64 protein-coding genes are annotated in these 53,490 nt (G+C 63.2%); 31 read left to right on the top strand and 33 right to left on the bottom strand.

All coding sequences use genetic code 11. From position 1 onward, the window contains the following. Positions 1–30: 30 nt before the first annotated feature. The 6 genes from AC58D2_RS08990 to AC58D2_RS08965 form a co-directional block, all read right to left on the bottom strand. Positions 31–552 carry an Hsp20/alpha crystallin family protein gene (locus AC58D2_RS08990; RefSeq protein WP_497389455.1) on the bottom strand — a complete coding sequence of 174 codons (522 nt, stop codon included), beginning with the start codon at positions 550–552 and terminating at the stop codon, positions 31–33. Between the two features lie 88 nt (positions 553–640). Further along, on the bottom strand, positions 641–1,120 hold the full coding sequence (locus AC58D2_RS08985) for an Hsp20 family protein (RefSeq protein WP_497389453.1): 480 nt from the start codon (positions 1,118–1,120) through the stop codon (positions 641–643). Positions 1,121–1,328: 208 nt separating this feature from the next. Then, entirely contained in the window at positions 1,329–3,314 is a 1,986-nt protein-coding gene (gene rlxS / locus AC58D2_RS08980; protein ID WP_497389451.1) for a relaxase/mobilization nuclease RlxS, read from the bottom strand. A 327-nt stretch (positions 3,315–3,641) separates the two neighbouring features. Next, positions 3,642–3,803 carry a hypothetical protein gene (locus AC58D2_RS08975; RefSeq protein ID WP_497389449.1) on the bottom strand — a complete coding sequence of 54 codons (162 nt, stop codon included), beginning with the start codon at positions 3,801–3,803 and terminating at the stop codon, positions 3,642–3,644. 356 nt (positions 3,804–4,159) lie between these two features. Then, a complete protein-coding gene (locus tag AC58D2_RS08970) occupies positions 4,160–5,974 on the bottom strand; it encodes a ParB/RepB/Spo0J family partition protein (protein WP_497389447.1) in 1,815 nt (604 codons plus the stop codon). Between the two features lie 84 nt (positions 5,975–6,058). Further along, positions 6,059–6,481, bottom strand: coding sequence for a DUF2958 domain-containing protein (locus tag AC58D2_RS08965; protein ID WP_497389445.1), 423 nt, complete (start codon positions 6,479–6,481; stop codon positions 6,059–6,061). Positions 6,482–7,565: 1,084 nt separating this feature from the next. On the opposite strand from AC58D2_RS08965, the gene AC58D2_RS08960 reads away from it, so the two are divergent. Then, positions 7,566–10,538, top strand: a complete 2,973-nt coding sequence (locus AC58D2_RS08960) for a DEAD/DEAH box helicase (protein WP_497389443.1) — start codon at positions 7,566–7,568, stop codon at positions 10,536–10,538. Between the two features lie 83 nt (positions 10,539–10,621). Here AC58D2_RS08960 and AC58D2_RS08955 read toward each other — a convergent pair whose 3' ends face one another. From AC58D2_RS08955 to AC58D2_RS08930, 6 genes are all read right to left on the bottom strand, one after another. After that, positions 10,622–11,203, bottom strand: coding sequence for a lytic transglycosylase domain-containing protein (locus AC58D2_RS08955; RefSeq protein WP_497389441.1), 582 nt, complete (start codon positions 11,201–11,203; stop codon positions 10,622–10,624). Continuing rightward, positions 11,191–11,751, bottom strand: coding sequence for a S26 family signal peptidase (locus AC58D2_RS08950; RefSeq protein WP_497389439.1), 561 nt, complete (start codon positions 11,749–11,751; stop codon positions 11,191–11,193). Before AC58D2_RS08950 ends, AC58D2_RS08955 begins: the two co-directional genes overlap by 13 nt. Then, on the bottom strand, positions 11,744–11,983 hold the full coding sequence (locus tag AC58D2_RS08945; protein WP_497389437.1) for a helix-turn-helix domain-containing protein: 240 nt from the start codon (positions 11,981–11,983) through the stop codon (positions 11,744–11,746). Before AC58D2_RS08945 ends, AC58D2_RS08950 begins: the two co-directional genes overlap by 8 nt. Before the next feature lie 141 nt (positions 11,984–12,124). Next, complete coding sequence (locus tag AC58D2_RS08940; RefSeq protein ID WP_497389435.1) at positions 12,125–12,949, bottom strand: NYN domain-containing protein; 825 nt, start codon at positions 12,947–12,949, stop codon at positions 12,125–12,127. Beyond that, complete coding sequence (locus tag AC58D2_RS08935) at positions 12,946–13,854, bottom strand: HEPN domain-containing protein (RefSeq protein ID WP_497389433.1); 909 nt, start codon at positions 13,852–13,854, stop codon at positions 12,946–12,948. The genes AC58D2_RS08940 and AC58D2_RS08935 overlap by 4 nt, the downstream gene beginning before the upstream one ends. Before the next feature lie 84 nt (positions 13,855–13,938). Continuing rightward, positions 13,939–14,262 (bottom strand): DUF736 domain-containing protein, encoded by a 324-nt coding sequence (locus AC58D2_RS08930; protein WP_497389431.1) that lies wholly within the window; start codon positions 14,260–14,262, stop codon positions 13,939–13,941. Positions 14,263–14,716: 454 nt separating this feature from the next. Here AC58D2_RS08930 and AC58D2_RS08925 point away from each other — a divergent pair, with 454 nt between their 5' ends. Then, positions 14,717–14,989: a hypothetical protein gene (locus AC58D2_RS08925; RefSeq protein ID WP_497389429.1), complete on the top strand. Its 273-nt coding sequence runs from the start codon at positions 14,717–14,719 to the stop codon at positions 14,987–14,989. A gap of 203 nt (positions 14,990–15,192) precedes the next feature. Here the strand turns inward: AC58D2_RS08925 and AC58D2_RS08920 are convergent, their stop codons facing one another. Then, positions 15,193–15,843 (bottom strand): SOS response-associated peptidase, encoded by a 651-nt coding sequence (locus AC58D2_RS08920; RefSeq protein ID WP_497389427.1) that lies wholly within the window; start codon positions 15,841–15,843, stop codon positions 15,193–15,195. Between the two features lie 84 nt (positions 15,844–15,927). On the opposite strand from AC58D2_RS08920, the gene AC58D2_RS08915 reads away from it, so the two are divergent. Then, positions 15,928–16,197, top strand: coding sequence for a hypothetical protein (locus AC58D2_RS08915; protein WP_497389425.1), 270 nt, complete (start codon positions 15,928–15,930; stop codon positions 16,195–16,197). Between the two features lie 5 nt (positions 16,198–16,202). Here the strand turns inward: AC58D2_RS08915 and AC58D2_RS08910 are convergent, their stop codons facing one another. Continuing rightward, positions 16,203–16,514, bottom strand: coding sequence for a hypothetical protein (locus AC58D2_RS08910; protein ID WP_497389423.1), 312 nt, complete (start codon positions 16,512–16,514; stop codon positions 16,203–16,205). A 63-nt stretch (positions 16,515–16,577) separates the two neighbouring features. Here AC58D2_RS08910 and AC58D2_RS08905 point away from each other — a divergent pair, with 63 nt between their 5' ends. The 6 genes from AC58D2_RS08905 to AC58D2_RS08880 are packed head-to-tail and all read left to right on the top strand — an operon-like array spanning position 16,578 to position 18,222. After that, the gene (locus AC58D2_RS08905) at positions 16,578–16,916 is read left to right on the top strand and encodes a hypothetical protein (protein ID WP_497389421.1); all 339 of its coding nucleotides are present in this window, start codon (positions 16,578–16,580) and stop codon (positions 16,914–16,916) included. Continuing rightward, positions 16,913–17,095, top strand: a complete 183-nt coding sequence (locus AC58D2_RS08900; RefSeq protein WP_497389419.1) for a hypothetical protein — start codon at positions 16,913–16,915, stop codon at positions 17,093–17,095. Before AC58D2_RS08905 ends, AC58D2_RS08900 begins: the two co-directional genes overlap by 4 nt. Positions 17,096–17,098: 3 nt before the next feature. Next, positions 17,099–17,407, top strand: a complete 309-nt coding sequence (locus AC58D2_RS08895; RefSeq protein ID WP_497389417.1) for a hypothetical protein — start codon at positions 17,099–17,101, stop codon at positions 17,405–17,407. A gap of 1 nt (position 17,408) precedes the next feature. Next, on the top strand, positions 17,409–17,675 hold the full coding sequence (locus AC58D2_RS08890; RefSeq protein ID WP_497389415.1) for a hypothetical protein: 267 nt from the start codon (positions 17,409–17,411) through the stop codon (positions 17,673–17,675). Next, complete coding sequence (locus tag AC58D2_RS08885) at positions 17,672–18,103, top strand: thermonuclease family protein (RefSeq protein WP_497389413.1); 432 nt, start codon at positions 17,672–17,674, stop codon at positions 18,101–18,103. The genes AC58D2_RS08890 and AC58D2_RS08885 overlap by 4 nt, the downstream gene beginning before the upstream one ends. Beyond that, positions 18,100–18,222 (top strand): hypothetical protein, encoded by a 123-nt coding sequence (locus tag AC58D2_RS08880; protein ID WP_497389411.1) that lies wholly within the window; start codon positions 18,100–18,102, stop codon positions 18,220–18,222. Before AC58D2_RS08885 ends, AC58D2_RS08880 begins: the two co-directional genes overlap by 4 nt. A gap of 65 nt (positions 18,223–18,287) precedes the next feature. Here AC58D2_RS08880 and AC58D2_RS08875 read toward each other — a convergent pair whose 3' ends face one another. Continuing rightward, a complete protein-coding gene (locus AC58D2_RS08875) occupies positions 18,288–18,860 on the bottom strand; it encodes a thermonuclease family protein (protein ID WP_497389409.1) in 573 nt (190 codons plus the stop codon). A 140-nt stretch (positions 18,861–19,000) separates the two neighbouring features. On the opposite strand from AC58D2_RS08875, the gene AC58D2_RS08870 reads away from it, so the two are divergent. Both AC58D2_RS08870 and AC58D2_RS08865 read left to right on the top strand, forming a co-directional pair. After that, positions 19,001–19,306 (top strand): excalibur calcium-binding domain-containing protein, encoded by a 306-nt coding sequence (locus AC58D2_RS08870; RefSeq protein WP_497389407.1) that lies wholly within the window; start codon positions 19,001–19,003, stop codon positions 19,304–19,306. Between the two features lie 12 nt (positions 19,307–19,318). After that, positions 19,319–20,155 carry a hypothetical protein gene (locus AC58D2_RS08865; protein WP_497389405.1) on the top strand — a complete coding sequence of 279 codons (837 nt, stop codon included), beginning with the start codon at positions 19,319–19,321 and terminating at the stop codon, positions 20,153–20,155. 616 nt (positions 20,156–20,771) lie between these two features. On the opposite strand, the gene AC58D2_RS08860 is transcribed toward AC58D2_RS08865, so the two are convergent. Then, positions 20,772–21,077: a hypothetical protein gene (locus AC58D2_RS08860; RefSeq protein WP_497389403.1), complete on the bottom strand. Its 306-nt coding sequence runs from the start codon at positions 21,075–21,077 to the stop codon at positions 20,772–20,774. 530 nt (positions 21,078–21,607) lie between these two features. On the opposite strand from AC58D2_RS08860, the gene AC58D2_RS08855 reads away from it, so the two are divergent. The 3 genes from AC58D2_RS08855 to AC58D2_RS08845 all read left to right on the top strand — a co-directional run bounded on the left by AC58D2_RS08855 (position 21,608) and on the right by AC58D2_RS08845 (position 24,397). Beyond that, positions 21,608–21,877 carry a hypothetical protein gene (locus AC58D2_RS08855; protein ID WP_497389401.1) on the top strand — a complete coding sequence of 90 codons (270 nt, stop codon included), beginning with the start codon at positions 21,608–21,610 and terminating at the stop codon, positions 21,875–21,877. A 574-nt stretch (positions 21,878–22,451) separates the two neighbouring features. Continuing rightward, a complete protein-coding gene (locus AC58D2_RS08850; RefSeq protein ID WP_497389399.1) occupies positions 22,452–23,138 on the top strand; it encodes an MgtC/SapB family protein in 687 nt (228 codons plus the stop codon). After that, positions 23,138–24,397, top strand: a complete 1,260-nt coding sequence (locus AC58D2_RS08845) for a cation:proton antiporter (RefSeq protein ID WP_497389397.1) — start codon at positions 23,138–23,140, stop codon at positions 24,395–24,397. Before AC58D2_RS08850 ends, AC58D2_RS08845 begins: the two co-directional genes overlap by 1 nt. Before the next feature lie 58 nt (positions 24,398–24,455). Here AC58D2_RS08845 and AC58D2_RS08840 read toward each other — a convergent pair whose 3' ends face one another. The 4 genes from AC58D2_RS08840 to AC58D2_RS08825 all read right to left on the bottom strand — a co-directional run bounded on the left by AC58D2_RS08840 (position 24,456) and on the right by AC58D2_RS08825 (position 25,983). Beyond that, entirely contained in the window at positions 24,456–24,764 is a 309-nt protein-coding gene (locus tag AC58D2_RS08840) for an AzlD family protein (protein ID WP_497389395.1), read from the bottom strand. Beyond that, positions 24,761–25,024, bottom strand: coding sequence for an ABC transporter permease family protein (locus tag AC58D2_RS08835; RefSeq protein WP_497389393.1), 264 nt, complete (start codon positions 25,022–25,024; stop codon positions 24,761–24,763). The genes AC58D2_RS08840 and AC58D2_RS08835 overlap by 4 nt, the downstream gene beginning before the upstream one ends. Positions 25,025–25,038: 14 nt before the next feature. Then, positions 25,039–25,467 (bottom strand): AzlC family ABC transporter permease, encoded by a 429-nt coding sequence (locus tag AC58D2_RS08830; protein WP_497389391.1) that lies wholly within the window; start codon positions 25,465–25,467, stop codon positions 25,039–25,041. 237 nt (positions 25,468–25,704) lie between these two features. Next, a complete protein-coding gene (locus AC58D2_RS08825) occupies positions 25,705–25,983 on the bottom strand; it encodes a hypothetical protein (RefSeq protein ID WP_497389389.1) in 279 nt (92 codons plus the stop codon). 287 nt (positions 25,984–26,270) lie between these two features. Between AC58D2_RS08825 and AC58D2_RS08820 the strand changes: the two genes are divergently transcribed. The 6 genes from AC58D2_RS08820 to AC58D2_RS08795 all read left to right on the top strand — a co-directional run bounded on the left by AC58D2_RS08820 (position 26,271) and on the right by AC58D2_RS08795 (position 30,161). Then, the gene (locus AC58D2_RS08820; RefSeq protein WP_497389387.1) at positions 26,271–27,116 is read left to right on the top strand and encodes an ATP-grasp domain-containing protein; all 846 of its coding nucleotides are present in this window, start codon (positions 26,271–26,273) and stop codon (positions 27,114–27,116) included. A 15-nt stretch (positions 27,117–27,131) separates the two neighbouring features. Beyond that, a complete protein-coding gene (locus AC58D2_RS08815; RefSeq protein ID WP_497389385.1) occupies positions 27,132–27,755 on the top strand; it encodes a hypothetical protein in 624 nt (207 codons plus the stop codon). Continuing rightward, on the top strand, positions 27,680–28,573 hold the full coding sequence (locus AC58D2_RS08810; protein WP_497389953.1) for a pyridoxal phosphate-dependent decarboxylase family protein: 894 nt from the start codon (positions 27,680–27,682) through the stop codon (positions 28,571–28,573). The genes AC58D2_RS08815 and AC58D2_RS08810 overlap by 76 nt, the downstream gene beginning before the upstream one ends. Continuing rightward, a complete protein-coding gene (locus tag AC58D2_RS08805; RefSeq protein ID WP_497389383.1) occupies positions 28,566–28,985 on the top strand; it encodes a gamma-glutamylcyclotransferase family protein in 420 nt (139 codons plus the stop codon). Before AC58D2_RS08810 ends, AC58D2_RS08805 begins: the two co-directional genes overlap by 8 nt. 116 nt (positions 28,986–29,101) lie before the next feature. Next, positions 29,102–29,503, top strand: coding sequence for a rhodanese-like domain-containing protein (locus AC58D2_RS08800; RefSeq protein ID WP_497389381.1), 402 nt, complete (start codon positions 29,102–29,104; stop codon positions 29,501–29,503). Further along, a complete protein-coding gene (locus AC58D2_RS08795) occupies positions 29,400–30,161 on the top strand; it encodes a DJ-1/PfpI family protein (RefSeq protein ID WP_497389379.1) in 762 nt (253 codons plus the stop codon). Before AC58D2_RS08800 ends, AC58D2_RS08795 begins: the two co-directional genes overlap by 104 nt. Before the next feature lie 41 nt (positions 30,162–30,202). Here the strand turns inward: AC58D2_RS08795 and AC58D2_RS08790 are convergent, their stop codons facing one another. After that, positions 30,203–30,856: an HD domain-containing protein gene (locus AC58D2_RS08790; protein WP_497389377.1), complete on the bottom strand. Its 654-nt coding sequence runs from the start codon at positions 30,854–30,856 to the stop codon at positions 30,203–30,205. 226 nt (positions 30,857–31,082) lie between these two features. On the opposite strand from AC58D2_RS08790, the gene AC58D2_RS08785 reads away from it, so the two are divergent. Further along, entirely contained in the window at positions 31,083–31,811 is a 729-nt protein-coding gene (locus AC58D2_RS08785; RefSeq protein WP_497389375.1) for a dienelactone hydrolase family protein, read from the top strand. An 18-nt stretch (positions 31,812–31,829) separates the two neighbouring features. Here AC58D2_RS08785 and ftrA read toward each other — a convergent pair whose 3' ends face one another. Then, positions 31,830–32,801: a transcriptional regulator FtrA gene (ftrA, locus tag AC58D2_RS08780; RefSeq protein WP_497389373.1), complete on the bottom strand. Its 972-nt coding sequence runs from the start codon at positions 32,799–32,801 to the stop codon at positions 31,830–31,832. 214 nt (positions 32,802–33,015) lie between these two features. Between ftrA and AC58D2_RS08775 the strand changes: the two genes are divergently transcribed. The 8 genes from AC58D2_RS08775 (at position 33,016) to AC58D2_RS08740 (ending at position 39,313) form a co-directional block, all read left to right on the top strand. Beyond that, the gene (locus AC58D2_RS08775) at positions 33,016–33,600 is read left to right on the top strand and encodes a TetR/AcrR family transcriptional regulator (protein ID WP_497389371.1); all 585 of its coding nucleotides are present in this window, start codon (positions 33,016–33,018) and stop codon (positions 33,598–33,600) included. 3 nt (positions 33,601–33,603) lie between these two features. Further along, positions 33,604–34,341 carry a glutathione S-transferase family protein gene (locus AC58D2_RS08770; protein ID WP_497389369.1) on the top strand — a complete coding sequence of 246 codons (738 nt, stop codon included), beginning with the start codon at positions 33,604–33,606 and terminating at the stop codon, positions 34,339–34,341. Continuing rightward, complete coding sequence (locus AC58D2_RS08765) at positions 34,334–34,819, top strand: nuclear transport factor 2 family protein (RefSeq protein ID WP_497389367.1); 486 nt, start codon at positions 34,334–34,336, stop codon at positions 34,817–34,819. Before AC58D2_RS08770 ends, AC58D2_RS08765 begins: the two co-directional genes overlap by 8 nt. Before the next feature lies 1 nt (position 34,820). Beyond that, positions 34,821–35,552, top strand: coding sequence for an alpha/beta fold hydrolase (locus tag AC58D2_RS08760; protein WP_497389365.1), 732 nt, complete (start codon positions 34,821–34,823; stop codon positions 35,550–35,552). After that, positions 35,552–36,574, top strand: coding sequence for a zinc-dependent alcohol dehydrogenase family protein (locus AC58D2_RS08755; protein WP_497389363.1), 1,023 nt, complete (start codon positions 35,552–35,554; stop codon positions 36,572–36,574). The genes AC58D2_RS08760 and AC58D2_RS08755 overlap by 1 nt, the downstream gene beginning before the upstream one ends. Before the next feature lie 28 nt (positions 36,575–36,602). Further along, positions 36,603–37,220, top strand: coding sequence for a glutathione transferase GstA (gene gstA, locus AC58D2_RS08750; protein WP_497389361.1), 618 nt, complete (start codon positions 36,603–36,605; stop codon positions 37,218–37,220). 369 nt (positions 37,221–37,589) lie between these two features. Next, positions 37,590–38,288, top strand: coding sequence for an NADPH-dependent F420 reductase (locus AC58D2_RS08745; protein ID WP_497389359.1), 699 nt, complete (start codon positions 37,590–37,592; stop codon positions 38,286–38,288). Then, entirely contained in the window at positions 38,285–39,313 is a 1,029-nt protein-coding gene (locus tag AC58D2_RS08740; protein WP_497389357.1) for a formylglycine-generating enzyme family protein, read from the top strand. The genes AC58D2_RS08745 and AC58D2_RS08740 overlap by 4 nt, the downstream gene beginning before the upstream one ends. Here the strand turns inward: AC58D2_RS08740 and AC58D2_RS08735 are convergent. The 9 genes from AC58D2_RS08735 to AC58D2_RS08695 form a co-directional block, all read right to left on the bottom strand. Beyond that, positions 39,205–39,504 carry a DUF736 family protein gene (locus AC58D2_RS08735; RefSeq protein WP_497389355.1) on the bottom strand — a complete coding sequence of 100 codons (300 nt, stop codon included), beginning with the start codon at positions 39,502–39,504 and terminating at the stop codon, positions 39,205–39,207. The two genes, AC58D2_RS08740 and AC58D2_RS08735, sit on opposite strands and share 109 nt — an antisense overlap. Before the next feature lie 222 nt (positions 39,505–39,726). Then, a complete protein-coding gene (locus tag AC58D2_RS08730) occupies positions 39,727–40,356 on the bottom strand; it encodes a tyrosine-type recombinase/integrase (RefSeq protein ID WP_497389353.1) in 630 nt (209 codons plus the stop codon). A gap of 135 nt (positions 40,357–40,491) precedes the next feature. Continuing rightward, positions 40,492–41,490, bottom strand: coding sequence for an ABC transporter ATP-binding protein (locus AC58D2_RS08725; protein ID WP_497389351.1), 999 nt, complete (start codon positions 41,488–41,490; stop codon positions 40,492–40,494). A gap of 46 nt (positions 41,491–41,536) precedes the next feature. Further along, entirely contained in the window at positions 41,537–43,036 is a 1,500-nt protein-coding gene (locus AC58D2_RS08720; RefSeq protein ID WP_497389349.1) for an ABC transporter permease, read from the bottom strand. Between the two features lie 77 nt (positions 43,037–43,113). Then, positions 43,114–44,145: an extracellular solute-binding protein gene (locus AC58D2_RS08715; RefSeq protein ID WP_497389347.1), complete on the bottom strand. Its 1,032-nt coding sequence runs from the start codon at positions 44,143–44,145 to the stop codon at positions 43,114–43,116. A gap of 71 nt (positions 44,146–44,216) precedes the next feature. After that, positions 44,217–44,897: a Fe2+-dependent dioxygenase gene (locus AC58D2_RS08710; RefSeq protein ID WP_497389345.1), complete on the bottom strand. Its 681-nt coding sequence runs from the start codon at positions 44,895–44,897 to the stop codon at positions 44,217–44,219. Positions 44,898–44,917: 20 nt separating this feature from the next. Further along, on the bottom strand, positions 44,918–47,059 hold the full coding sequence (locus tag AC58D2_RS08705; protein ID WP_497389343.1) for a TonB-dependent receptor: 2,142 nt from the start codon (positions 47,057–47,059) through the stop codon (positions 44,918–44,920). A 271-nt stretch (positions 47,060–47,330) separates the two neighbouring features. Next, complete coding sequence (locus AC58D2_RS08700) at positions 47,331–48,095, bottom strand: enoyl-CoA hydratase-related protein (RefSeq protein WP_497389341.1); 765 nt, start codon at positions 48,093–48,095, stop codon at positions 47,331–47,333. 1 nt (position 48,096) lies between these two features. Beyond that, the gene (locus AC58D2_RS08695) at positions 48,097–48,492 is read right to left on the bottom strand and encodes a MarR family winged helix-turn-helix transcriptional regulator (RefSeq protein ID WP_497389339.1); all 396 of its coding nucleotides are present in this window, start codon (positions 48,490–48,492) and stop codon (positions 48,097–48,099) included. A 258-nt stretch (positions 48,493–48,750) separates the two neighbouring features. On the opposite strand from AC58D2_RS08695, the gene AC58D2_RS08690 reads away from it, so the two are divergent. Continuing rightward, positions 48,751–49,287 (top strand): RNA polymerase sigma factor, encoded by a 537-nt coding sequence (locus AC58D2_RS08690; RefSeq protein WP_497389337.1) that lies wholly within the window; start codon positions 48,751–48,753, stop codon positions 49,285–49,287. After that, entirely contained in the window at positions 49,284–50,288 is a 1,005-nt protein-coding gene (locus AC58D2_RS08685; RefSeq protein WP_497389335.1) for a FecR family protein, read from the top strand. The genes AC58D2_RS08690 and AC58D2_RS08685 overlap by 4 nt, the downstream gene beginning before the upstream one ends. Here AC58D2_RS08685 and AC58D2_RS08680 read toward each other — a convergent pair. Together AC58D2_RS08680 and AC58D2_RS08675 are read right to left on the bottom strand one after the other, a co-directional pair. Then, positions 50,275–52,605, bottom strand: coding sequence for a TonB-dependent receptor (locus tag AC58D2_RS08680; RefSeq protein ID WP_497389333.1), 2,331 nt, complete (start codon positions 52,603–52,605; stop codon positions 50,275–50,277). The two genes, AC58D2_RS08685 and AC58D2_RS08680, sit on opposite strands and share 14 nt — an antisense overlap. Positions 52,606–52,754: 149 nt before the next feature. Next, positions 52,755–53,369 carry a prolyl oligopeptidase family serine peptidase gene (locus AC58D2_RS08675; RefSeq protein ID WP_497389331.1) on the bottom strand — a complete coding sequence of 205 codons (615 nt, stop codon included), beginning with the start codon at positions 53,367–53,369 and terminating at the stop codon, positions 52,755–52,757. Positions 53,370–53,490 lie beyond the last annotated feature (121 nt).

Raw genomic sequence — 53,490 nt, 5'->3', positions numbered from 1 at the left:
GGCCCCGGCCGGATAGCCCGGGCCGCGCCGTCAGGCCGACTTGCCATTGATCGGGATGCGGCGCACATTCTGCTTCGCCGCCTCCGTCTTGGGAAGCGTGACGGTGAGCACGCCATTCCTGAACGTGGCGTCCGCGTGGTCGCGATCGACGCCCAGCGGCAGGCCGATGCGGCGTTCGAAGCGGCCGTAGCTGCGCTCCGAATAGCCGCGATCCTTGTCCTCGATTTCGGCGCGCTTCTCGCCGCGCAGGGTCAGCACGCCTTCCTCGACGCTGATCTCGACGTCCTTTTCATCGAGACCGGGCAGTTCGGCGGTGACGCGGATATCCTTGTCGGTCTCGCTGAGCTCGACATGCGGCCAGCCGCCGTCGCGACCGAAGCCGCCGAAGGCTGGAACGCCGAAGCCGCGAAAGACATCATCGAACAGCCGGTTCACCTCACGGTGAAGCGACAGCAGCGGATGCGTGTCATAGCCCCGGTCACGCTCGGGGCTGACCGGATGGGGGAGCCGGTTTTCCTGCCGACTCCAGGGAATGAGATCACGAAGTGCCATGAGTCATCTCCTTTCTGGCTGGAATGAGCGTGGCCGACCGGCCCGCCTCGGGCAGGCGGCGCCGGAGGGCCGTTCCTTTGTTGCGGGATCAGGCGACTTCGGCCGCCTTCTCCTTGCGCGATTCAATCCGTTCGCGCGCGGATCTGCCGCCGCCGATCGCGATCTTGCGCGGTTTCAACGCCTCGGGGACGACGCGCTTCAGCTCGATCGAAAGCAGACCGTTGTCGAAGCCCGCCTCGCCGACTTCGATGAAATCGGCGAGCTGGAAGCGCCGCTCGAAGTCACGCGCGGCAATGCCTCGGTGCAGATACTGGCCCTTGCCATCATCCTCGTTGCGCTTGCCGGTGACGGTGAGCTGGTTCTGCTGCGCGACCACCTCGATCTCGTCGGGGCGGAAACCGGCGACCGCGAGCGTGATCCGGTAGCTGTCCTCGCCGTCCCTCACGATGTCGAAGGGCGGGTAGCCGTCGGTCGCGTCGCCGCGCATGCCGGTCTCGAGCAGATCGAAAAGACGGTCGAAGCCGACCGTGGAGCGCCGATAGGGCGTAAAGTCGAAGTTGCTTCTCATCTCCAAATCCTCCTTCTCGAAGCAATTCGGGCATGAGATGCGCCGGTAGCGAAGAGCCGACGCTCTCCATGTCCAACCGGACCCGAACCTGGCGTCCGGCGATGAAAAGTTAGGAAGGCTATATATGGATTCAAGGGCTCTCTCCGATCGCGACTGCCCTCACCCGGCTCGTCTCCAACGCCGCCGATCTGCTTGCGGCCAAATGAGGTCACGAGATGCTCGGACCGCCCCGCTGGCGCCCGAAAGTCCAGCTAATACCGCCCTCGCGCATGATGCCTGAGACGTTCTTGCCGATATGCCGCTCCATCACCGGGCGCCACGGAACCAGCGTGAAGTCGCGCGATCGCTCGACCAGCGCATGGCGTCCGCTCACCATCTCGACCGTGCGGACCAGGCGTCCCTCGATCGGCTCTCCCGGCTTCGCTTCGACGAAGTGTTTGCCGATTTCACCCGATAGCTGGCGCGCGACCCGAAACAATTCGCGGCGCTGCAAGGCCGCGAGCAGGTCGCGGCGATACACGGTTTGGCCGTCCTTTTCCCCGGCAAGCTGCTCGGCGACCAGCCATTGCCGCCGCATGGCCTGCGCGGCACGGACCTCCAGCCCGAAACCGGCATCGCGCAGCGGTACGGGATTGTCGGCGACCAGTTCGCGGTCGAGCCAGGTCGCGGCCTCCGTTCCCGGCAGCTTGTCGAGCGGCACCGCCGAGAGGATCTCGATGGAGACGGGTTGGTCGCGAAGCTGGCGGGCTTCGAACGCTTCCACCTTGGCGAGGTGGTCGGGGGTAATGATCCAGGTCCCGCCGGGTTCGCGCTCGACGTTGCCCGCGACGCGCCGCATCGCCTCGAGCCTGCGAAAATGGGCTTCGGCAAAGCGTTCGCTGGCTGCCTGGTCATGCTTCAAGTGCGCGTCGATCGAATAGCGCCCGCCGTTGGCGGCAGCGACCTCGGCGATCGCGCGATCGACGGCCCGAACGCCGCTGCCGCGCGGCCTGATCTCGACAATCGCATCGTTGGGGATCGGACCGACCGCCCCGCCCTTCCCGATCTCGGCATAATGGGTACGGCCGTCGATGGCTTCGACGATGACATAATGACGGTCGGCATGTTCGTCGGACAGTCCTCGTTCGACGAGGCGGCCTATGAGCGGGCGGGCATCGGCCGCGGCCGGATCATAAATGGCCTGGTCGACAGGCGCAGGCGCGGTCCCTCGCGCCGCATAGGCGCGCTGCATCGTGCGGACGATGTCGGCGCGCTCGCCCATCCGGCGCAGCGTCTCGGACATCCCGGGGGCCAGCCGCCAATGCGCCGCGCCGTGCCGGCTCGCCAACCCGAGACGCTCGAGCGTCTTGAGGCGGCCCATGCGAATGTCATGGTCGAACGGCCCGCGTGCCTGCGAACTGACCAATATGCCCTTGTCGGCCTCGCGCAGCATCGCGCGGTCGATGCCGGTGAGCCGTTCCTGCTCGACCTCGGCGCGAAGCCGCTGCTCGATCGCCCGGTCGGTGCGCGGACCAAGGTCGAGATCGACCAGCTCGCACGCGCGTTCGCGCAGGCCATGGCTGATATAGTCGCGCGCGATGACCAGGTCCCTGTCGCGCGCGTCCTTGCCGCGGACGATGACATGGGTGTGGGGATGCCCGGTGTTATAGTGATCGACCGCCACCCAATCGAGAGTCGTCCCCAAGTCCTCCTCGACCCTGGCCATGAGCCGCCGCGTCAGCGGCTTGAGGTCGTCATATTCCATGCCGTCCTCGGCGCTGACGATGAAGCGAAATTGGTGGCGGTCGTCCTTCGCCGGTTCCAGCCAGGCGCCCCGGTCCACGGCGTCGCTGTCGGCGCTGTAGAGTTGCCCGCGCCCGCCCTCGCGCGTCGTGCCGTCGCGCTCGACATAGCGAAGATGCGCCTTGGCGCCCTCGAAGCCCTTGCCGCCGAGTTTGACGGTCCGGGTCTTGACGATGACGCGGCGTCGGCGGAAAGCAGCGTAGCGGTCGCGCGCCGACAGGACGCGGCCGACCCCGGCACCGCGCCCGATCCGGCTGCCGGTGAACGCCGGCTGGCGGGCCAGACCAGACGCGCCTCCGCGCGCAAGATTGGCGGCGGCGATCACGCGCGAGAGGAACCTGCGTGAACGCGGCTTGCGGCCCTTGTCGCCGATGCGGCCGAGCCGCGGTTCGAAATCATCTTCGGTGGACATCGTCGATGCAGTTAAAGGGAGAGGGAGCGCAATTATGGGCGCGCACCCAAAAGATGAAAATCGGTGCCGGAAAAATGGGCGGAAAACCGCCGCTTTCTGCCGGGTCGGCACCGTCGCCGGCAGGACGGCACTGTCTCAAACCCACTAAAAAGGACGTGCAGACAATGCGTTACGGTACCCGGGGGTGCCGTAGCTTTCTATCTTGCCTTCCGCCCCTCCCCATTCTCCCTACCGCTCGCGTCATTCCTCGATCCCCTTCCGCGAGCAAAAAAGGAGCAGCGCCTGCTGGCGCCGCTCCGGTTTCGGCCTCGCTCGATGCCCAGCGAGCTATCGCCGATCTGCGATTTCCGGCCGCCGATCTGCCCGGTTGGTGCAGCGCCATTGCCGCTCGGCGGCGCGCAATTCGGCCGCGATCTGGCGCCGTTCGCCCGCGTCGTCGCACCATGAAAGTTCGGCGCGCAGTTCCTCGATTTGCTGTTCGATACGCATATCTGCCTCCTGGCTTTTCGTGAAAGATGGGAGCCTCGCCCGGCGGCGGGCGGGCCGGGTCAAGGACCGCGGAGCGGCCGCGCAGCGGCGATGGGGGTCACGATTTTGCGCAGCAAAATGGTGGGGCCCCGTCGTCCTTGACGCGGCCCGTTCGCTGCCGGATGCTTGGCCGATCCGAGCAGACAGCCTCTTTCCTGAACCTCAATTGCAACCCGCGTCGGCAGATTTTTTGGTCGCGACCGGCTGTTTATCGACAGGACCAAAGACGCAAAAAATGCGCCGCCCGAACCGCGAAAGCGGCGGGCGGCGCGATGCTGAAACAGGCGGGCGGCGGCGCGCCGCCGCCCGCTCGAAGGTCACGCGGCTTGGCGTTCGGCCGGCGGCTCCGCCTCGGCTTTCGCCGGTGCCGGGAGCGCGATCGCCGCACCCGGACCCGCCGGTTCGGGGCCATTGCCGGTGCGCGCCGCCTGCACCCTTGCGTGGGCCGCGACCGTGCCGACCCCACCGCGCGCGGTGTAGGCCGACGGCGGGAAAGCCATCCATTTCGGCACCCAGCCTTCGACCTTCGCGCGCCCGTTCGACCCGTCGAGGTGATCGCGGATAATGCGCTTCAAGGTCGCGCCCTTCTCCTTTGCGTTGGCGGCGGCGACCGCTTCGCCTGCGACCTCGGCGACGATGCGCGTCAGCACCTCCTTGTCGCGCAAGGCTTCGAAAAAGGCCTCGTCGGCCTGCCAGTAGGTCGCCATATCGACCCCGATTTCGGCGCCGACCGCCTCGACCGCGGCGCTTCCAGCGGCGAGCGTTTCGCCGATGACGATCATGATGACGTCCATGACCGCGCGGTCGGGAAGGTCGAGCAGGCGCAGGAAAATCCCGGCAAGCCCAAAGCCGTCGCCATTGCCGCCGGTCACCGTCGGCTCCTCGGGCGAGAAGCCGAGCAGGTCGAGCACGGCGCGGCGTTTCTTGTCGAACTCGGTCTCGCCCTTGCAGGTTTCGACCGACTCGCGCACCGCCTCGTTGCGGCAGGCCTGCGGTTCGGGCTGCACCTTCCACAGGTGCGACCCGGCGATGGCGTGGGCGACCACCAGGCGCAGCGCGACCTTCGGATGGTGGGTGAGCGCGGTGCGCACGGCGGCATGGCGATGGAGGTCGACATAGGTCTGCATCGTGCGCGTGATTTCGGGGCGCGGCGCCGTGGGGCCGGTATCGATTGCCTCGCCGCGTTCGAGCCTTTTGCCTTCCTTGGCGGTCACATAGCCTTCGTAGACGGCGATTTCGCCGTTCTCGCGCACGTCGATATAGACGCGCCCGCCCTTGCGCTTGGGCGCCTTGGCGAAATCGTAGCGGTGGAAATATTCGCCCGGCGGGACGATCACCACGTCGCTCCACCCCTCGTCCAGATAGGCTTCGCGGCGCGCGTCGATGGCGGCATTCTGCGCGGTCCAGAAGGCGTCGGCGTCGGCGAAATAGCGGTCCTCGCCGAACAGGTCGGCGATCACCGCGAGTCCGCTGGCCTCGACGTCGAACAGCGCATGTTCGGTCTTGATCGACGCGCCGCCGAACAGCCATGCCTTGAGCTGATGGCCGGTCGGACAATAGCTTTGCGGGTCGTCGTGGAGCGCGAGCCACGCCTTCTGCTGGCTCCTGCTCGCGAGCGTGAGGTGGCGGACGGTCGCGGCATCGATCTCCTCGCGCCGGTATAGGTCGCGAATGCGTGGCAAGAGATTGCCGAGCGCGAGAATGCGCTTCACCCCCGGTTCGGGAATGCCGAAGGTCGCCGAAATATCGGCAGGGTCACGGCCTTCGCGCACCAGCTTGGTGAAGGTTTCCCAACGCGTCACCTCGTCGGGCGCGAGCCGCGCGACATTCTCGATGAGCGACGCCTCGATGGCGGCGGCATCGTCGCCCTCGTCGAGGATCGCGCACGGCAGCGGGTCGGCGCTGCCATCGCCGCGCTCGTCGGCGACGAGCTTGGCGGCGGTGTAGCGCCGCGCGCCCGCGACGATCTCATAGGCGTCGGGACCGCAGTTGGGGCGCACGATCAGCGGCACGAGGACGCCGCGCGCGCGCACGGTCGGAAGGATATCGGACACGTCGGGCGCCTTTTTCGCGTAGCGCATATTGGCCTTGCTGATCGACAGCTTGCCAAGGTCGATAAAGTCGAGTTTCATAGTCTTGCTCCTTGTGAGCGCCGGTCCCGTCTTGTCTTGAAGCGGGGCGGGACCGGTTCGATTGCGGCGGAAACGCGCCGCGCGTCATCCATCGGTCGATGGAAGTTCGTTGTCGCCGTCATTCCCCCCGGTGCGGCGAAGGTCGCGCTCGGCGCCGATGATCGACCCCGCGCGGCGCGCCGCGTCGGCCCAGGCCGAGAGCGGGTGAGCCGACGTGAAATGCAGGTCGCGCTCGATGGCGAGGCCGAACGGCAAGCGCACGCTCGCAATTTCGGCGAGCGAGAAGCTGCCGAGTTCGGGGCAGCCGAAGCCGAGATCGGCGAGGCCGAAAAGCGTGTCGCCGTCGGCATCGAGCTCGGTCGCGAGCCATGTCGCGGCGCCGACGGGTGAGAAAAACTTGACGACCGGCACCGGGTCGGGTTCGCGCTGCGCGCCCTGCTGCGCGGCACGGCGGGCGATGTCATTGGCGCGCAAGGCCGCGCGCAACTCGGAGGTGAGCAAGATCATGCCGCCCTCCCTTCAAGGCGCCATGCCCCACCCGCGCGCCGCGCGCGACGCTTGCTGATCCTGTCCATTGCTATCCTCCTCGAGCGCCCAAAACCCCATGGGCCTCCCCCGGAGTGGGGGTGGGCGGCGCGTTGCGACCTGCCGGGCGCGGCTATGAGGCGGCCCGCATCCGCAGGACCGGAACGCAGAGGAGGAGCCGGCGCAGCCGGCTTGCGGGGCGCCGGGCCGCGCCCAGGAGGGAGCGCCGGCCACCGCCGCGACGGCGGGAAGGCCCCGAACCGAACGCCGCCGCGCGCCATCGCGCGCGGCGACCACATCGTGCTGCAGGCACCCAACGAGAAACGCGCCCTTGGCGACGCCGCCGGCGCGGCGGCGTACGCGCGGGCGGGACCGGGTCGGCCATGGCCCCGCCATGGCCTGGACAGCGCGGGGCGCTGTTCACCCGGCGCACGGGCGCCGCCGCCGTGCCCCCGGCCAAAGCCAAGAGCGCATGCGCGGGCAAAAACAACGCGCGACCCCTGGCGGCGGCCCCCGCCGCCAGTGTGCGCTCTTCTTTCCCGCGCACCTTCGCGCATCGCGCCGCCGCGATGCTTCCACAGCGTCACGCAATGTCCTATGATCGGACGTGGGCGGGGAGGCCCGCGATGAGCGATGGGAAAGAAACGCAGCCGAACGGCGCGAAAGTTCAAAATTTGATAGCGCTGGAGCGCGACCGATGAGCCGCCGTCGCCAATCGAGTTCCATGGGCCAATTCGGGCTATTTACCGAAGAGGTCGAGCTTCTCTTGCCTCCACTCTATGCCATCCAGGGCAAGATACTGAACAGTCGCGTCCAGCAGATCGCAGTTCCGGCCCGGCGCGAAAAGGTGGTTCTCACCAAGTTCAACATGATGCGGATCGAGGGCTTCGAAACGCGTCTTTCGACAGACGAACATCTCAGAATCATAGCCGCGAAGACCGCGACAAATCTGGACGCCGACCTTATCCTCCTCGTGCCGGGAGCGCATGACGAGGCTACCATTGTCGCCGCACTTCAGCGCGGAGAGGGACGGTGGCTCGGCACGTCGACGATCGATATCGCGACGATGGATGACGACGCGGTCGCTGAGAAAATCGCGGCGATAACGCGCTCCTGGAATGGAACAGTCAGCCTCAGGGAAGCAACGGCTGCATCCGGCACAACCCCGGCTTCTCCGGGCTTTCGCCGTCCGCAAATTGGAGCGCTTCACGCCGCATTGGCACATGCGACACGATCACAGGCGCCGGCAACGATCGTCATGCCGACCGGGACAGGTAAGACCGAGACGATGCTGGCACTCAATGCGCAGCGACAGTTTGATAGGCTGCTCGTCGTCGTGCCAACCGATGCGCTCCGCGACCAGATCGCCGACAAATTCGAGTCGTTCGGCGTCTTGAAGCAGCAGGATTGCCTAAGCGGATCCGCCGAATATCCGCTCGTGATGCGTCTCACCCATATTCCCAGCTCCCCCGAAGACGTAGACCGCCTGTTTGCAAGCGCTAATGTCATTGTCGCGACTATGCATATCGCTGGGCGCGCGGACGCTGATGTCCAAGATCGGATGGCAGCGCTGGCCTCGGCGCTGTTCATCGACGAAGCTCACCATATCGGGGCTCCGACATGGGCGCGGTTTCGCGGCCTTTTCATCGATCGTACGCCGCCGTTGCCGATCGTCCAGTTCACCGCGACGCCGTTCCGCGAAGACGGCCGGCGTGTCGATGGCGAATTTATCTACACCTATCCGCTGGCGAAGGCGCAGGCCGAAAATTATTTCAAGCCGATCCGGTTCGAGGCCGTGAACGGGCTGGACCAGGCCGACGCCGATCTCGCGATTGCCGAGAAGCTCGGCGAAGTGCTCAAGGCCGACCTAGCCTCGGGTCGCAATCACCTGGCGATGGCCCGGTGCACGACGATCGACCGGGCCAAAGCACTGCACCAACTCTACTGGTCGCTCTATCCCGAATATAAGCCGGCGATCGTTCACAGTCGGCAAGCCATGCAGGAGCGACGCAAGAATCTCAGCTCCCTCAGGCGCTTCGAAAGTCGGATTATCGTATGCGTCGACATGCTCGGTGAGGGCTTCGACCTTCCCGAACTCAAGATCGCAGCACTGCACGACCCGCACAAGAGCGTCGCAGTCACCATTCAATTCGTCGGCCGGTTCACACGGCAGGATCCGCGCCTCGGCGATGCAACAGTGATTGCTAACACGGGTCCTGACGATATCGATCGGTCGCTGGCGAAGCTTTATGCCGAAGACGCAGACTGGAACGCCCTAGTCGAATCCCTGAGCACGGCGAAGATCGACCGGCAGATCAGGCGATCCGAGATGTTCAAGGGCTTCACGGGGAATCTCAACGATATTCCACTGCAGACGCTCGACCCCAAGATGAATACGATGGTCTATAAGGTTGATTGCGACCTGTGGGACCCGCTCAAGGCCGAAGATCTTTATGATCCCGGCGTGTACTTGGGTATGAAGGTAAACCGGCACCGCAATGTCGCGATCTTCGTGACGCGGACCGAGGAACAGGCTCGTTGGACCAGCGCCCAGCACGCGATGAACATCTACTGGGACCTGACCATGATGCACTGGGACCCGGTCCGCCGCCTTCTCTACATCAGCAGCTCGGGCAAAGGTCCGTACGACCGTCTCGCGCGCGCTGTCGGAGGCGAAGCTGCCCGGCGCGTCCAGGGCGAAGACGTGTTTCGAAGCCTTGAGGGCTTCAAGCGGCTCATCCTGCGCAATCTCGGCCTCACCCATCACCAGGGGCGGGGAGTCCGCTATTCGATGTACATGGGGGTCGATGTCGCCGAGGGCCTGGCCACCGCCAAGGCGCAGGGCCGGATCAAGAACAATGCGTTTGCAACTGGATTCCTGGACGGCATGCCCACGACACGCGGCTGCTCAACGAAAGGCAAATTCTGGTCCTTTGCGCCGGTGAACGATCTGAGCGACTGGGTCGAATGGTGCGACGCGATCGGCCGGAAGGTCGACGATCCCGGGATCACCACCGACGAGGTGTTCAAGAGTGCGATGCGACCGCGCCAGATTACCGAGCGGCCGAGCGTTCCAGCCGTCGCGATTCACTGGCCCGAATCGCTGCAGATCCAGATCGAGGAGCGGGTCGAGATCAGCATCGGCGAGCATTCGTTTTTGCTGACCGAAAGCGATATCGAGCTGGTCGGGCACGACGTCGATACGCCACTCCGGTTTCGCGTATCGAACGACACGGCTGCAGCCGAGTTCGAGATCGATTTCGCCGATGGCAGCGCAAGTTACCCCCAGAAGAGCGGCGCGCCGGCGACAATCAAGGTGGCGGGCAAAACGAAACCACTCTCGGAAAGCTTTTCGGACGATTCCCCGCAAATCGATTTCGGCGACGGCTCGCTGCTGATTTACAGCCATCTCTATTCGCTGCCCGATGGCGAGAGCTTTACGCCCTATCCGCCCGAAAAGATCGAAGCCTGGGACTGGAGTGAGGCGAATATCCGGGTGGAGTCGCAAGGCCCCGCAAAGCGGGCCGACTCGGTTCAACGCAAGGTGATCGAAAAGCTACTGAAGGAAGAGCCTGGCTATGACATCGTGTTCGACGACGATGGCAAAGGCGAGATCGCCGATGTTGTGACCTTCCGCATCACCGAAGGCCTCATCCAAGTCGTGCTCTACCACTGCAAATATTCGAGCAAGGACGACCCGGGCGCGCGGCTCAGCGACCTCTACGAAGTCTGTGGCCAGGCCCAGAAGTCTGCCCGATGGCGCGATCGGCCTAATCGCATTTTCACGCATATGCTCAAGCGCGAGAAGCTGCGCCTCGATCGAAAGCAGGGATCGCGTTTCGAGGAGGGTAAGGCAGCCGACCTCAAGCGACTCAAAGCGACCTGGCAAGACTATCGGTTCGAGTTCGATGTGCGGATCGTACAGCCTGGCCTGTCGCGCGCCGCCGTCACCGACGAGGGTCTGCATTTGCTCGCTGGCGTCGAAACCTATCTTCTCGAGACGCGAGGAATGCCGCTTCGGATAATCGGCAGCGAATGATCAAGGGCCATCAGCGGCCCGCAAGATTTCTTCGCGCGACCGACCCGCTACGCATGAATGACGTGGCGGCAGGCAAGCGCTACCTACCGCCGGATGAAGAAAATCGACTGCTCCGACGCGCGCGCGTCGCCAATCGGGTTTACGAGCGGGGTGGCACGAACGGGCGCCGTCGGCGCTGAGCGGGACAGACGGCCCGACCCCGCCACTTGCGCAACGTAGGCGCGCGTTTCGGCGGGCAGGCCCTGCCGGCCCGCGAGGTAAGCGGAATAGCGCCCCGGCCCCGCGTTATAGGCCGCGAACAGGCCGGGATAGCCGAAGCGGTCGTACATCAGGCGCAGGTACAGGGTTCCCGCCAATATATTGTCGCGCGGCGCGTGCGGGTCGGGCCCAAGCCCGAGCCGCGCGCGCATCGCCGCCCAGGTGCCGGGCATGAGCTGCATCAACCCCATCGCCCCGGCACGGCTGGTGATCGGGCGCCCGCCCAGCGTCGTGCGGCCGCCGCTCTCGGCGCGCATCACGCGCTCGATCCATTCGGCCGGCACTCCGAAGCGCGTCGAGGCTTCCTCGATGTGGGGCCGCCAGCGATCGACCGAGTGCGCGCGCACCGGCGCGGCGGCGACGAGCAGCAGCGCCGCGAACGCCGCGGCGCGGCCTAGCGAAGCCATAGCGGCACCGCCTTACCGACGACCGCCCGTCGCTCGACCGGCCCGAAATAGCGCCCGTCGAAGCTCGCGGGGTCGTCCATCATCAGCAGCATCGCGCCATCGTCGAGCGTCCGGCAACCGTGCCACCAGGGCAGCGGCCGCCCGCGGCGATCGGCGCCGCGGCGGAGCGCGATCACCCTGCCCTCGACGAAGATCCAGGGACCGAAGGCGCAGACGCGATCGCCGGGCGCGGCGGCGACGCGCTTCAGGAGCGGGACATTGGCAGGGAGATAGTGGCGCCGCGCAGCGAGGTCGCGCCAAGGCTGCCCAAGCCGCGCGACGACCATGTCGCCGCGGCGGACGGGTGCACCGGGAACGACCCGCCACAGGCCGACCGGGGCGCTGGCACTCGCGTTCCAGAGCAAGCGCGGGCGCGGCGGCGCGGCCAATGTCGCTGCCAGCGCGATCGACAGGACGGCACAGAAGCCGATCCAGCACCTCCGCGTACGCGTCCGCCGCCGCGCTACGCGAAGCGCCGCGCCGACGATGCGAACCGGCGCCCTAGGCATCGGTACCGGCCTCGCCGACGCTCCGCGACCAGGCGTCGAGATCGTCGACATGGTAGCGGATATGGCGGCTATGGCGCCGGAAGCGCGGGCCGGTACCGGCCGACCGATATTCTTGCAGTGTGCGCGGCGACACGCCGAGATAGAAGGCCGCCTGGTCGGGGGCGAGGAAGGGCGACCCGCGCCGCGCGAGCGCCGCGCGCGCGTTGGCATCGCTGTCGGTTATGTCGGTCATGGCATGGCACCTCGATGCGCGGCGCCTCAACGCGCCGCCTGGTGCCCTGTTGATGTCGCCGCGGCCGCTTCCCCGGGAGGGTCGAAGACACCAAGCGGTAAAAACGACCCCTTGGCCCCCGGTCGGCGGCGAGGCTAGCCGCTACGCCGTCGGCTTCGGCGTTCGATCCTTGTTGCGCTTGTCCGCGACATAGCTGTGCCCGTCGTCACCCTTCACGATGTCGAACAGGCCGGTCGCGGCGAACAGTGCCGGGAAATTCTTGGCGCCGTAATTGCGCGGCTCGATCGGCGCCTGCCGCTTGGCGGCGCTGCCGGCGGCAGACACCAGCGCCCAGCCGTCATCGCGCGCGGCGGCCTCGACCGCACCGCGAAGGGTCGTGACGAGCTTGGTATCCATCGCCAGCGACTTGCTTGCCGGCTTGGCGGGGGCTTCTTTGGCCTTGGTCGATGCTTTTGCCTTCGAAACGCGCGCAGCCGAGGCATCGGGCGACCCCGATCCCGCCTCCCCCTCGAGGCTATCGAGATAGAGGAAGGCGGTGCAGGCGTTGACGAAGGGGCTCGGCGTCTTGCGCTCGCCGAAGCCATAGACCTCGTGGCCGTTGGCGCGGAGCTGCATCACCAGCGGCGTGAAATCGGCGTCGCTCGACGCGAGGCAGAAGGCGTCGAGTTTCTGCGTGTAGAGCAATTCCATCGCGTCGATGACGAGCGCGATGTCGGTCGCGTTCTTGCCGGACGAATAGTTGAACTGCTGGATCGGGCGGATCGCGAAATCGTGGAGCTTGTCCTTCCAACCCTTGAGGCCATCGCTTGCCCAGTTGCCGTAAGCGCGACGAATGTTCGCGGTGCCATATTTGGAGAGCTCGGCGAGCATCGCGCCGATCTTGTTGTGCGAGACGTTATCGGCGTCGATCAGGAGCGCGATCTTGCGATCGGGCGTCGTACCCAAGGGCTCGGCAACCTCGGTCACGAGCCAACGCCTTCCGCCAGCCGACGCTCGGCAATCGCCTTTACCTCGGCCTGCAAGAGCTCAATGCGCTCGACGAGCCATTCGAGTTCGGGGCCGGTGATCTTGTAGTGCGGCGAGTAGCGCGCGTTGACATAGGCCTGCTGCAAGAGCTCGAAGCAGCGGCGACCGAACTTGCTGTCGCGCGGCCAGACGGGAATGAGGTCGCGCGCGATGTCCTCGGACTTGTCGCGCAGGAAATTGATCTTGTGCGATTTCGGCGAATAGAGCGTCAGGACGTGCAGCACCGTGTGATAAAAATGCTCGGTGGCCTGATGCAGCAGGAAGGCTGCGTGATTATTCAATCCTTTTTCAACCGCTGAAACCGCCAGTTCAAGGAAGCCCGCCGCGCTTTTGAACCACTTGTCGAAATATGCTTGAGCCTCTGCCCTCGCCTCTCCGTGCGACAGCGGTTTGGGAGTGTCGAACGCCTGTGTACCGAGCTCATAGAGCACGATCCCGTCGCGCACGATGTCGATGAAGAAGGGCCGCCCGCGCGATAGCTGCTGGTTCACGTCGGCGAGGCTATGGACGATCAGGCCGACGGGCGCCGACAGCTTTTTCGTCACGCCATAATCGCGCAGGAAGCGGTCCTCGGCCTTGTACCAATAGTCGACGGGATCGGTCAGCCGCTCGTCGTTGACGACGACGAGGATATCATAGTCCGAGTAATAGCCGCCCTTGGGATCGGCAACCCAGTCGCCGCGCGCGTAGCTGCCGTAGAGGATGACCTTGAGGATGCGGCCCTGCTTCTTCCATTTCTGCGTCGCAAGCGCGGTCGCGTCTTCGAACTCGGCGAAGAGGATTTCGACGATGCGCGCGAGGTCTTGCTGCTTGCCGCCGGGAAGATGATCGAGATCGGTTTTCATGTCTCGGGAATCCTAGCCGAATATCACGCCGTGACAACGAAAAGGGTGACCCCGCGCCCGCCGGAGCGGACGCGGGGTCGTCGCTCAGTCGGCCGGGTTCCAGATGACGGCGTAGGTATCGTCGTCGTCCTGGCCCGCGGCGCGGCCGAGGTTGGCGTAGAGCCGGCGCGGTCCGAACTCGGGCGCCGCGAGGCTCAGCGAGACATAGGTCTTGCCCGACACCTCGCCGGTGCGAACCCAGCCGGCCCCGATCTCGACGCCCTCGGAAAAGACCCGGAAATCGGGCTGGACGTCGCTTCCCTTGTTGCGATTGGGACGGATCTCGATGCTCGCGCGGATCGAGAGGGTCTTGAGCTGACCAACGAAGCCTTTTTCGATGGTGCCGTTCACAAAGCCGATAGCTGCCATTGTTCGTCTCCTTCATCGCTGCCGGAGACCGTCCCCGGAGCGTGAGCAGGGACAGGGCGGACGCCATGGAAACGCCGCGCACCCGCAGGGTCGCAGCGAAGCGGAGAAGGGATGGCCGGCGCTTTTTTGGACGCGGAACGCGGGGCGCGAGGAGCCCGCGCAGCGGGCGGGGAAAAAAGAGGCGGCCATTGGTTGCGCGGCGTTTCGCGGACGGCCACACGGCTCACTCGGGCACCGGGGCGGCCTGCGGCAACGGCGAGCGACGAATGGCGGCTAAAGAATTTTTACCGGGCATGTCATCGAATTTGGCATGGCCAGGCGCAGGCAATCGTAGCAAGGCGTGCAGGATCGATCGCCGGATTCGCGGACGGGGCGGTTCGTGCCTCCGGCTTATCAACCGCGGTGAGCGCGCGTGAACCAAGGGGGATTCGCAGTGGACGGCAGGGCTGAACTATTGATCGCGAGCGAGCGCGGGGATCTCGATGACCTCGCGGCGCGCAGCGCCGGGATCTGGATCGGGCTGTCGATCGACGACGCCGCGCATGCCGCGCTCCGCCGCGACGGAATCGACCCCGCCACGCTGCGGCTGACGGGGCTTCATCCGTTCGAATACGCAGCGGCCCCGGACGACGGACTGCTGGTCATTGCGCATGCGAACGACAACGAGACGGCCGAGGCGCTGCTCGACCTCTTCCGCGTCTATTTCCTACGGCGGCTGCTGGCCTGACCTGGGACGCGAGAGGGATCCACCGGAAGCGATTGTCGATGCCCTCAGCTTAAGGGGCGGGAAGCAAGTAAAGTCCCGACCCCATTTGCGATCATTCGTCATCGCTGCTGCCAGCAAGCACGAGGATGACGCACAACAGTATGATCCCGAACGCGGTCAGTCCGACGATGAGCACCCCGTCGCTCACGCAACGCTCCAATCCACTAAAGCAGCGACGGCGTGTCCGATGCGCTGGGTTTCGCCTTGGACCAAGGTTCGGCGGTTCGGTCGACGACCAGCCTGCTAGCGGGATATTGCCGCACCAGCGATATCGCTTCCTCGGGGGGCGCGCGCAGCCATGCCTCGTGCTCGTCGGGGTGCAATATTACCGGCATCCGGTCGTGAATGTCGAAAAGCTCCTCGGTCGCATCGACCATCACGCCGGTATAGGCATTGCCCCATTCGTCGGTCGGGCGCCACAGCCCTGCCCAGGCCGCGGTCGGCTGATCGGCGACGCTGATCCACGTGCGCGTCATCCTGCCCTTCGGCCCCTCGGCCTCGGCAAAGGCGGTGAACGGAATGAGACAGCGATGTGCCGGCGTCGTGAACCAATGCTTCCAGAACGGAGATAGAAGCTTGTCGTCGCGGGCGTTGTTGACGGGCTGCGGCTTGCTCGTCGGCTTCATGCCCTTGAGGCGCACTGGAAAACCCCATGTCATCTGGTCGATCGCGCGGGCGCCGTCATGCTCGCGGACGACCAGGCCGGGATAGCCCGGATAGACGTCGGCAGGCGCGTTGAAACCGTGCGGCGCCGACGCCTTGAACAGGTCGGCCATCTCCTGCACCGCGGTTTTGTTGGTGTAGAGGTTGCACACGCTCCAATCATGCCGCGCCTGACCAGCCTGTCAATCGGCAACCGGCCGGGCGTACGCGCGTTCGCGATGCGAAGGAGACATGACATGACCGCCGAATATGATGCTGCAAAGACTGCGCCCGTCGAGCGGGTTGCCCGCGTGCTGGCCGGTCATGCGCTGAGCCGCAACGCCGAAGGCGACCTGGGATCGGCGGGATCCGCGGTCGACGATCTTTGGCCCGACTATGCCCCGGCGGCGCTCGCGGTTCTGCGCACCCTGCGCGAACCGAGCGGCCGCATGATCGCGGCGGGCGACGCCGACACCTGGGACCGGATGATCACGGCGGCGATCGAGGACGAAACCCTCTCGGACTGAGATGTCTATCGCCGCCGCCTGAGCTGCCGCTTCCATTCGATGATATCCGGCATCGGCAATTGCCGCGTGTGATTTTCATCGCATAATTCGAGCGCCGCGAGCGTCCGCTTTCGTTTCGCCACATAGCATTGCAGGCACCGCATCCGCCTGCGCACCGCGGGCAGTTTGTCGTTCCATCCCTTCCGCTCGAACAAATACCACAGCGCGTGCGGATCGAAGATGCCGACATTGCCGCACCCGCACGACACCTTGATCGTGTGATGCCGGACCGCTGCGTCGAACAGGTCCTGGATCGGGTTGACGAGGTCGCGACTCATGCTGGACAAATGAGAACATTAGTGGAACATTTGCGCAATCGAGAATCGAGTCGGAGATGAAAGATGGACGTGCAGGCGAGGAGCTTTCGCGGCTTCAGTATCGTGGGCCGGGGCGTGCCGCAGGAGACGGTCGATCGTGCCCGCGAAGAGGTTGAGGCCATATTGGAAAAGCATGGCGTTACAGCGGCGGAAATCGACGCCTTCACCCGCAGGTTGCCCGACATTGGGATGGGCGTGGATTTGCAGCGGTTCACCGCAGCGGACTGGCGACGCTTCGGCGTTGATCCCAAGCTTGTTCGTGCGGATAAGCATGTTGGTGCTGCACTGAATGCGGCGCTTAACAGCGCTCCTGCCCATCCGGGTCGGAGCCTTGGATTCAAGGTCGAGACCGCGCACGCATGACACCGCTGATCGGACATAACGGTCCTTCGGACGCCGACCGGATTGCCGACTATATCGAGGATCGCGCGCGCCGATACCGCGACCGCGCGGAGAGGACCGGCAACCCCGACCTGCTGACCCGCGCCACGACGGCCGACGCGATGGCTTCGGACGTCCGCGCCCGGCTTTATGAGGATTGAACGATGGCAAGCGGTCTGACGATCTACGGCCAGGATCAATTGGCACCCGACGTGCGGGAAGCTGCGCTCGCGGCGGCACATGCTGTTCTATCCAGCAAAGGGGTCACGGCAGCCGATGCTGTGGCGGCCTATGGCGTCGATTTGCTGCTCGCGGAAGGCCTGTCCCCGGAAGAGCGAACCGACGCGCACTTTCGCGAGCATGGCGCGAGCCTGCGCGCTGCTGAGGCCTATTGCGCTGCGAAAGAGGCGGCCGAGGCGGAAATCGCCCGGCGTGGCGCTCGCTTCGCCGTCCTGTTCTCCGTGGCCAACTGACATGCGGCGCATCGATCGACAGGATTTGAAGGACAGCTTTTACATCAAGATCATAACCATGCGCCAGGGGCGGCATGGCCGCGGGCGTCACCCGATCCCGGAACTGAAGGGCGACTATGCGGCCGGCCAACTCGCCGCCACGCTCGTTGATATTGTCGATGGCGATAGCCGGATGGTCGTGAGCACCGATGAAAAGCCCAACACATACGGCGTCTGCGGCCGTTGGGGCGTCGATGAGCCTTGGCCAAAAGGGTGCGAGCCGCAATGATCCTGTCGCTCATCCTTGCAGCAACGGTTGTCCCTGCCGGGCAATCGTTCGATTGCACGCCGGTCGCCGTATGGGACGGCGACGGGCCGATCTGGTGCGCCGAGGGGCCGCATATTCGTCTCTCGGGCATCGCGGCGCGCGAAATGGACGGGTCGTGCCGTGCGGGCCACCCCTGCCCCGCCGCCGATCCCATCGATGCGCGCGATCATCTCGTGAGGCTGCTCGGCGAGCGCATCGGCACGCGGCGCACGGGGCATGTAACGGTCGAGGGTCCGACGATGCGCTGCCGGTCAGCTGGCGGCGCCGGGGGCAATCGGACGGCGGCCTTTTGCACCTCGCCCCGGTCGGGCGACCTCAACTGCGCGATGGTCCGCGATGGCTATGCGGCCCAATGGGATCGCTATTGGCAAGGGCATCGGTGCCGGTGATCAAGGATCCCAAATGGCGCGACAAGGCGCTCGCGATCGAATATTGGGCCTTGACCGTGCTGGTCGCCGGATCATTTGTTGCTGGCATCGTCTCTGCCGCGAAAACGCTGTTCGAATGAAGGTTGAGGCCGACAGAAGACGGTCCAGGCGAGGCACGCGCCAAAGCTGACGTTTCAAACCTAGTTCAGCACCAAGGTCTGCGACCGCCCGCATACCAGCGCGCGAGCCCTTCAGCGACGAGGGCCTCCCCGACGCTTTGACCATCGACCATGACGATACGCAGCTTGCGGCCATATTGGTCGGCATCCCGTTCAATGGATCGTAACGCAATATTCCCGCCCTGGAGAATTTCACGCAGGCGCACCGTAGCCCGGTCTCCCAGGTCCTTTTCGGCTTGGCACCGATAGTCATGGGTCTCGGGCGCATCGATGTCGGCAATCCGGATCTTCATTCCCTCGAGCCAGATCGTGTCGCCATCCACGACGCAGTTAAAGCCGCCGCCCGTGTGGCAAAATGAAAAGCTCAGCCGCGTCGAGGGCTCGCTCGGTTCGGAAGTTTCGGCGGTTGCGGCGCTGGCAAAGGATAGCGGTTTTCCAGATACTCCATCGAACCAACCCGACAGATAGCCTTGGGTGACGGCAACGGTTCCGGCGAAGACCAGCAGAAACAGGACAAATAGGGGAGGCTTGCGACGGGGCCTCTGCCGCCGTGAGGGGCGCTTCGATTGGTTTCCCGGCCACCCGCGATACTTGCGCATGATGCCTCCCTAACGGCCGCAGCATAGTTTCAAGATGATCTACTGCCATCCCAAAATCGAACAAAACAATATCGGCGAATGCGAATACAGGATTCGACATCCGTTCCATTACGAGGCATCTTCCCGGCGGGGGCGGGGCTATGCATTATTTCCAGATTGCTGCAGCGTTGGCTGCTTTGACATGGCCTGCCGTCGCGGCTGCCCATGGCGGCGGACTTGCGGCGGACGGCTGTCATAACGATCGCAGGAATGGCGAGCGGCATTGTCACCGCGCGCCGAGCAGCTCGGCGCCGCGCGCCGAACGGCCGCAGCGCCTTACCGGTCCATCGAGAGCATATTCCAACTGTACCGCAGCGCGTGCCGCGGGCGCGGCCCCGGTGCGCCGCGGTGATCCCGGCTATGGCCAGCACCTCGACCGCGACAACGACGGCATTGGTTGTGAATGATTTGGGGGAACCATGACAAGCTACTTTAAGATTGCTGCGGCGATGGCGATTGCCTGCTGCCCGGCGGCCGCTGCTGCCGAGGACTTGACGATCAACGACATCGTTGCGCTGACCGAGATGCAACTCGGCGATGCCGCCATTATCGCGAAGATCGAGGCCGAGGCAGCCAGCTTCGATCTCACCACCGAGCAGATGATCGAACTCAAGAAGAAGGGCGTATCGAGCAATGTTATCGCGGCGATGGTACGCTCGGGCAAAGCCGACCCCGCAGCCGAGCTATCGGTAGACTCGTCCGATCCCAATGTGCCGCACCCGCCGGGCGTCTACCTTCTGCACGGAACCGTCGAGGAAGGGCGGATGGAGCGGATAGAGCCGACCAGTTCCAGCCAGGTCAAGACCGGCGGCATCTGGGGTTATGCGCTCACCGGCGGCATCGCCTCGGCGAGCGTCAAGGTGTCGATCCCGAATGCCGCAGCGCGCGTCGTGTCGACCAGCAAGCCCTTTTTCTATTTCTTCTTCGACGAATCCCAGAAGGGCGCGACTGCCAGTTCCTTCATGGGATCGGCATTTCTCGCGAGCTCGCCCGCCGACTTCAACCTCGTTCGTCTGAACATGAAGAAGGACCGCCGCGAGGCGCGCGTCGGCAGTATGAACATTGGCGGGGCGAAGATGGGCGTGATGGACAAGGATCGCATCGCGATCGAATATGAGCTGGTTCGACCCGGGGTCTACAAGGTCAAGGCCGGCGACCCTTTGGCGCCTGGCGAATATGGCTTCCTTTATTCGCTGCCAGGCGCGGCCGCGGGCGGCGCTGCCAACGCGCGCATTTTCGATTTCTCGGTGAAGTGAATGGGGCACCGGCCCAGCCAGGTATTGAGAAGCGTATCGACCGCCAACTATGCGCTTTGACCCACCGCCTGACATCCTTCCAAGCGCGACGCTTTCATATATATCGCATTACAGGCGCTGACGCGCGCGCAGCGCCGCTGCGGGCCACGAATGGACACGAATCCTGCGACGTCCCCTTGGTCCCTCTGCTCGAGCCGAGCAGATGCTCCCGGGGACGCCGCAAGCCGTGTCCGCAGCATCATCGCTGTTCCTCGAAACGCACCGCTTTCGCGGTGGGAAGCGGTACAGCTCTTCCGCAGACGGCTTTGAAGTAACCTGGCGAGTTCGAGGCCGAAATCGGGTAATCTACTTAAGCATCTGCCCCGATCAAACTTGATCAGGGCCGTGCAAGCATATGGCCGTTATTCAAGACGAACTGCAATCAAATCGAGACATTTATCGATCATTTACCGATGGGCAGTTAGTGGCGGCTCAACCCCGCCGTCTCAGCGATCCAGGACGGCGGGGCCAACGCTTAACAGGTTCCGCCGACAAGTCCGCCTCCGTCGCCGGTGTGGCGATCAATGTTCAACGGCACCCGGCAGATCGCGCCAATGCCGTCCGCGGACGCGATATATCATTTCGCGCCGCGCGGCCCCTCGTCTTCGTCGCCGCCCGCGCCTAGCTGGCCCGGCTCATCGTCATCGCTGCGCTCCCCGCGGTAAGCGTCCATGTCGACTTTGCCCGAACGCTCCATCTGACGCATATGATCAACGACGTCCTGGGCATCGCCGGTTTCATCGCCAGTTTTCGCCTTGGAGCTGTCTGCGAGGGGACGCTCCTTGCGCGCTGCCTCGGCGACAGATTGAGCCTGCGTGTCTTCGTCGTCTTGCTCACGATTTACCGTCTCGGGGGCATCGGTGTTTTTCGGATCGCGGGTCATGAAACTGGCTCCTGTTTTGCGTGACCGAAACGCGGACCAGGTTATCGCGGTTCCTTCGTTCGCGCGGTTGACCGACGGAGGAGACTGAAGAAGGGCATCTCACGGCGGCGGCGATGCATGAACTCCAAAAGTGCTCGCGATCCCCTTTCTAACCCATTCAGGCAGTCGAGGGCTGCAACTCTCCTTAGTCAAGGCAACCGCTGACTCTGGCCGATCGCGGTCAGGCTGCTTTCGAGCGTGGATTCAAGATAGCTGACATTCGTCAGGATCCCGCAGTGCATCCGAAAGCTTCGGCCTTTTGTCTGTCGATCACTTGCACCGGCCGGAACGATATTATCATCCCACGGCGCTTTGTACGCCCTGTAAGGATTTCAAGGTTTTTGCAGGGCGGATCCGTCTTCGCCTTGGCCGGAGTGTAGCGACCAGCGCTGAACAGTTTCTCATCGGCCAACTAGCGAGCGTGCGTTTTCGGTGGTTTGCGATGCTCGCAAATGATTGGTAAGATCTGCAACGAGATGGGAGATTTTTGAATGTACGCTGCAGTAATGCGTCTCTCTTTTGAAGCGGAACTCGCTCCGCGCGCTGCCGCTGCGTTTAGCGACGAACTATTGCCGAGAGTTAAGCAAGCCGATGGCTTCATCGGCGGCTACTGGCTCGACCCATCCGCTGGAGAAGGTTTGGGCCTGATCTTGTTTGAAGAAGAGGAACAAGCCCGACAGGCAAGTTCGCCCGAACTGTGGAAAGCACCGGGAGTCACCGTGCAAAGTGTCAACGTTAGCCGCGTCGCTGCGACTGCATAGCTCCCCGGCGCCCTCCTGCTAAGTGGGCCCGAATATCGGCGTGAATCGTCAGAACCAGTTACAATCTGGTTGGCCTGCGATGGCCGTTTGCAGACTGACCGTTATTGGACATCTTGTCCAGTAAAGCGGCCGTTGGCATCCGCGCGCCTCACTTATGCATTACGCAGGGGGAGCCTTGCTCGCCTGGTAGCCCTGTCGGGATCCAATCCTCACCGATGTAGGCGCCCCAAAGTCGGAGCAGATGCCGCGCGGCGCGAGAAACGTCCTGCAAATTCTTGTCCCGTGGCAATTGATCGTATGAAGCGTCCGCAACGCTTCCGCGGTCGCCCGCCACAGGTCGGCCTTCGCCGCATCGTATCGCAAACGCACCTTCTCCGGCGCGAAATCGTCTTGATCCATGTTAGGCCGCGAAGATTATCGCGCGCCAATGATGCCGGGATGGATTGCCGCCGTGCCGCGCTTTGCAACCGCCGCGGCCAGCGCGCGTTGCAAATTTGTGACAACGCCATCACCGTGCCGCTGCGCCGCATTCTGTATTCGCTGCCTCATCTGCTCCATCACCAGGACCAAATAGTTGGAACTGCTCGACCCTGACCTGTTCTGGCCGATCATCGGCGCAATCATCGCCAGCGCCATTATCGGCGCCGAACGCGAATATCGGGCCAGCCCCGCTGGGCTGCGCACGCATATCCTGGTGGGCCTGTCCTGCTGTCTGTTGATGCTGTCGGCGGTGCATCAGATGGCGTGGCTCAACGACGCCCCGGTCGAGGTCGTCCGCATCGATCCGGTGCGCATGGCGCATGGTATTTTGACCGGCATTGGCTTTCTGTGCGGCGGGGTGATCTTTCGCGAAGGGTTCAACGTCCGCGGGCTAACCACCGCCGCTTCACTGTGGATGACCGCGACGCTGGGCATATTGTTCGGTATCGGCTTTTACGAGCTGGCAATCTTTGCGGCGACCGCGACGGTGCTGGTGCTGGCCGCCGTCACGATCACCGACCGGCGCGCACCGCAGCAACGCATCGTGCATCTAAAGGTCCGCTATCGCCGGTCAAAGGCCATCGCGCTGGGCGACTTCGCCACGCTGCTCGCCGACCACAAGCTCCGATCCATCACCATCGACCAGTCGATGAACGACGATGTCGTCGAATATGGCGCCATCGCCGACGGCTACAGCGAAAGCGGCGCCGAGCAACTGGCCGCGAGCCTGTCGGGTGACCCCCATGTGACGGGATTTGAAATTCGCCCTCAGCAGGCCTGATGAACGATCAACCCTTCTTTGCATTGAGTAGTTATCATGTCGGTATGGCGCTGATCGGCGCCGGGATCATCGCGGCCTTTTGGCTGCCGCGCTTCCTGTCGGGGCGCGAACCGGCGGCCTCGGCACTGCTCATCCTGTTCGGGATCGCGATCTACTGGATATTGCCCGATGTCGCCAAAGGGCTTGATCCGCGCGCGACGCCAAAATTCTGGGAGCTGGCCAGCGAGCTGGCGGTGATCGTCGCGTTGTTCGGAACGGGTATCCGCATCGACGACCTGTCGAACTATCGCCGCTGGCGCCCGACAATCCGGCTGCTGGCGATTGCGATGCCACTGACGATCGCCGCGGTGGCGTTCATGGGCCTGGCCTTTGCCGGAATGACGCTGGCGGGCGCGATCCTGCTCGGCGCAGTGCTGGCGCCGACCGACCCCGTGCTCGCCGGCGAAGTCCAGGTCGGGCCGCCGACCGAAGGCGAGGAGCAGCCGGTGCGCTTTGCGCTCACCACCGAAGCAGGGCTCAACGACGGGCTGGCTTTTCCGTTCGTCTATCTCGGCCTGCTCGTTGGCACCACGGGCTTTTCGGCCGCGATGCTGTGCGAGTGGCTGTTGCTCGACGTCGTCTATCGCATCTTGGTCGGCTGTATTGGCGGCGTGGTGATCGGATGGCTGCTCGCTCGCATCCTGTTCGTCATCCCGCGCGGCAATGTCTTGGCCGACACGGCCTCGGGCGTTCTCGCGATCGCCGGGGTGCTGCTCTGCTATGGCGCAACCGAACTGGTCGAAGGCTATGGCTTCATCGCCTGCTTTGTCGCCGGGATCGTGCTGCGCCGGTTCGAGGCCAGCCATGAATTCCACGGCAAGCTCCACAGTTTCAACGAAGCGATCGAGCTCGCGCTCACCGCGCTGCTGCTGATCCTGATCGGCGGCACCTTTCCGCTGCTGTTCGGTGAGCTCGACTGGGCACATGCGGGCATCGCGATCGGCCTGCTGTTCATCGTGCGCCCGCTCGCCGGGTGGCTCAGCATGGCCGGCACCGACCTGCCGTCGCAAGACCGGCTCGTCGTCGCTTTCTATGGCGTGCGCGGGATCGGGTCGGTCTACTATCTGGCTTATGCGACCAGCCATCTCGAGCTGGTCAACGAAGGGCAATTATGGGCAACGATCGCCCTGACGATCCTGTTGTCGACCGTCGTTCATGGCTTCACCGCGGGGCCGGTCGTCGATCACATCGTTCGGCGCCAGCGCCGCGTTAGCGGCTAAAGCCTTATCGCCGCCATTGGCCGATTGCGGTCAGGCCACTATTGTCGGGAGACGGGGTCTAAGAAGCCATTAAAACCAGCTGGCGTGCGCCTGCCGTCGCCAAAACTGCCGCGAGCATTGCCCATCCTGGCCGCCGGAATACGGCCATCACCGTAGCCGCCACGCCCACTCCTAGAACCAGCGGCCAATCCCCTTCAAAAGCTGAGGTGAACACGATCGCCGCCATTAGCGACGTCGACAAGGCATTCAGAACGCCGCCCAGCCTTGGCGACACTGGCACGCTGGCCATCAGGATTGGCCCCGCTGCCCGGGTCAGGTAAGTGACCATCGCCACGGCCAAAATCGCATAGAAGGATGCAGAGTTCATTTTGTTCTGATGAGACTTGGCACGACCGCAGGGACAATCAGCGCCCAATGGGTTGGCAAAACAAGCGCCAACGCCAAAGCGCCCGACCCGGCTCCCAGCACACGGATAAGTTCTGCTAAATGCTTTGTCGCGCCGACCAGCAAGCAGGAGAAAAATGCTGGCATCAAAACATCCAACCCGAATTGATGAAAATTTCCCAGCGAATTTCCGCCCGCCGAACCTAGAAACGTTCCTAAAACCCATGCGCCCCACAAAAGCACGCCCCCTCCCAGAATTATAGCTGGGGCACGCGCATCGCTTTCGGGATCCTGCTTGCCATTGCCCAATTGGAATCTGAGAGGAAAAACAGAACCAACGAGCGCGTACCGCTTCTCAATCGCTGAAGAGGCTGGAACAATGTTGCGCCCAAAGCGATATGGCGCGCGTTTATTGCCAAGGTCGTCAAGATAATTGCCCCCAGAGGCGACGCCGTTTGCCCAAACTCAAGAAACGCAAATTGCGCTGCGCCGGCGAACACCAAAACGCTGATGAGTGTAGATTCGACCGGCCCGAAGCCGGTCTCTGCCGCCGCCGCACCGAAGGCCATTCCAAAAGCCGCCGTAGGCATCGCCGCGGTTACAAGCTGCCGGGCACCATTGGCCACCGAGTTCACCGTAAGTGGAGACAGCGGTTCTTCTGACTGCTCCGATGTAGTGGGTATCATACGCCCCTCCCCGAAAGACGGCAATGAAGCAGGCCAAATTTTTTGGCTTGGGCGATCGTTAGCGCACCAGCCTATTCGCAAACCCATTGTCAGGAAGGGAGCATGGGGCGCATAAAGGTCCGGCCATATCTGACAACGCATTTGCTTTTGATCACGAGCGAATCCTCTTGTCGCGGGCTGATGTCGGCATTTGGGAGAAACTTGGTGGCGGCGAGTGCGCCGAGGAACCGAGGCGCGCTAAGCGGCTCGAGCGAGGTTGCCAAAATCCGGATCGCATGCCGCGCCCGCCACCTCGGTGTGCTCGACCTCCGGCTCCTGCCAAAGCAGAAACGCAGGATCGAATTCATAATATTTCGCGATCGTCGGGTTGGTTCCGGCAAAGGCGTGGATGGCGGCCATGCCGGTCCAGAAAGTCAGCATCGTTATTTCGACGATGTTCCCGCGCTCCGCATGGAGGCAGAATGCTCCGCAGTTGCCGCTGATCGCACGATAGTCAGGGATGGCGACGTCGCGCATCAATGCCAGATACTCCTCGGCGTGTTCGCTCAGAACCGCACCCGTCCAACGTCGCACTATCACGGTCTTCTCTCCTTCATGGCTGTCGTAGGGCTATGCCGAAGGAGCGGGGTCGATAATCCGCGGCGCTGACGAACAGGTCGAATTTCCTGCCAAAACTGCGCCGTAAGTCCACCGGGAGGCCACCCTGTCGGGATCATGGACGAAATTGGCACCAATCATCCAACGCTCGGACGCCGCCGCTGTTACATCGTGGGCGATCTCAACCGACACAGGATCCCTGAAAAATGAAACATGTCGCGATCGCTACCTGTGCAGATTTTCCTTCGCTTGGCCCCTATGATCGCGACGTTCTGGCCAAGCTCGAGGAACGCGGCGTCAAAGCGTCGCCAGTCATATGGTCCGATCCTTCGGTACGCTGGGAGGCGTTCGACCTTGTTGTCGTCCATTCGACCTGGGATTCGCACCTTCAAACGACGCGCTTTCTCGAATGGGTCGCGCAGCGGTCGTCGAGCTTGCGCAATTCGTCTTCGCTGATCGGGTGGAACTTTCACAAGCGGTACCTGCGCGATCTCGCAGATGCCGAGGTTGCGACCGTCGCGACCTTATGGATCGACAAGGGTAATTCGGTCGATATCGAGGCCCGGCTGAATGCGGTGGGTTGGGATGTGGCGGTGCTGAAGCCGGCGATTTCGGCAACCGGACACAATACGCATATTATCGCCCGCTCAGACATAGCCAAAGCAAAGCAGCACTGTGACGAACTGACCGCATCGGCGGACGTCATGATCCAGCCTTATCAGCGAGCGTTCGAGACGATTGGCGAGACGTCCCTGATCTATTTCAACGGAGCGTTCAGCCATGCCGTCCGGCGTCCCCCGACGCTCGCGACGGTCCCGCGCGGCTTCACGGAACCGCACGTGTGGGAAGCCGATGCCCGTGAGCGGGCCGTGGCCGATGCAGCGATGGCCTGTCTTGCCGAACGACCGCTTCATGCACCGGTCGATCTTGTCGAAACGAACGACGGCGACGTCGCGGTTCAGGAACTCGAAGCGATCGAGCCTTGCTTTTTCACGGCTCTCAGCCCGGGAGGCGTCGACCGTTTCGCCGATGCCATTCTCGCGCATTTCTGAACCGGGAGGACCGAGATGTCGATCGACAGCACCCTGAGCATTTTGACAGCGGCGGCGGCGGCGGCGGCCGAGCATATCGACAGCCGCAGCCATGCACGCGTGGTCGGGAACACCAGTGACGCTGAATTGTTTCGGCGCCTTGACGCTTATGATTTCAGCAAGCCACTTAAGGTCGCTTCGATCGTCGAGGACCTTTTCGATCTTCTTGGCCGTCATGCCGTTCGGAACGACAGTCCGCGCTATTTCGGGCTGTTCAATCCGCCTCCGCTGACCTCGGCGGTGGCAGGCGACCTGCTGACCGCGGCAGTCAACCCACAGCTTGCGGTCTATGGCCATGCCCCTGCCGCGGCAGAGATTGAGAAGCGACTCATTTCGCTGTTCGGCTCGGCGATATGGGACGACAAGGCTGCTGCCGGAACCTTCACGAGCGGGGCAGCGAGGCTAATTTCACTGCGCTTCTCGCCGCGCTTTGGCGATTTGATGCCGGCTGGTCAGAGAACGGGATCGACAGATCGCGCGGCCTTCCCGCGGTCTATGCCTCTAGCTAATCCCACCTTGCCTGGATCAAGCTGGCACGCGCCGCCGGCCTCGGCGCCAGTGCCGTACGCCTTGTCCCGGCGGGTGCCGATTTGCGCATGACGCGCAGCGCGCTGAAAGCCGCTATCGCGGCCGACAAGGACCATATCCCGATCCTGATCGTGGGAACGGCGGGCACGACCGCCCATGGCGCGGTGGACGATCTCGAAGGCCTGTCCGATGAAGCGCGTTCTTGGAGCGCCCATTTCCACGTCGACGCGGCGTGGGCCGGAGGCGCGCTGCTGGACGTTGACCAGCGGCGGCATTTCCCGGGCATCGAGCGGGCCGACAGCGTCACGATCGACCCCCACAAGTGGCTGGCCGTTCCGATGGGCGCGGGTATCTATCTTTCCCGCGACTGGCATGCGCTTTCGAAAGCCTTTGCCGTCACCACATCTTACATGCCGTCGGCAGATATCGAGCGGCACGACGCCTATATCCATTCGCTGCAATGGTCGCGGCGCTTTATCGGCGGCAAGCTCTTCGTGGCGCTCGCGGCGCTCGGCGTCGACGGCTACGCCGCAATGATACGGAAACAGGTCGAAATGGCGCGGTTGTTGCCAAACCGGCTGCACGATGCAGGCTGGTGCCTGCTGAATGAAACACCTTTCCCTCTCGTTTGCTTTGTTCCTGAAGACGATGACGAAGCCAATATCCGACGGATCGAACGCAGCGTCTGCGAAACAGGACTCGCATGGATATCGACCGTCGCGTTGCATGGTCGGCTGGCGCTTCGCGCCTGCATTACGAGTTTCGAGACGACGGCCGCCGACATCAATTGTCTCGTGGGCTTGCTTGACCGCATCCGCGCCGACCGGGAGCCGGACCGATCGAGGCCCGAAGGCGAAGGTGGCGCCAAACAGGAGGCACGTCGTGGATGAGCTTATGGTTCCCGTCTATTTTTACGGCGGACTCATCAACCCCAAGGTCCAGCAGTCGGTGGGCCTGACGCTCACAGAGCCGGTCACGGCTATATTGTACGGCTACTCGCTCGCCTTCGAGCCGTGGGTCAATCTGCGCCGCGATCCGCGCAGTCATGTTTACGGGCTGCTGGCCTCAGTGCCGCAGCCGATACTCGAGCAGGTCTATGAGCGGCTCGCAGCACGCTACTATCCCTATCCGGTGGTCTGCGCGGTCGACGACTATCAACTTCGACCAGCGCTTTGCTATATCGCGCCGGCCATGTCGCCGGGTGCGATCGACCGGGCGCATGTCGAGAATCTGGCAATAGGCGCCGAAGTATGCGGCTTCCCCGACGCCTATGTGACGATGATCCGCAGCTTTTGCGACTGACCGCGCCGGGTCGGGCGCCTGGCACATTCTTTGCCGAGCTTGGCACCCGAAGCCATGGCCGCGCGGCATCGAAAAGCCGAATGTGACCGCGCAGTTCAGGCGATAGAGGAGGTACCATGCCCAGCAATTCCGTAACCGCAATCCCCGCCGCTCCGGCGCACGTGGCCAAGGAACATTTCGAAAGCGAATTCACCTTCGAAACCGACTGCGCCGACGTCCACGAAGCGATGGCGTCGGGCGATCCCGGATTTATCCTTCTCGACGTTCGGGGGCCGACGCAATTTGCCGCAGGCCACGTCCTCGGCGCACTAAATCTGCCCCACGGCAAGATCATCCGTTCGAAAATGGCAGCCTATTCCGACGATACGCTGTTCGTCGTCTATTGCGATGGACCGCACTGCAACGGCGCGGCACGTGGCGCAGCGCGGCTGGCGGGACTGGGCCAGCCCGTCAAGAAAATGGCTGGCGGCATCCACGGGTGGGAACTCGATGGCTACAGTCTGGAACGCGGCGCCTGACGCCTTGCAGATACCAAGCCCATATAGCATCGATATCGGAGAAATCATGAAACGTCGCGTCGCCATCCTCATATTCGAAGACGCCGAAGTGCTCGATTTCGCAGGCCCTTTCGAGGTGTTTTCGGTTGCGTCCGAACTGCATGGCGACGCGCTATTCGATGTCCAGCTCGTAGCGTCCACACCGGCGCCGCTGCGCGCGGTAAATGGCATGGTGGTCCTGCCCAACGCGACCTTCGCCGAAACCAGCGCGCCCGACATTCTGGTGATCGCCGGCGGCGCGGGCACGCGCCGCGCCATGACCGACCCGAACCTGCTCGACTGGGTCGAAAAGACGGCGGCGCAAGCCGAAGTCGTCATGTCCGTTTGCAGCGGCGCCCGGATCCTTGCGGCGCTCGGAATGCTCGACGACCTGGAGGTCACGACGCACCATCAGGTGTTCGACCATGTTGCCGAAATGGCTCCGAAGGCAAAGCTGCGCCGCGGCGAGCGCTTCGTCGATACCGGACACATCATGACCACCGGAGGCATCAGCGCCGGCATCGACGGCTCTTTTCATCTGGTGGCGCGACTGGCCGGCGCCGATGTCGCCAAGGCCACCGCAGCTTATATGGAATACCGCTGGGTTCCGGAGCGAACCTACCGGACAACCGACGCCTGACGACGCGAGCGCGTCACCGGCCGGCTGACTTCGCATGAGGATCAATCGTCGAAGGGCGCATGCGCGATCAGGTCGCGCGCGTTCGGGATCGACAGGCTGCCGCAATCGTGATGCAGGATCATCGCGGTAGGGTGGAATGGCGGCGGCGGCGCGCTCCTGGCTTCCGCCGACATCAGATCATAGAACCCCCCTTTGAATCCCAGCCGCGGGAACAGGGTCAATATTCGCTCCATCGCGGACGCATCCAGGAGATCGGCGCCCGCCCCGACGACGTCCGCCAATATGCCCATCTGGACGGCCCATGCTTTATCCTGCTTGTACAGATTCAAGTCGTGGGTATGGAGCGCCACCGTGTCCCATATCAGCCAGGCACGCGCATCACTGACGCCTTGACCAAGCGCGAAGGCGCGCGCGGCGTGTGCGCTGCGAACCTCGAAGCGCTCTTCGCATTGGCGCTTCTGGTCGGTCAGGCCGATATCATGCAGGATCGACGAAACGGCGATGACCTCCCGATCCTTGGCTTGCGGGCGCATTCCCGAAAACATCTCGGCGAACAGCGCGCTTCGCATAACATGGTTGACCAGCATCGGCGATGATTCCGACTGGGCGCGTTCGATCGCGCCTTCCACCATCGCGCTGTCGGGAAGCTGGACGCCGCTGCGCCTGGCGATGGCCTCGATTTGCGTTCGGCTCACTTCCGATCTCCGACACCAATTGATCGCGCACTGCAGTATGAGGCTGCCCAAGGGGCCACTACTCGTGTTGCTGCCAACATGGGGAAAAATGACGCCAACCCGATACCTCTAGTTGGCGGAATCAAGAGGGTATCCGGCAGCGAACCGCATCGTAGGAAGAACCGCGTTGGGCCAGCATCTTGGCGAGCGGGCAAGAGCATCGCCGACCGCGGCAGGGAGTAGCAACATGTTCAGCAAGCATATCTATCATCACGGCGGGCAAGAATTCACCGGCCTCGTCGCCGACGGATCGTCAGGGCAACGCGCACCGGGAGTCCTGGTCTGTCACGAAGCGGCGGGACGCGAAACGCGCGCGAAGCGAGCGGCCGAGCGGCTCAGCGAGCTCGGGCTGGTCGCTCTCGCGATGGACATGTACGGCGAGCAATTCCCGACCAGTGAGGCGACTGCGCGGCACAATGCCCTGATGGCGGAGCCGGGCCTGATGGCCGGGCGGGCGCGGGCTGCGCTCGACGCCCTCGCCAAGCATCCTAGTGTCGATGCGAGCAATCTGGCGATTGTTGGCTTTTGCCAAGGCGGTGTCGTTGCGACGGAACTCGCGCGGCTTCAGGCGCCTATCAAGGCGGCCGTCGGCTTTCATCCGGCGTTCCTGCGCCCCGCCGGCAGCGTCGATGCTCCGATTGTGGCGCGCGTCCTGATGATGATTGGCGACGCGGATCCCATCGTGCCCGATGAAGACCGCAAGCGTTTTACCGACGAAATGAACCGTGCGAACGCCGACTGGCAGCTGCATATCCTTGGCCGCGTCGGCCATTCTTATACCAATCGGGCAGTTGACGCGCTCGGCCTTCCGGGTTTCGGTTACGACGCCATCGCCGAGCGCCGGGCGTGGGCGATGATGGTCGATTTTCTGGGCGAATGCTTTGGGCGCGCCGATCTTATGGGACCCCTCCCATAAGGTGACACAAGCTGTTGCTCACTCCGCGGCAACGGCGAGCGCTTCTCCATTAAACTGCCGACGATAATCGGCAGGCGTGCAACCCACGATCCGCTTGAAGTGGATGCGCATCGTCTCGGGGCTGCTGAAGCCGGCATGAAATGCAATTTGATCAACCGACAGGCGGCCGGTTTCGAGCAGGTCGCGCGCCACCGCAATACGTTCGACGAGCAACCAGTCATAGGGTGATTGCCCCGTTGTCTCGCGAAACCGGCGAAAGAAAGTCCGAGCGCTCATCGCCGCGCGACCGGCCAGATCGTCGATCGTCATTTCTTCGGTGGAATGCGCGCGCATCCAGTTGATGACCTCGCCCAGGCGTGAGTCGCGAACTTCGATAACCGGCCTGATCGCGAACTGCGATTGGCCGCCATCACGGTGCGGCGGGATGTTCAACCGACGTGCGACGGCGTTGCAAACCGCACTGCCATGATCGCGGCGTACAAGGTGCAGCAGCATATCGAGTCCGGCTGCCGAGCCTGCTGCCGTCACGATATCGCCCTCATCGACATAGAGCACGTCCGGGTCGACTCGCACCGACGGATACCGACGTTGCAGTTCCTCCGCATAAAGCCAATGCGTGGCGGCGCGACGACCATCGAGAAGGCCAAGCGAGGCGAGCAGAAACGCCCCCGAACAGATCGAGAGCAGGCGCGCGCCGCGCTCCCGCGCCGCGAGGAAGGTCTCCGCCAGTGCCGGCGGCAGCGGCGCGCGGCTGTCCCATCCGGGAATGATGATGGTGTCCGCCCGCGCAAAGAGGTCGAGACCATGCGCCACGTTGAGATCAATACCCCCCATCGAAGCGACGGCCCCCGGCTCGATCGAACCGACGGCGAAATCATACCACGGCACGTCGAGTTCAGCTCGCTGCCTGCCGAAGATCTCGACAGCACAGCTAAGCTCGAACAGCGATACCAGCGGGTGGGCAAGAACTGCGACGAGATGGCCGCGCATGGCAGCATCCTTATGCTATGGAACTTATCGCCAACATAATAAGCCTCTTTCCCGCTGGAAAGGATGTCGCTTGTGAATGGCACAATCTAACGCTTGTTTGACATGATCGTCCGGAGTCGTCCGATACCTGTCGCTTACTGCCGAATGCGCCCGCTATCCTGCCAACACTCCTGCAAATCATTGACAAATAGAACGATCGATCTATTTTGGCCTAATGGGAAAGGGAGATGACACTCGCGATCGGATTCTGTCGTTCGCTCTGGCTCGCACGGCCAGAGGCGGGCTCAACAGCGTGACGGTGGGAAGCAGCGCCAGCGATCTAGGAATGTCCAAATCGGGATTCTTTGCGCATTTCGGAAGCAAGGAAGCGCTGCAGGTCGCCGTCGTAGAGAAAGCCATCGACCGGTTCCGACTTAAGGTCGTCGAACCCGGCCTGCGACACCCGAAACCGCGACAGCGCCTCGAGGCGCTGCTGGATGGCTATATCGCATGGATGGTTGGCGACGACGAACTCGCGGGCTGCCCTTTCGTCCTGGTGGCGCAGGAAGTTCGCGACTGTCCTGGCCCTGTGCGCGATGCGCTCGTCAATGCGCAGGAAAGCTGGCGCGCACTTCTCACCGCAACGATCTCGGACGCCAAGGAAGATGGAAGCATCGCGCGACATGCGCCGTCGGCCCAAATCGCCTTCGAGCTTATCGGCGCGATTCTGTCCTACCAGTTCGCGCACGCCATACTCCGTGAAGATGGCTCTTCGCTCCGGGTATTGGCAGCGATCAGCCACGTCCTCGACAAGGAATAATCTATGGACAAAGGCGTGTTTTCACAAGCAATTAAAAGCACGAACGATCGTTTTAAAATAAGCGATCATTTGCGGCTTTATTGCGGTCCGTTCAGCATGTTCTCGGCAAAAGTTGAGATCGCGCTGCGAGAGAAGCAGCTGTCGTATGACCGCGAACTGGTCCCCTTTTCGATCGGTAGCGGCTACGCACCGAAAGATCCGACGGTGGTGGCGATCAATCCCAAAGCTCAGATTCCCGTGCTTATCGCGGGCGATCTCACCCTTTATGATTCGACGCAGATATTCGAGTTTCTCGAAGATGCTTTTCCCGAAAATGCCTTGTGGCCGACAGAGGTCGGCGACCGTGCACGCGCGCGGCAATGGGAACATTGGTCGGACGAGATACTCTTTCCGACCGCGCTGAAACTGCGCGATCGAGGCCTGTCCAATGAAGAACGTCGGTCGGCCGCCAGCCTGGCGCATCGGCGTCTTGATGAACTCGATGCCCATCTGTCCGGGCGGACATATGTCGCGGACAGCTACGGCTTTGCCGATATCGCCCTCTTCATGGCCGAGCTGTTCTCGGTGCTCTTCGGTCTTCGGCGAAAGGGGCGTCCGAACGTCGAGGCCTGGCGCGCGCGCGTGGCTGAGCGGCCGGCCGTTCGCGGGATCGTTGAGCCGATGGCTCGCTATGCCGAAGAAATCGGCGTCGCAAACGCGGCTGATCTTTTGGCCATGGATGGAGGCAGTACTGATGGGTGAAGACAGCGACGACCCCAAGATGGTGGTCATCGACAACGACAACAGGCGTTACGGGACTCTCGAAGAATGGGTCGCGCGCTTTGCCGACCTCTGGGTGCGTGGTGCCGAATGTCGCGACGAATTCGTCACTTTGCTCAGTCGGAACGTGCGACTGGTTGCACCGGGCCTCGCCCCTACCGAGGGGTGGGAAGCCGGCCGGGCCGCCTTTAACCGGACCTTCGACGCGCTTCCCGACCTGACGGCGACAGTCAGGTCATGGGCCGCCCGCGATGACGTCGTTTTTCTCGAGCTTAGCTTTCGCGCGACGATCGGCGGAAGGCTACTCGAATGGCCCGCCGTCGACCGGTTCCGCTTCGAAAATGGCGAGGCGGTCGAACGCATCATTCACTTCGACCGCACCCCGCTGCGACGGGCCTATTTCGGGACTGTCCGCGGGCTCATGCAGCTTTGGCGCATGCGCCGCATAAGGGAGAATTGACGTGATCTCCTCGATCATTCTTGTCCATGGTGCGTGGCACGACGGAAGTTGTTGGGAACGGGTGGCGCCGCTGCTTCAAGAAGCGGGCGCGACTGTGTATTGCCCGACGCTTCGCGGCCTGGAACCCGGCTACACGGGCGCGGCGCCGACCCTCGCCGAGCAAATCGATGGGCTGGGCCAATATATAGAAGGTTTGGCTCCGGTGGAGGCACTGCTCGTCGGGCACAGCTGGGGCGCGATGGCCGTGACCGGCGTTGTCGGACGCTGTGCGCGATATCTGCGCCACCTAATGTTCCTCGACGCAGCGGTCCCGGCCGATGGCGACGATTTTGCGTCGCAAGTGCCCGGCCAGGATAGCGACGCACTCGCGCGTCGCAGGGCGATGTATCAATCGATGGCACCGGACGGCGTCTGGTTGCCGCCGCCTCCTGCCCAGTTGGTCGGCGTCAACGATGCGCGCGATGCCGAATGGCTGGCGCCGCGCCTGCGGCCGCATCCCGTCCGGACGTGGCTGGAGCCAGTGACCGTCGACGAGGCCGCTCTCGCGGCGCTGCCCAAAACCTATGTCCTCGCGACCAATCCGGCGTCGCCCATGATGGGCTATCCGGCGCAAGCCGACCGCGCTAGCGCGAGCGACGGCTGGCGACGCCGCGATATCGATTGCGGTCACGACATGATGGTCGTCGCGCCCGAACGCACCGCCGAGCTGATTCTGGAAGCGGCCCGCAGCTGATGTGGCTCTACGCATATCAGGGAACGCTGGGATATGAGCATCTGCGATGCGACGCATCCGACGAGCCCGATCCGGGTCCAAACGACCTTGTGATCGAAATGCTCGCCGGCTCCGTCAATTACCGCGATCTCGCAATCGCCGAGGGCGCTTATCACATCGACGTCAGCCCCCCACTCGTCCCTCTCTCGGACGGCGCGGGACGAGTGGTGCGCCACGGCGCGGCAGTGACCCGGTTCGCCGTCGGCGATCTCGTCTGTCCGCTTTACCTGCCGAACTGGATCGACGGTCCGATCACGCGGCAAAAAGCAGCGCGCCGTCTAGGTGGACCGGATGATGGCATCTACACGCAGTTCATGTGCGTGAACGAAGAGGCAGCCGTTCGCGCATCGCGACACCTCGACCCATGCGAAGCCGCGACCCTGCCGGTTGCAGCCTTGACCGCATGGCATGCACTGATCGCACAGGGCGGCCTCCAGGCCGGGATGACCCTTCTGGTTCAGGGCGTCGGGGGTGTCAGCTCCTTCGCCATCCAGTTCGGCAAGCTGGCTGGCGCGCGCGTGATCGCACTTGTTCGCAGCGAGGTCTCTTGCGAGGTGGCGCGCGGACTGGGTGCCGACGACGTCCTTGTCGCACCCGATGCAAAAGATTGGCCCGCCATGGTTCGAAGCATCGTGGCAGAAGGCGTCGATCGCGTGCTCGATATTTCCGGCGCGAACCTGACCGCCAGCATTGCCTGCTGCCGGGGCGAGGCCACCGTCCACATCGTAGGCTATACGGGCGGAACCCGAACCGACCTCGATCTCTTCACCGCTATTCGTCACGCGGTCACGTTGCGGGCTGCCGGCGCCGGGCATCGCGCGAGCTTCGAGCAGATGGTGCGCGCAATGGAGCGGGCGTCGATCAGGCCGCTGATCGGTGCAACCTTTGCGCGCGATCAATTCGGCGACGCCCTGGCAGCGCTTCAACGCAAAGGACGCGCAGGCAAAATCACGCTCGATTTCAGCGAAACCCGAAACCTCTAACCGGTGGTCATCAGGAGGCCTTGCACCCATGAAACTTTATTTTTCGCCATTCTCATGCGCGCTCGCCGTGCGCATCGCCGCCTATGAAAGCGGCCAAAAGCTCGACTTCGAGCAAATCGATCTTGAGACGAAGACAATTTTGAACAGCGGCGCGGACTATCACGCGATCAATCCCAAAGGCTTGGTGCCGGCCCTCATTCTCGACGATGGCACAGTGCTCACCGAAAATGCCGCGGTGCTGCAATATATCGCCGATCGCGTGCCTGATTCCCGCCTGGCTCCGCCATATGGTTCAATCGAACGCGTTCATCTGCAAACCTGGCTCAACTATATCGCCGCCGAAGTGCACAAACTGGTGTTTTCGCCGATTTTCCGCTCGTCTTTCCCGGAGGAAGCGCGCAACTATGCACGCAGAGGGGCGACCGAGCGCTTCGATTATCTTTCGAGCGCGATCGAAGGCCGCGACTGGCTTATGGGCGACACATTTACAGTCGCCGATGCCTATCTCGCGGTCATGCTCTTCTGGACCGAGCCTGCGGGCCTGTCGCTCGCTCCTTGGCCCACGCTGGAAACCTATCGCGGCAGACTTCGCTCGAGGCCAGCAGTGGCGCAGGCACTGGCCGATGAACTTAAGTTGAAATCCTGAACACTTCAAAGTGGTGGCAGCCAAGAATCTCTGGCACCCAAATGGAGGACTCGAAACGGTTTTCGCCAGCTGTTGTTTGTTCGGGGAGCGCGTGGATGAGCCACAACCTCCTGTTCATACAGGCTGCGCCACGAGACGAAGCTGCGAAATCCAATGCAAAAGTGCGATGCTTTTTGCGGCTTTTGAAAAGTGGCTTTCGCAATTGAACGGCTCTCTCATGAAGGTCGGTTGGCGGGATCCCGCCGGGAAATGTCGCTGCTGATGCTGTGCAATTTTCCCCAAACCTTAGAAATCAAGTGGTCCCTTACGAGCAGTGCGAGAGACCTTCGCCGTCGTCGCTCTCGGAAGATTTCTTAAAAAGGAGGCATCATGCTAAAGCTCGGAATTATCGGTACAGGACGAATGGCGGTGCGACTGGCGGATCTGGCAGCCAGAAGCGGGCATCGCGTTACTCTTGGCTCGCGCGACCCGGACCGAGCACATCAGATTGCAAAGGCGCTTTCCAGCGCTGGCGATATCCGCGGCGGCGACTATGAAAACGCTGCTGCGGAAGAAATTGTCCTGCCTGCGATTTTTATCAGAGACGGCGCCTTTGAACAGCTTCGTAACTTTCGCCAGCAGGTGGCGGGAAAAATTGTCGTCGATATTCTTAATCCTTTCAATGACAGATACGACGATTTTCTGCTGCCGTGGGACACTAGCGCAGCAGAAGAACTCCAAAAGATATGGCCGGAGGCGCGACTCGTCTCCACGTTCAAATGGCCATTTTGGGAAGCGTTTGACGCCCCGGAATTCGAAGGCGGGCCGCTCGATGTCATTTATACAGGTGACGACGAAGACGCCAAAAAGGTGGTACTCAAGCTGTTCGAAGCCTCCCCTTGGAGGTTCATTGACGGTGGCGACCTAACGGCCGCGCGGTTCACTGAGAGGATGACGCTATTTGCCGCTAAACTCGGTTCTACCATGGGTTATCTTCCGAGGGTGGGTTGGAGGCTTTTAGGCGATCCTTGGGCAGCGGGGGAGCGAGACAAATTCAGCGATATTGTGAACCGATGGAACAAGCCATGAGACACTTCTTTCGCGACGCCTTGGAATTCTGCCAGGAGCGTTCCCTGACAATTGCAAACACTTTGTTTGTGGCGATCTTGATTACGGCTCTGGGGCCGAAGGTATTTTCGCCAGCATCGGCACAACCTTTGAACAGCGCTCAACCCGCATTGTTTCGTGACTGCGACGATTGCCCGGAGATGGTGGTCATTCCGCCGGGCCGTTTCCTGATAGGTTCTCCACCAGACGAGGCCGGTCGAGCGTCAGACGAGGGGCCGGTTCAGGAGATTGCGATAGATTACGAATTCGCGATGTCCCGTTTCGAAATCACAGTCGCACAATATTCCCGCTTTGTGGCGGCTACGAACCGAACGGCTGGCGGAAATTGTATTACGGACCGCCGACGCCCGTTCGATTGGGTTCCAGACGCAGACACCAATTTCAAGAATCCGGGCTATATTCAATCCCATGACCATCCGGTCGTTTGCGTCAGCTGGCTGGATGCGACCGCATATGCACGGTGGCTCAGCGAACAAACCGGCAAGCGATATAGGTTACCCTCCGAGGTGGAGTGGGAATATGCCGCACGCGCTGGCACGCAGACCGCATTTTACTGGGGACGCGACATGGAGAATGCGTGCGACTACATGAATGGAACCGACCTGATCGCATTCAGAAAATATCCCCAAATCGAGCATATCGGTTGTAACGATGGCGCGCTCAACACCTCGCCCGTTGGCCAATATCGGCCCAATGCTTTTGGGCTTTTCGACATGACGGGCAATGTGGGGGAATGGACCAGCAGCTGCTCAACAGACGGCTACAGCTCCCCGTTGGAGGACGGTCGGTTCCCCTTCGGGGATTGTACAATGCGAATGGTAAGGGGAGGATCGTGGGGAACCATACCACGGCAACAGCGCGTCGCAGAGCGTATGCGCTACTCCCCGGAAGATCGGGATGATTCCATCGGCATCCGGTTGATACGAGAACTATCCCAAAACGGCCGTTGCTTCCGAGATTCCAGCGAGGGGCACGTCAAACGATGAAGCCTCGCCCGGAGACCGGGCGGGTTGAAACTAATAGTCACAACGCTTTCGGGACACTGCCGCGACCAGATGACGCCGAATTCCTTGCCCCTCTCGTTTGCGAAGAGGTAGGCGTAGATGGGGGCAGCGAAGCCTCGATCGTCAATATTGAGGCCACGATAATCGCGGTACTCGTTGGACGGTGTGGCCATACGGCGCCGATCCCCGCAGGGCCAGCGATGACACGATGCGATAATGCTTATCTTCCTTGCTCCGAGACCATGCCTCTCAGTTAGCTTGTGACAAGACCGGGAGCGCCGCAGCGGCAGTCTTTGGCCGATTGCGGTCAGGCAGCTTTTGGCCGACCAACAAAGAGAGCGGACGTTCCAACACAGTTCAGAGCGTTCGCTCTCCAGGATATCGAGATTTTGCGGTTAGACCTCGATGCCTTCCGCCAATGTCAGTGCATCTTCAACATCGACGCCAAGGTATCGGACCGTGTTTTCAATTTTGGTGTGGCCAAGCAGAATTTGCACCGCGCGCAAATTGCCAGTCGCCTTGTAAATAATTGATGCCTTTGTTCTGCGTAGCGAATGTGTTCCGTAGTCCTCGCTTCGAAGGCCAACCGCCGTCACCCATTCATCGACAAGGCGCGCATATTGCCGCGTGCTCATATGAGCAGCGTGGTCGATGCGGCTGGGGAAAGCATAATCCTCGATCGATCCGCCGCGCCGCTCGAGCCAATCGAGGAGACTTCGGCGAGCATCCGACGTGATTTCAAATTGAACCGGCCGACCCGTCTTTTGCTGAATAACTATCGCCCGAGTTCGCATCTCGGCACCAGTGACAAGATCGCCGATCTTGATCTTCACCAGATCGCAGCCTCGTAGCTTGCTATCGATTGCGAGGTCGAAAAGCGCCCGGTCTCGAAGCCGGTGCTCCCGATCCAGATGAAAGCGAATTGCCCAAATCTGCCGTGGCTTCAGCGGGCGCTTGGCGCCGACCTTTCTACCGGCATTCCACGCCGGACGAGGCGACGAATAATCGAATTGTGACCTACCCATAATCGTTCTCCTGTGGCCAAAATGACCGAAGGAAGAACGCTCAAGTCGGACACATGGCGGGGAGCTTGTCTTGGTCAAACGGAAAAACCGGGCAGGCACGGTGGTCACTATGTAACGTCGCCAGAGCACGATCGTTCACTCGCGACACCCCACAACCAATGGGCTACAAATTGAGCGGAGGGCGAGCGTCACGGCCTCCCCTGTTGCCGGAGGTTTCTCCCGCAGTTGAAAGGTGACTTGCTGATCAGACGCAAGGGCGTCGACCAGGTAGAAACGTCCCGCGAAACGTGCGCCCGATACGGTCGCGGCAACGCCCGTTGAACTTGGCACAATCGCGTCGGGCCGGACGGCCAGCTGAGCGGCACCATCGGTAATACCATCGGCATTTACAGCGCCCAGCGCCGTGTCGGCCATTCCGTTTGCAACGATGGCGTCGATCACGACCAAATCGCCCAGCAAGCGCGCCGCCGCGATCGACGCGGGTCGATGGTAACAATCCTCCGGTCGTCCCGTCTGGAGAATATGTCCCTCGGCCATCAGGATCAAATTGTCGGCGATCATCATCGCCTCTTCGGGATCATGGGTGACGATGAGAACTGTCGTGCCCGCCGCACGGAGATCGGCGAGGAGCGCATCGCGCACCGCCCCGCGCAGATGACCGTCCAAACCCGAAAAGGGCTCGTCGAGCAGCAGCAGCGACGGTTCGCGTGCCAGCGCGCGCGCGATCGCCACGCGCTGCTGCTCGCCGCCCGACAGCATATGCGGCCAGGCGGCGGCGAGATACGAGATGTGGAAGCGGTCGAGGAGCGCCGCGACGCTTGCGCGGCGGGCGTCGGAGGCCATGCCGGTGAGGCCGAAGCCGACATTGGCGCTGACGTCGAGATGCGGGAACAGCGCATTGTCCTGAAACACCAGCCCGACGCCGCGATGTTCGGGCGCCGCCGTCTTTCCCGGTTTGGAGACGGTCCGCCCGCGGATCCGGATATCGCCGACATCGACAGACTCCAGCCCCGCGATCAGCCGCAGCAAAGTGCTTTTGCCGCAGCCAGAAGCCCCGAGCAAGCAGGTTATCCCGCCGGAGGGCAAGGCGAAGGACGCGCCATCGACTGCGGTGCGGCCCGGATAGGCGCGCACGACATCGCGCAGCTCGAGAACGGGATCATCGGTCACGACAAAGTGCCTAGTCGCCGGGACGCGCGGTTGCAATGCGGCGTGTCAGCCAGATCACCGCGGGCAGCGACAGCGCGACGATCAGCAGCGACGGCAGCCCCGCCTGACCCAGCCGTTCGTCGAGCGCATAATTGTTCGCGAGCACCGCAAGCGTGTCGAAATTGAACGGGCGCAGGATCAGTGTTGCCGGCAGTTCTTTCAGCACATCGATGAAGATGATCAGCAGCGCGGTCAGCAGCGCGCCGCGCGCGACCGGCAAGTCGACGGCGAACGCCGCGCCGGTCTCGCCGCGTCCCAGCGTGCGCGCCGCGTGGCGCATCGACGGGGTGACGCGCGCCAGCCCCGCGTCGATCGGCTCAAGCGCCGCCGCCATAAGCCGCGCCGCATAAGCAAGGACCAGCAGCACGATCGCGACCGCCGTTCCCGACCCCGGCGCAAGGTTCCAGATCAGCCCTGCAGGCGCGAGCAGGCCGATCGCCATCACCGCGCCGGGGGTTGCATAGCCGAGGCTGGCGATCCGCGCCGCGATCGGCAGGCGCCGCGTACCGAGCGCCAGCATCGTCGCGAGCGCGACGGTGACGAAGGCTCCGGCGATTCCCAAGAACAGGCTGTTGCGCGTGGCCGCGACGAGCCGCACCCAATCGGGCGTCGTCTGCGCGAGATTCCAGATCAGCCAGCCGACCGGGAGCAGCAACCCCGCCGTCAGCAGCGACAGGCAGAAGCCGAAGGCGAGCCAGCGCCGTACCCCGGTGAGCGGCTGCACATCGATCGTCCGCCAGCGCGCCCTGCCCGTTTCGTGCGTTGCGCCCCTACGACTGGCGCGCTCGATCCACAGCAGCAGCGCGGCGGCGGCGAGCAAAGGCAGCGCGAACCGCGCCGCGCTGACCGTCGAACCGTAAACCGACCAGGCTCGGACGACGCCGGTGGTCAGCGTCTGGACGCTGAGAAACTGGACCGCGCCATAATCGGCGAGGGTTTCCATCACCGCGAGCGCCACCCCCGCAGCAAGCGCCGGCCGCGCCATCGGTAGCGCGACGCGCCACAGCGCACGCCCGCCAACGCAACCGAGCATCCGCGCCGCCTCCAGCACATTCACCGACTGGTTGAGGAAAGCGGCGCGCATCGCCAGATAGACATAGGGATAGAAGGCCGCCGACAGGATGAAAGCCGCCCCGCCGATGCTGCGCATCTCGAACGGCAGATCATGTCCGGTCGTGTCGCGGAGCCAGATGCGCAGCGATCCCGCGACATCGAACAGGTCGGCATAGCCATAGGCCAGCGCAAAGGCGGGGGTCGCGAGCGGCACGGCCAGCGCCCAAGCGAACAGGCCGCGCCCGGGAAAACGGTGCATCACCACCAGCCACGCGGCGATCGTCCCCGCCAACGCCGTAAGGCAGCCAACGAGCAGCGCCAGCCAGGCCGACGTCAGCGCATAGCGCACGATGTCGCGGCCCGCGATGTCGGCAGTATCGGTCCCGAACGCGGCGAGCAGGACGCCAATCAGCGGCAACGCCACCGCCAGCCCCGCCAGCGCGGCGAGACTGGCGAGCGGTGACGGGACAGAGCGACAAAGGGTGGCGGCGCTCGTCAGCGCCAGCCCGCCGCGCTCATCAACGACTGCGCCGCCGGTTGCCGCGCCGCAAAGGCGGCGACACTCATGGGATTTGCGGTGAAGTTCGCATAGGCATCGACGGGCGGCGGAGCCGGGACGTCGGGCGAGGCAGGATATTCGTTATTGTTCGCCGAAATATGCTTTTGCGAATCCGCCGAGGCGAAAAACTCGAGCAGCTTGACCGCATTGGCCTGGTTAGGCGCGTTTTTCGCAACGCCGCCGCCCGAGATATTCACATGCGCGCCCTTGCCGTCCAGGCTGGGGAAACCGAGCTTGACGTTGTCGGTCACCGCGCGGTCCTGAGCATCGTCGCCGGTCGCCAGGCGGATATAGTAATAGCTGTTGGTGATCGCGACTTCGCACACCCCCGCTGCGACGGCGCGGATCTGGTCGCGGTCGCCGCCTTCGGGCGGGCGCGCCATGTTGGCGACGATGCCCTTGACCCATTCGCCCGCCTGTTCGGGCCCCCATGCCTCGATCAGCGCGCCGACGAGCGAGAGATTATAGACGCTGTCCGACGACCGGACGCAGATTTTGCCTTTGAAGCGCGGTCCGGTGAGCTTGGCATAATCGTCGATCTCTTCGGGCTTCACCTTGGCCGCATCATAGGCGACGACGCGCGCGCGGCGCATGAAGCCATACCAGTTGCCGCCCGGTTCGCGCAGGTTCGCGGGAATGCGCGCCGTCAGCGTTTCCGAAACCGTCGGTTGGAACAGCCCCGCCTGCTGCGCGCGCCACAGTGCCCCCGCATCTGCGGTGATGAACAGGTCGGCGGGGCTGTTCGCGCCCTCGCTCTTCATCCGCGCGACCAGCTCGTCGGCTTTGCCTTCGATGCGGTTGATCTTGATTCCGGTTTCCTTGGTAAACCGGTCATAGAGCGCCTGATCGCTGTCATAGTGGCGCGCGGTGTAGAGGTTGACCTCTTGCGTATCTGCGGACTTCTCGCCGCCCGAACAGGCGCCAAGCATCGTCACGGCCACCAGCGTCGTCACCAGCCTCTTTTGCACAATTACCTCCTTATGTGTCGGATTCTGTTCGCTGCTAGCACTATTGCGAGCGATTCTCAAATATTGACTGGTCAGCCGTGCGACCATTCGCGCAGCATATTGTGATAACATCCGGTCAGGGCAATCAGCGCGGCATCATTATCGCCCACACGCGGGCGCAGCGACTGGATTGCCAAATCGAGGTCGAACAGCGTCGCCCGGTGCGCCGCGCTGGCGACAAGGCTTTCGATCCAGAAGAACGAGGCTACCCGCGCCCCGGCGGTCACCGGCGTCACGCTGTGCAACGTCGTGGCGGGATAGAGGAAGAGATGACCGGCGGGCAATTTGACGCGCTTGCCGTCATGCCCGTCCTCGACCACCAGCTCGCCGCCCTGATATTCGTCCGGGTCGCTGAGGAACAAGGTCGCCGAAATATCGGTTCGCAGCCGCCCGCCACCCGGCAACGGACGCCAGGCGTTATCGACATGCGATCCAAAGCCGTGTCCCGCGCGGTAACGATTGAAAAGCGGCGGAAACACTGCGCGCGGCAAGGCGAAGGACTGGAATAGCAGGCTTTGCGAAAGCGCGGCCGCAATTTCCGTACCAAGTTCGCTTGCTTCGGTGCAGCCTTCGGGAAGCTGCTCGTTGTTCTTGGCGAGCGACGACTGATAGCCCGCGGTCACCTTGCCATCGGCCCACGGGGCGACGGCAAGGCGTTCGCGCATCCGGCGCACAGCCGCGGCGTCCAGAAGCTGCTCGATCTCGATCATCATCGCGACCGAGCCTTCCGGGATCAGAAGTCGAAGGTCAAGGTCAGCGTCGCCGAGCGCGCCGCCGCCGGAATCGACTGGCCGCTGGCGACCGAATAGAAATAATCCTTGTCGCCCATGTTATAGACATTGACCCGCGCGCCGATGCGATCGCTGAACCGATATTCGGCAAAGGCGTCGAACACCGTGTAGGACGGCGTCACGATCACAAAGTCGGCGGTCGCGGACTGGCGAATATTGCTGGTCCGTTTCGACACATGCTGCAATCCGCCGCCGACGGTCAGCGCGTCGCTAACCGCAAAGCTTGTCCAGATCGTCGCCGAATGCTTGGGCGTGCCATCGAGGCGCTGGCCGACTTCGAACGCCCGGTTCGATTGGGTCACTTCGCCATCGAGATAGGAATAGCCCGCGAACAGGTTCCAGCGTGCGGTCACTCGGCCGATCGCCTGAAGTTCAAAGCCGCGCACGCGCTGTTCGCCGTCGAGTACCACAGGCGGGTCGCCGGGGTTGACGCCGGGGGTGCGGGCATTGTCGCGCGTGATCTGGAACAGCGAGCCCGACAGTTGAAGTCCACCGTCCATCAGGTCGAACTTGGCGCCCGCTTCCCACGCTTGGCTGGTTTCGGGATCGACAAAGAAATTGGCGGCGGTAACGGGCGCATTGTTGTTGCCTCCCGCCAGTTGCACCACCTCGGCGCCGCTGCCGGGTTCGAAGGCTGTTCCGTAAGCGACATACAGGCTGGCGTTCGGAGCCGGCTTGAACACCAGCGCGGCATTGCCGCTCCACTCGCTGTCCTTGCGTGCAAAATCGATGACGAAACCCGGCGCGATGCCATTGTCGTCGAAACCGCGCGCGCGCGTTTTGACCCAGTCGTGGCGCAAACCGCCGACGATCCGCCATTGCTCGCCGATCTCGATCGTGTCGAACAGATACAGCGATTTGGTCTCGACATCCGTCCGGGCGCGGGTGCCGTTATAAGCGATGTCGGGCGCCGCTTGCAGCACGGGATCGAACAGGTTCGTCGCCGGACCATTGGCGTCGAGACGCCGACGGTTGTGGTTCGATTCATCGACATATTCGCCGCCGACGACCAAGGTGTGTTTCAGGCCGCCCGTGTCGAACTCGGCCGTGAGGCTGGTCTGATTGACGAACAATTTATCGGTCTGCGTGCGCGGCTTGCGGTTGCCGACCGCCTGCGTCGTCGGCCCCAGCGTGGTCACCGCGCCGACAAAGCGCGGCGAGGAAATCAGCTGATCGTTGTGGACGCGTGCGAACCGGGTGACATTGCGCAGCGTCACGCCATTGCCAAAACTATGCTCCAGCCGGCCCGTGACCGTATCGGTTTCGACATTGCGATAATCGCTCGAATAGCCGTAGAAATTGCTGCGCCGGACCGGCGCCGTCTGGCCTTCGAAGCCCGATCCGCCGAGGCTGAAATTGCGGGCGTTCGGCAGCCCCGCATCGGGCCGGTCATCCTGCTCCAGATGCAGATAATTGACGATGAAGCTGGTGTCGCCGCCAATGCCGAAGCCGATCGACGGCGCAACGGCCCAGCGGCGGTTGAAAACATGATCGCGCCCGGGTTCGTCGGCGCTGTGTCCCATTGCGGTCAAACGCACCGCGACGCCATTGGCTTCGTCGATCACCTGGTTGACGTCGACCGTGCCGCGGTAGAAATCGTCGGTTCCGACGCCGATCTCTCCGCCAATGCTGTTGGTCAACGTCGGCTGGCGCGTGACGATATTGACGGTGCCGCCGACATTTCCACGCCCGGCGAAAGCTGACGCCGGGCCTTTGGTGACTTCGATACGCTCGGCGTAGAACGGGTCGCGGAAATAATTGCCGGGATCGCGGATGCCATCGACGAAAATGTCGTCGCGTGCCGAAAATCCGCGCACGTTAAAGGCGTCAGAGCCACCGGGCGGATTGCCTTCGCCGGCCTGGAAGCTGATGCCGGTGATGTTGCGCATCGCATCGCGCAGCGTCCGCCGTCCCTGTTCCGCCATCAGGTCATCTTCGATCACGACGACGGTCTGCGGCGTATCGAGGATGGGGAGTGTTTGCTGGGGAAGCGAAAGATCGTCGGCCAGATACTGGCCCGTCACGACGATGTCGCCAGTCGCTTCCGCGCTGTCAGCAAATGCCAGAGCCGGTGCGGCAGTCAAAGCCGTGCCCGTTGCAAAAGCCCCGATCAAATGACGACGGATCATATTTCCCCCTGATGGTCAGTTCGCGACTAGGTTCGACGCGGCTCGGCCATTAAGGCTAATGCGAATAAAACACAATAGCGCAAGCGGTAGTTGATCGAGCATGATTTGCATCGTTTTTTGCTGTGGGAGGGGTCACGCTCGGATTGGCCGCTTACTGCCCGTCCGCTTCTGGATGAAAGACAGTTGAAAACGGCCATTGTAATTGTCGCGCTCATCGGCGACCGAATTAGGTGAATTGCGCAAAATCGGGAGCCCGGCGCTCCGCGAATGCCAGGAAAGCTTCCCGAGCCTCGGGGCTTTGAAGGCGCTGCATGAATTCCTCGCCTTCGACGCCCATGTGAGCGGTGACGGCGGCGCTGTCGCGCATCAGCCGCTTGGTGGCCCGCACCGCGCCAAGTGGCTGCCCGGCGATTCGCGCGGCGACCGCAGCGATTGCAGAGGCGAGTTCGGCTGCCGGGACAACGGCGTTGGCGAGTCCCCATGTCACGGCCTCGTGCGCCACGATGGTTTCGCCCAGCGCCAGCATGGCGAAGGCACGGAGGTGGCCGATTCTTGCGGGGAGCAGCCGGCTCGACGCGGCCTCGGGCACAAGTCCAAGATTGACGAACGGCGTGGTAAGTTTCGCGTCATCGGCGAGCAGCACATAGTCGCAGTGGAGCAGCATCGTCGTCCCGACACCGACCGCGCGGCCTTGCACCGCGGCGAGGAGCGGCTTGTCGATTTCGGCGATTGCGCGGATGAAGCGGCTGACATGGCGCGGACCGTCGTCGGGCCGGGCAGCCGCAAATTCGGTCACGTCATTGCCAGCGGTGAACATATCGCCTGCACCGCGGATCACCACGACACGCACCGTCTTGTCGGCGCCCGCTGCCTCGATCTGATCGGCGAGAACTCCGTACATGTCATTGGTCAGCGCGTTCTTCTTGTCGGCGCGGTTCATGACCAGCGTCAAGATGCCGTCGGTCTTGCTCACGAGAATATGGTCGGTCATTTCAGGTCTCCTTGGGAAATTTCAGGGCGGCGGCTTCGAGCCACCGTGCGACGACGGCGAGTTCGGCCTCGTCGAAGCCTTCGCAAAGACGGTCATTCAGAAGGCGTGCCGAACGGGCGGCCTCCGCGCGCCGCGCCTTGCCGGCCTCGGTCAGGCCGATATTCCACGCGCGTTTGTCCGCAGGGTCCGGATGCCGCTCGACGAGCCCGTCGCGCGCCATGCGGTCGAGCAGCCCGGAGAGCGACGAGGCCCCGAGGTCGAGACGGGTCCCCAGTTCCTTCATCGCCATAGGCGAGCCGTCGGACCGCAGCGCCATCAACAGCCCCGCGCGCGCCGCCGTCTTTCCCTCGGTGTCGTCTTGAATGGCCGCCTGAACGCGCCGCTGAGCCACGTTCATCAGGTAGACAAATCTCGGGCGCCGCGCCGACGGGCCATTCTCGCTACGCATTTTTGACGCCCCCACCTTTCCGAATCAGTGCGTATACGTAATATATATTTCGTATGCGAACTACAATCCGACATTCATCCACCGCCGATCCCTGCTCAGACGGACGGCACGCGGGCGCCTTGAGGATGGGATGCCGTAGTTGCCCGGAAAGGGCGGATAGCGACCGCGGCGCATCGGTTTGCTGTCCCTCGGGTGCGGTCATGCGTTATGCAGGGAAGACAGGAATCTATATTGACCGATCGGCAACGCCTTGATGGGGAAAGCACGGACTTCGATCGCCGTTGGCGACCGGCGCTCAGAAGCTTTTTCAGCCGGCGGCTCGGCCGCGTGGACGACGTCGAGGATTTGACGCAGGAGACGCTCTTACGCGCGCTGAACGGCGACCGGACGGCGGAGGCGGCCGACGGATATATATTCCAGATCGCCCAGAATCTGCTGATCGATCGCGCCCGCCGCGCGAAAGTCCGCAGCCTCCACGCGCAGTCGCTGCTTGCCGACAAGCTGCGCGATCATGATCCGCTGCACCCCGCGCGCATTCTCGAAGGGCGCAGCCAGATCGAAACGCTGCTAGCCGTATTGCAAACACTTCCCGAACGGACCCAGACGATCTTCATACTTTATCGAATTGAGAATTTGTCACAGGATGCGATTGCGCAAACCTTTGGTATTTCCGTCAGCGCCGTCAAACAGCAGGTGGCCAAGGCGATGGGGACGCTGGGCCGCGCGATGCAGGAAACATCATGACTATCCCCGAAGATCAGATGGAACCGGACCGCGATACCGAGGCGGCGCTGTGGTGCCTCGCGCTCGCCGAAGAGGATTTCGATGCGGCGCGCGAAGCGGCGCTCGATCATTGGCTCGCCGACGAAGACAATGCCGCGGCGCTGCGGCGCCAGCTCGCGCTGTGGGACCATAATGATGCGCTCGCGTCGTCGCCGCAGATGCTTCAGATGCGTTCGCAGGCGCTCGATGATTTTCGCGCGCGCAACGAGCAGCGCTGGGCCCCGGCTCCGGCGAAAAGCTGGCGCCTGCCACGTCTCTGGCAGGCGCTGGCCGCTTCGGTGCTGCTTGCGGCGGGGTCGGCAACGATGCTCGCGCTCCAGGACAGCGATGTCGAACATTTTTCCACGGCACTCGGCGAACGCAAGATCATTAGCCTCGAAGACGGCTCGAAGCTCACGCTCGATGCCGACAGCGAAGTGGAGGAGCGCTTTTCGAAGGACCGGCGCGATCTTATCGTCGTGCGCGGACGCGCCAAATTCGACGTGGCCAAGGATAGCCTGCGCCCCTTTGCCGTGACCGCCGGCACCGAAACGGTCGTCGCAACGGGAACGAGTTTCAGCGTCGAGAAGCTCGGCACCGCCGTCGACGTCGTCCTCTACGAGGGCAAAGTGACCGTCGTGCGATCCGCGCGAAACGAACATTTCGAGAAGCTCCAACCGGGACAGGCACTCGTGCTTCCGAATTCGGGTCCGCTGCAGATAGCCCCGATCGAGCCGGCACGCGCCGCCGCCTGGACGACGGGCCAGCTCGACTTCAGCAGCGAGCCGATCGCGGGCGCGATTGCACGGGTGAACCGCTACGCCAGGAAGCCCCTCGTTCTCGACCCAAGCGTCCCCGCGTCGCTGCGCGTAACGGGTGTGTTCGATGCCGGCGACACGGCCGCCTTTGCCGAAGGCGTCGCGGCCGTCAGCGGCGTCAAAGTGCGGATCGAACGCGACAGGCTGGTGCTTACCGCCGCGTGATCATGTCTGCGCCATAACGGAAGCTCAACTCGATCCCGATTGTGCGCGGACGCAGTCGCGGGGCGAATTCATCGCTGCCGGTCTCGATCGGAAGTACGCTCCGGTAGCTGGCAGCGCCCCGGTCATCGCCAAGATTATCGGCGAACAAGGCGATCAAGAGCCCGCCGACATCGACCCCAATCCGCGCGTCGATGCGATCGATCGCGTCGCCAGGAAGATTTCCCGGGAAGGCCACAAAGCGGCGCGGTGAGGAATGCTGCCAGCTGATGCGTGCAAATCCTTCGAAGTCACCGGCGAGCTCGGTCCGGTAATCGATCGCAGTATGCGCTGTGAACTTCGCGATATCATCGACGAGAGCTCCTTCGACGATGCCGGTATCGGGCACGGCTCCGGCATAGGTCGCGTCGACATAGGAGCCGCCGGCGGTGAGGCTCAGGCCAGACACCGGCGCGAAAACGAAGCTTAACTCGGCGCCCTTGGTCGTCGTGCCTTTCGAATTGATGAGGCCGTTGAAGCCCGAATCACCGATCGGGATGCGGACAGTCACATCCTTCCAGTCGCTGTAAAAGAGCGCAGCCTCGACCGTCAGCGTGCGGTCCAGCAGTTCGGCCTTGCCGCCGACCTCGTAGGACCAGATCGAATCCTGCGCGAGCGCGGCGGGCAGATCGATACCGAGCGGGCCGGCAAGCGCGCGCGATGTATTCGGCTGGAGCTGCCCGGCGCGAAAGCCCTTGGCGGCGCTCGCATAAAGCGTCGTCCGCGGGGCAGGATGCCAAGCGATCGAGAACCGCGGGTTCCAGCTTTGATAGCGGCCTCCCGGCTGGGGCGTGACAACGCCAGCGTCGACTTCGAAACCGCTGAGGCGTTCGTGATAGTAGCGGAGGCCGCCGACGAGATCGATCGGTGCGAACGCCATCCTGTAGCCAATCTCGCCGAACAAGGCGCGCGCCTTGCTGGCGACATGACCACGATTGTCGATGTCGAGAGGCGCGAACACGAACCCGTCATTACGCACGGCGTCGCGCGCGTAGCCGCCGAATGTCCATTGCAAGAGCCCTTCTCCGGTCGAGTTCAATCGCGCTTCATGGGCTTCGACCGAGACGGCGACACCGCCCATAAGGTTGCCCTCCATTATTCCTTCTTCGGGAACATCGACGGTCAGTCTTCCCGATTGGGGAAGATCGAACCGGTTGCGCGAGTAGCTGTAGAAAGCCTCGGCACCGCCAAGATCATAGCGTGCGGTCGCGCCATAGAGGCGATAGCGGGTGGTATTCTGCAGCGTCACCGAGCGCGACTGTTCGCCTTCGTCGCTGGCGGTCGAGCCGCCGCCGGGGAAGCTGCCCTTGTAGAACCAGTAGCTGCCGGTGATCGACAGCCGTTCGGTGGGGTCGAAGCGCGCCTTAGCGCGGAAGGTGGTGAAGGTCTGATCGTTGAGATCGGTTTCGCCGGCCGCGGCATTGTCGATCCAGCCGGGAAAACGCTCGCCGGTCCCGGCAACGCGGACGGCGAGAATGCCGGGCACGATCGGCGCGTTGAACGCCCCCTTGATCCCGCGGTTGGTGCCGCCATCCTCGGTCTGCGAGACGAAGGCCGAGCCCTTCGCTTCCCAATTGTCGAGATCGGCGCCCTTGGTCAGGATGCGGACGGTGCCGCCCATCGATCCTTCACCGAACAAGGTGCCTTGCGGGCCGCGCAGGATTTCGACGCGGTCGAGGTCCCATGCCCGCACGTCGGGCGCGATCGGGACAGTCACCCCGGTGAACGGCAGATCGTCGAGATAATAGCCATTCTCGTTCGCCCCGAGCGACGTCGAAATCCCGCGGATCGTGATCTTCTGAAGACCGTTGCCGATGTCGTAGACACCAACGCCGGGCGCTTCCTGGAGAATGTCAGACACGCTGTTCGCGCCGCGGCGCTCGATGGCGGGACCGCTCAAGGCAGTCAGCGCAATCGGCACATCGATCGCGCGTTCCTCGCGCTTGCGCGCGGTCACGACGATCTCGGTATCATCGACGATTGCGAAAGAGGCTCGCGAGGGCGACGCCGGCTGCGCTGCCACCACGATGAAGATACCGCTCTGCCCCCGGCGCACGATGAATCCCGTGTCGCTCAGCAATTTGCGAAGTGCCTGTTCGATCGTGAAGCGCCCGCGCAGGGCCGGCGCAATCCGGCGCCCCAGCATGCGATCGTCGAATGCCAGTTGCACGCCGGCCGTTCGCGCGGTCGTTCGCAGCGCGGCACCAAGCGGCATCGCAGGCTGATCGAACCGCGCCGCTGCGGTTTCCTGCCCCTGGGCTGCCTGCGGCCCAACGACCATCGCGCCGCACAGAACGGCGAAAGCCAAATGCAACCGCAAACGCAGATGATGGGCCCGACTCCGCATGGCAGAGACCATACACCGACGCGTGCGAATTCCTATCGGGTTACGCCGGAGAGAGACCGGGACAAGCCCTCCCCGGCGGCCGTTCACTTCAGCGTCGTGAAGAGAAATGTCATGCGGTCGGCCATCATTTCAGGCCGGCTCAGCGGGTCGCTCACCCCGTGCCCGCCTTCCTGGTCTTCGAGATAATAGACCGTTGCCCCGGCATCCTTGAGCTTCGCCGCGAGCTTGCGCGCGTGGCCGGGTCCGACGCGATTGTCGGAGGTTGCAACCGAAACGAGGAACGGGGGATAGACCTTGCCGGCGACGACATTCTGATAGGGCGAGTAGCTGTCGAGGACTTTCCGCATCGCGGGGTCATTGGGGTCGCCATATTCATTCACCCACGCCGCGCCCATGCCCATGAACGGCATACGCACGAGGTCGGTCAGCGGCACGTCGCTGACGATCGCGCCGTAGAGGTCGGGACGCTGCGTTCCCATCACGGCCGCGAGCAGACCGCCGTTCGAGCTGCCGAACACCCCGATATGCTTGGGACTGGTCAGCCCGCTCGCGATCAGGTCCTCGGTAACCGCGGCGAAGTCATCATAGCTGTTCTGGCGCTTTTCGCGAATCGCCGCGTGATGCCAGGCCGCGCCGCGGTCGCCACCGCCACGGATCAGCGGCAAGGCGAATGCACCGCCGCGCGACAGCCACGGCACTAGGCTTCGTGGACAAAGCTTGACTGTGGACTCGGACCTTGATTCAAGGCTGGCTTTTGGAGGCTGCCTTGGGCGAGCGGATTGGCGTTACAGACGAAGAATGGGAAGTGATCGGGCCGCT

The organism is Sphingopyxis sp. CR5 (genome assembly GCF_059693785.1).
Note: the sequence above shows the minus strand (reverse complement) of the source record. Positions and strands in the feature narration are given on the sequence as shown.

What these genes read in the sequence shown, in the direction of transcription:
- AC58D2_RS08990 (WP_497389455.1), bottom strand. Translation starts at nt 552, where the DNA reads ATGGCACTTCGTGATCTCATTCCCTGGAGTCGGCAGGAAAACCGGCTC.
- AC58D2_RS08985 (WP_497389453.1), bottom strand. Translation starts at nt 1,120, where the DNA reads ATGAGAAGCAACTTCGACTTTACGCCCTATCGGCGCTCCACGGTCGGC.
- rlxS (WP_497389451.1), bottom strand. Translation starts at nt 3,314, where the DNA reads ATGTCCACCGAAGATGATTTCGAACCGCGGCTCGGCCGCATCGGCGAC.
- AC58D2_RS08975 (WP_497389449.1), bottom strand. Translation starts at nt 3,803, where the DNA reads ATGCGTATCGAACAGCAAATCGAGGAACTGCGCGCCGAACTTTCATGG.
- AC58D2_RS08970 (WP_497389447.1), bottom strand. Translation starts at nt 5,974, where the DNA reads ATGAAACTCGACTTTATCGACCTTGGCAAGCTGTCGATCAGCAAGGCC.
- AC58D2_RS08965 (WP_497389445.1), bottom strand. Translation starts at nt 6,481, where the DNA reads ATGATCTTGCTCACCTCCGAGTTGCGCGCGGCCTTGCGCGCCAATGAC.
- AC58D2_RS08960 (WP_497389443.1), top strand. Translation starts at nt 7,566, where the DNA reads ATGGATGACGACGCGGTCGCTGAGAAAATCGCGGCGATAACGCGCTCC.
- AC58D2_RS08955 (WP_497389441.1), bottom strand. Translation starts at nt 11,203, where the DNA reads ATGGCTTCGCTAGGCCGCGCCGCGGCGTTCGCGGCGCTGCTGCTCGTC.
- AC58D2_RS08950 (WP_497389439.1), bottom strand. Translation starts at nt 11,751, where the DNA reads ATGCCTAGGGCGCCGGTTCGCATCGTCGGCGCGGCGCTTCGCGTAGCG.
- AC58D2_RS08945 (WP_497389437.1), bottom strand. Translation starts at nt 11,983, where the DNA reads ATGACCGACATAACCGACAGCGATGCCAACGCGCGCGCGGCGCTCGCG.
- AC58D2_RS08935 (WP_497389433.1), bottom strand. Translation starts at nt 13,854, where the DNA reads ATGAAAACCGATCTCGATCATCTTCCCGGCGGCAAGCAGCAAGACCTC.
- AC58D2_RS08930 (WP_497389431.1), bottom strand. Translation starts at nt 14,262, where the DNA reads ATGGCAGCTATCGGCTTTGTGAACGGCACCATCGAAAAAGGCTTCGTT.
- AC58D2_RS08915 (WP_497389425.1), top strand. Translation starts at nt 15,928, where the DNA reads ATGACCGCCGAATATGATGCTGCAAAGACTGCGCCCGTCGAGCGGGTT.
- AC58D2_RS08910 (WP_497389423.1), bottom strand. Translation starts at nt 16,514, where the DNA reads ATGAGTCGCGACCTCGTCAACCCGATCCAGGACCTGTTCGACGCAGCG.
- AC58D2_RS08905 (WP_497389421.1), top strand. Translation starts at nt 16,578, where the DNA reads ATGGACGTGCAGGCGAGGAGCTTTCGCGGCTTCAGTATCGTGGGCCGG.
- AC58D2_RS08900 (WP_497389419.1), top strand. Translation starts at nt 16,913, where the DNA reads ATGACACCGCTGATCGGACATAACGGTCCTTCGGACGCCGACCGGATT.
- AC58D2_RS08895 (WP_497389417.1), top strand. Translation starts at nt 17,099, where the DNA reads ATGGCAAGCGGTCTGACGATCTACGGCCAGGATCAATTGGCACCCGAC.
- AC58D2_RS08890 (WP_497389415.1), top strand. Translation starts at nt 17,409, where the DNA reads ATGCGGCGCATCGATCGACAGGATTTGAAGGACAGCTTTTACATCAAG.
- AC58D2_RS08885 (WP_497389413.1), top strand. Translation starts at nt 17,672, where the DNA reads ATGATCCTGTCGCTCATCCTTGCAGCAACGGTTGTCCCTGCCGGGCAA.
- AC58D2_RS08875 (WP_497389409.1), bottom strand. Translation starts at nt 18,860, where the DNA reads ATGCGCAAGTATCGCGGGTGGCCGGGAAACCAATCGAAGCGCCCCTCA.
- AC58D2_RS08870 (WP_497389407.1), top strand. Translation starts at nt 19,001, where the DNA reads ATGCATTATTTCCAGATTGCTGCAGCGTTGGCTGCTTTGACATGGCCT.
- AC58D2_RS08865 (WP_497389405.1), top strand. Translation starts at nt 19,319, where the DNA reads ATGACAAGCTACTTTAAGATTGCTGCGGCGATGGCGATTGCCTGCTGC.
- AC58D2_RS08860 (WP_497389403.1), bottom strand. Translation starts at nt 21,077, where the DNA reads ATGACCCGCGATCCGAAAAACACCGATGCCCCCGAGACGGTAAATCGT.
- AC58D2_RS08855 (WP_497389401.1), top strand. Translation starts at nt 21,608, where the DNA reads ATGTACGCTGCAGTAATGCGTCTCTCTTTTGAAGCGGAACTCGCTCCG.
- AC58D2_RS08845 (WP_497389397.1), top strand. Translation starts at nt 23,138, where the DNA reads ATGAACGATCAACCCTTCTTTGCATTGAGTAGTTATCATGTCGGTATG.
- AC58D2_RS08840 (WP_497389395.1), bottom strand. Translation starts at nt 24,764, where the DNA reads ATGAACTCTGCATCCTTCTATGCGATTTTGGCCGTGGCGATGGTCACT.
- AC58D2_RS08830 (WP_497389391.1), bottom strand. Translation starts at nt 25,467, where the DNA reads ATGATACCCACTACATCGGAGCAGTCAGAAGAACCGCTGTCTCCACTT.
- AC58D2_RS08825 (WP_497389389.1), bottom strand. Translation starts at nt 25,983, where the DNA reads ATGCGCGACGTCGCCATCCCTGACTATCGTGCGATCAGCGGCAACTGC.
- AC58D2_RS08820 (WP_497389387.1), top strand. Translation starts at nt 26,271, where the DNA reads ATGAAACATGTCGCGATCGCTACCTGTGCAGATTTTCCTTCGCTTGGC.
- AC58D2_RS08815 (WP_497389385.1), top strand. Translation starts at nt 27,132, where the DNA reads ATGTCGATCGACAGCACCCTGAGCATTTTGACAGCGGCGGCGGCGGCG.
- AC58D2_RS08800 (WP_497389381.1), top strand. Translation starts at nt 29,102, where the DNA reads ATGCCCAGCAATTCCGTAACCGCAATCCCCGCCGCTCCGGCGCACGTG.
- AC58D2_RS08785 (WP_497389375.1), top strand. Translation starts at nt 31,083, where the DNA reads ATGTTCAGCAAGCATATCTATCATCACGGCGGGCAAGAATTCACCGGC.
- ftrA (WP_497389373.1), bottom strand. Translation starts at nt 32,801, where the DNA reads ATGCGCGGCCATCTCGTCGCAGTTCTTGCCCACCCGCTGGTATCGCTG.
- AC58D2_RS08775 (WP_497389371.1), top strand. Translation starts at nt 33,016, where the DNA reads ATGGGAAAGGGAGATGACACTCGCGATCGGATTCTGTCGTTCGCTCTG.
- AC58D2_RS08770 (WP_497389369.1), top strand. Translation starts at nt 33,604, where the DNA reads ATGGACAAAGGCGTGTTTTCACAAGCAATTAAAAGCACGAACGATCGT.
- AC58D2_RS08765 (WP_497389367.1), top strand. Translation starts at nt 34,334, where the DNA reads ATGGGTGAAGACAGCGACGACCCCAAGATGGTGGTCATCGACAACGAC.
- AC58D2_RS08755 (WP_497389363.1), top strand. Translation starts at nt 35,552, where the DNA reads ATGTGGCTCTACGCATATCAGGGAACGCTGGGATATGAGCATCTGCGA.
- gstA (WP_497389361.1), top strand. Translation starts at nt 36,603, where the DNA reads ATGAAACTTTATTTTTCGCCATTCTCATGCGCGCTCGCCGTGCGCATC.
- AC58D2_RS08745 (WP_497389359.1), top strand. Translation starts at nt 37,590, where the DNA reads ATGCTAAAGCTCGGAATTATCGGTACAGGACGAATGGCGGTGCGACTG.
- AC58D2_RS08740 (WP_497389357.1), top strand. Translation starts at nt 38,285, where the DNA reads ATGAGACACTTCTTTCGCGACGCCTTGGAATTCTGCCAGGAGCGTTCC.
- AC58D2_RS08735 (WP_497389355.1), bottom strand. Translation starts at nt 39,504, where the DNA reads ATGGCCACACCGTCCAACGAGTACCGCGATTATCGTGGCCTCAATATT.
- AC58D2_RS08730 (WP_497389353.1), bottom strand. Translation starts at nt 40,356, where the DNA reads ATGGGTAGGTCACAATTCGATTATTCGTCGCCTCGTCCGGCGTGGAAT.
- AC58D2_RS08710 (WP_497389345.1), bottom strand. Translation starts at nt 44,897, where the DNA reads ATGATGATCGAGATCGAGCAGCTTCTGGACGCCGCGGCTGTGCGCCGG.
- AC58D2_RS08700 (WP_497389341.1), bottom strand. Translation starts at nt 48,095, where the DNA reads ATGACCGACCATATTCTCGTGAGCAAGACCGACGGCATCTTGACGCTG.
- AC58D2_RS08695 (WP_497389339.1), bottom strand. Translation starts at nt 48,492, where the DNA reads ATGAACGTGGCTCAGCGGCGCGTTCAGGCGGCCATTCAAGACGACACC.
- AC58D2_RS08690 (WP_497389337.1), top strand. Translation starts at nt 48,751, where the DNA reads ATGCAGGGAAGACAGGAATCTATATTGACCGATCGGCAACGCCTTGAT.
- AC58D2_RS08685 (WP_497389335.1), top strand. Translation starts at nt 49,284, where the DNA reads ATGACTATCCCCGAAGATCAGATGGAACCGGACCGCGATACCGAGGCG.
- AC58D2_RS08680 (WP_497389333.1), bottom strand. Translation starts at nt 52,605, where the DNA reads ATGGTCGTTGGGCCGCAGGCAGCCCAGGGGCAGGAAACCGCAGCGGCG.